Raw genomic sequence first — 49,824 nt, 5'->3', positions numbered from 1 at the left:
CTTGCGCACGGCCTGGGGTCGGCCACCGGTGAAACTCAGGTACAGCGGGATGATGCCGGGCGGGTCCATGATCACGAAGAGGGTGACGAAGGCCCCGCCGAGGCCACGGCCCTCGGCGGGGTGTTCGCGTGTCGGGCCGGCTCCCGGCTGTGGTGGCCCTGACCGACACCGGCCGGCGTCGCCACGAGGAACGCAAGGCGTTCCTGCTGGACGCCCTGCACACGAGCCTCGGCCACCTGGACACCGACGCCGTCGACACGGCCTCGGAGGTGCCGGGTCGACTCGTGGACATCTACGACCGGCTGTGAGCCCGCCCCGGACGCCCGTCCGGCACGCGGCCCAAACCGCCGAGCATGGTCAGGCCCGCGTACGCCGATTCGTCCCGTACCGGCGTGTCCGGGCGCCAGTGCGGCAGGAAGACCACGCCCGGCTCGACCGGTTCGGTGCCCTCGAAGAAGCTCTCGATCGTCTCCCGGCTGCGGAACCGCCCGCTGCCCAGGGTGGACAGGAACAGCCGCTCCAACTCCCGCCCCTCGGGCGTGGCATCACTGAAGTGCGTGATGAACACGAAGCTTCCCGGGGCCAACGCCTCGCGGTAGGCCCGGACCAGTCCGGCCGGGTCGTCCTCGTCCGCGAGATGGTGCAGCACCGCCAGCAGGAGCAGCCCCACCGGCCGCTCCAGGTCCAGGAGTTCGGCGACCTCCGGTCGGGAGAGCACGTCCCGGGCATCGCGCACGTCGGCGGTCACCACCCGGGTACGGTCGTTCTCGGCCAACAGTGCGCGCCCGTGCGCGAGTACGATCGGGTCGTTGTCGACGTAGACGACGCGCGCCTCGGGGTTGTGCTCCCGGGCCACCTCGTGGGTGTTGCGCACGGTGGGCAACCCCGAGCCCAGGTCCAGGAATTGGTCGATGCCGCACTCGGCCATGTACCGCACACCGCGTTCGAGGACCGCCCGGTTCAGCCTGGCGCCGACCCGGGCATTGGGCATCGCGGCCATCGCCTTGTCGGCGATCACCCGATCCACGGCGAAGTGGTCCTTACCGCCCAATATCGCGTCGTAGACCCGTGCGACGCTGGGCACACCCACATCGATACCGGTAGGCGCCCACGCCTCCGGTTCCTCCGGCCGGTCGTCGACCCCACCACTCGACGGCACTCGCCACTCATCCGACACGTTTCCCCCCGATCGGATCCGACGCACGCGGGACGACCCGCGCACAGCAGCGTATCCACCCCGCCCGCCCCGACCCCGCGCCCCCCTACTCCGTACCCCGACTGTTACACCCGCCCCCCACATCCCCACCTCCCGTGCCACACAACGGAGTTCCCGCCGGCGGCCCTACCGCGGGAACGGCCGGCGGCGGGCCCGCCGGTGGATGCCGGTGCCTCGTGTGCCGGCGATCAGCGGCCGAATCTGCGGGTGCGGGCGCTGTAGGCGCGCAGTGCGCGGAGGAAGTCGATCTTGCGGAAGGCGGGCCAGTTCAGGTCGCAGAAGTAGAGCTCCGAGTAGGCGGCCTGCCAGAGGAGGAAGCCGGACATGCGCATTTCGCCGCTGGTGCGGATCACCAGGTCCGGGTCGGGCCGGCCGCCCGTGTACAGGTGGGCGGCGATGTCGTCGGCGGTGAACCGGCTCGCGACGTCGTCCAGGGTCGCACCCGCGCGTGCCTCGTGGTCCAGCAACGAGCGGATCGCGTCGACGATCTCGTCCCGCCCGTCGTACCCGACCGCGACGGTCAACTCGAAGCCGGCCGTGCGGGTGCCGGTGACGTCCGCCGCGAGCTTGAGCGCGTCCCGGGTCGAGTCCGGCAGCGCGTCGAGTCGGCCCGCCGGGTGCAGGCGCCAGACGTTGCCCGGCTCGGTCACCCCGCCGACCACGACCTCCTCGATCACCCGGGCCAGGTAGTCGACCTCGCCTGCCGGACGTTTGCGCAGGTTGTCCGTCGAGGCCAGGAAGACGGTGGCCCGGGTGATGCCCAACTCCTCGCACCAGCCCAGGACCTCGTGTACGTGTTCGGCCCCGCGTCGGTGCCCCACGCTCGGGTTCTCGTAGCCCATCGCCCGGGCCCACCGGCGGTTGCCGTCGATCACCAGGGCGACGTGATTCGGGAGCGTGTCCTTGGCGAGACCGGCGCGCAGGCGACCGGCGTACAGGCGGTAGGCGGCGTTGCGGATGATCCGGATCATGCCGTCAGCAAACCAGCCCACCCCGCCCGACCGAAGCCGCACGGGGGGAGGTTTTGTGAAGATTGCCCCGGCACGAGGCCGGAGTGCTCCCTTCGACGCCCCGTACGGCGACGGTGGCGCGGGTCAGGCGAAGCCTGCGATCGGGCGGGGCGTGTAGGGGCTTTCCAGGCGGCTGGTTTCGGGGTCGGTGAGGGTGATGGAGAGGGCGGCCACCGCGTCCTCGATGTGGCCGGGCTTGGTAGCGCCGATGATCGGGGCGGTCACGCCGGGACGATCGGCGAGCCAGGCCAGGGCGATCCGGGCGCGGGAGACCCCACGCTCCTCGGCGATCTCGGCGACCGCTTCGACGATCGGGCGATCCGCCTCGCCGTACAGGGTCTTCCCGAAGTCGTCGGTCTCGCTGCGCGCGCTGTCCGCGCCCCAGTCGCGGGTGAGTCGGCCCCGGGCCAGCGGGCTCCACGGGATCACGCCCACCCCCTGGTCGGCGCACAGCGGCATCATCTCCCGCTCCTCCTCGCGGTAGAGCAGGTTGAGGTGGTTCTGCATCGAGACGAACCTGGTCCAGCCGTGCCGCTCGGCGGTGTACTGGGCCTTGGCGAACTGCCAGGCGTACATCGAGGAGGCCCCGATGTAACGCGCCTTGCCCGCCTTGACCACGTCGTGCAGCGCTTCGAGCGTCTCCTCGATCGGGGTCGCCGCGTCCCAGCGGTGGATCTGGTAGAGGTCCACGTAGTCCGTGCCCAGCCGGCGCAGGGAGTTGTCGATCTCGGTCAGCACGGCCTTGCGGGACAGCCCGGCCGCGTTGGGTCCGGGCCGCATCCGACCGTTGAGCTTGGTCGCGATCACGATCTCGTCGCGCCGGGCGAAGTCCTTCAGGGCGCGGCCGACGATCTCCTCGCTGGTGCCGTCGGAATAGACGTTGGCCGTGTCGAAGAAGTTGATGCCCGCCTCGACGGCCTGCCGGATCAGCGGTCGGGACGCCTCCTCGGGCAACGTCCACGGGTGTGTACCGCGTTCCGGCACGCCGTAGCTCATGCAGCCGAGGCTGATCCGCGAAACGTCCAACCCCGTGCTGCCGAGCTTCACGTATTGCATCCGGTGCCGTCCCTTTCCTGCTGCCGCATACCTTCGAGTTCCCCCGCGACCCACCGGCCGCGACGTTCACGAAGATATCCCGCGCGGCGACCGCCCCCGTGAGCGGTCGCCGCGCACCCGTGCGACGGATGCGGCCCGGTGGTGGTGGCGTGCGCTCAGTCGGGCAGGCCGTCGCGGCGGTTGCGGGCCAGCACGGACAACAGTTCGTAGCCCACGTGCGCGGCGGCGATGCCGGTCAATTCCGCGTGGTCGTAGGCGGGCGCGACCTCGACGATGTCCGCGCCGACCACGTCCAGGCCGACCAGTCCGCGCAGCGTGTTGAGCAGTTCGCGGCTGGTCAGACCACCCGCCTCCGGCGTTCCGGTACCGGGCGCGTGGGCCGGGTCGAGCACGTCGATGTCCACCGAGACGTAGACCGGACCGGTGCCCAGTCGGCGGCGCATGCGCTCCACCACCGAGGCCACCGTGGCGTCCTGATAGTCGTCGCTGTGCACGACCTGGAAGCCCAGCACGCCGTCCTGACGCAGGTCGTCGGGCCCGTACAGCGGTCCGCGGATGCCCACGTGCAGGCAGCGGGCCGGGTCCAGCAGGCCCTCCTCGGACGCCCGGCGGAACGGCGTGCCGTGCGTGTACGGCTCGCCGAAGTAGGTGTCCCACGTGTCCAGGTGCGCGTCGAAGTGCACCACGGCGACCGGGCCGTGCTCGGCGGCCACCGCGCGCAGCAGCGGCAGCGCGATGGTGTGGTCGCCGCCGATGGTCAGCAACCGGGTGCCGCGGGCGGCGAACTCCCGGGCGGCCTGCTCCAGGTCGGCGATCGCGGCGGCGATGTCGAACGGGTTGACCGCGATGTCGCCCGCGTCGGCGACCTGCTGTTCGGCGAACGGCGAGACGTCCAGGGCCGGGTTGTAGGGCCGCAGCAGCTTGGAGGAGGCCCGCACGTGCGCGGGGCCGAACCGGGCGCCGGGTCGGTAGCTGACGCCGCTGTCGAAGGGGACCCCGACCACCGCGACGTCCACGTGCTCGACCTCGTCGGCACGCGGCAGCCGCGCGAAGGTGGTGGGTCCCGCGAAACGCGGTACGCGGGTGGCGTCGATGGGGCCCTGCGGAGCGCCGGTCATCGCTCGGTCCTTTCGGTGGTGGTGCGGTCGTTCGAGGCAAGGGTCGGGTCGGCTGCGCGCTCCCCCGCGTCGGCGGCCCGCGCGTGCGACGCGGCGGCCGGGTCGGCCGGCGGCGTCAGGATCGGCCCGTACAGCTCGGGCCTGCGGTCGGCGAACACGTCGTTGTGTGCGCCGATCCGCTTGTCCCGCGCGTCGGCGAGTCGGCAGCGGGCGAGCAGCAGGTGTTCGGCGTCCTCGGCGGGTGGCCCGGCGAGCGGGAAGCCGTCCGGGTCGACGATGATCGAGCCGCCGACCCACGAGGTGCCGCGTTCGGGTCCGGCGCGATCGCACGCGGCGATGAACACCCGGTTCACCGCGGCGTTCGCCTGCACCCGGATGTCCTCCGCGGGCCGCTCGTCGGCGGGCCTGGGCGCGAACGGCCAGTTCACCGGCGCGCACAGCAGATCCGCGTGGCGCAGTGTCGCGGTGCGCACCCACTCGGGGAACTCCACGTCGTAACAGACCAACACCGCGATCCGCCCCGCCGCGGTGTCCACCACGGGTGGCAACTCGTGTCCGGGGACGAACAGTTCCGCCTCCCGGCCCCACAGATGTGCCTTGCGGTAGCAAGCCCGCACGCCGCTCGGGTCGACCAGCACCGCCGAGTTGCGGATCGCCCCGTCGGCGTCCCGCTCGGCGAAGCCGCCGACCACGATCAGGTCGTGCCGCCGGGCCGCCTCGACCCAACCGGTCACGGTCGGCCCGTCGACCGGCTCGGCGAGCGCCGCCGCCTCGGCCGCGTCGCGCATCACGTAGCCGCTGTTGACCAGTTCGGGCAGGACCAGCACGTCGGCTCCGGCCGCCGCGGCGCGTTCGATCGCGGCCAGCGCGGCCCGGCGATTGCCCGCCACGTCGCCCACGGACAGCGCGAGTTGCGCGCAGGCGACCACCGTCTCGGTCATCTCACACCCCCGACGGCGCGTCCGCGCCTTCCAGTTCGGCCTCGCTCGCGCGTTCGGCGGCGCGTTCGGCGGTCAGGTCCAGGTCACGGCACAGCCACGCGTACAGCGCGCCGCCGACCAGCAGCCCGACCACGAAGGACAGGTCCGCGCCGTCGAGTGCGTCGGCCACCGGGCCGGTGAAGAAGCTGGTCTTGAAGAACGGGATCATCGCGGCGAAGCCGACCGTGTAGGCGGTCAGTCCGCGCCAGGACCAGCGGCCGTAGATGCCGCGCGGGTCGAAGATCGCGGTCACCGCGTAGTGCCCGCGACGCACCAGGTAGAAGTCGACCAGATTCACCGCGGTCCACGGGATCAGGAAGTAGAGCATCATGAGCACGAAGTCGTTGAAGCTGCCCAGGTAGTCGTCCGGGAGCACGATCGCGACCACGAAGACGATCGCCTCGATCGCCACGATCCCGGCCACCCGGACGCGCACCGTCGGCCGAACCGGCCGGAAGGCGTCGATGGCGCTGGTGGTGGTGAGCATCGCGCCGTACGCGTTCACCGCCATGATGCTGATCAGCGCGAGCGAGGAGACCAGCACGGCGAAGGTGCCGAAGCCGGGCATGATGTCGTTGCCCACCTTGCGGACCGCGTCGATCGCGTTCGGGTCCGGCAGCGCGGACGCGAGCAGTGCGCCCAGCGACATGAGCCAGGCGGCCGAGCCGGCGGCGCCCGCGTACGTCCACCAGATCACCTTGCGGGCGGGCACGTCGGCGGGCAGGTAGCGGGAGTAGTCCGAGACGTAGACGGCGTAGCTGATCTGGTAGCCGGCCGCGCCGGAGAAGACCACCAGGAAGGCCGTCCAGGACATGCCGCCACCGGTGGCGGGCGTGGCCACGTCGAGGTTGACCATCGCACCGATGCTGAGCACGCCGAAGACGGCGATCAGCGCGTACGTCAGCCAGCGCTGGACCAGGTGCAGCAGGTCGTGGCCGACCACGGCGAGCACGATCGCGATCGAGATCAGCACCGCGTACCACAACGTCGAGCCGCCGGGCAGCACGGTCTGCAGGCCCTCGGTGGCCAGCACCACGTTGAACACGTTGAAGCCGACGTAGACGAAGACGACCGCGACGAAGGGCACGATCGCGCCGCGGATGCCGAACTGGGCGCGCGACTGGATCATCTGCGGCAGGCCCATCCGCGGGCCCTGGTTGGCGTGGAAGGCCATGAAGAAGGTGCCGAAGCAGGCGCCCAGCACCACGGCCAACACCGACCAGCCCAGCCCCAGACCCAGGGCGGGTCCGATGAACCCGGTGACCATCGTGGTGAGCACGAAGTTGCCGGTGAACCAGAACGGACCCTGGTGCCACACCTTGCCGTGCCGCTCCCGGGCCGGGACGTAGTCGATCGAGCGGGTCTCGATGGCCACGCCGCCGGGGCGCCCGCCGGCGTCGGATCGCACAGCGGTGTCGGCTCCGCGGCCGGCGGCGGGACCGGGCGCCGCGGGGACGGCGGCGCGGGCGGCGGAGCTGCCGGTGGCGGGGGCCGCGCGCGGTGGCCTGGTGGCGTCCATGGGCTCTCCTGCGGTCCTGCGTCCTGTGCGGTCGACGCGTCGGGGACGACGGCCGGTGAGGCGACGCGTGGTTCGGTGGGATGACGCTTGAAGGTACGCCCGGTTAACAACCGTAAACGATCGATATCATGTCGAATCTGATCCTGATGGGTGGACACTATGTCCATGTCCCCGTCGACGACTCCACCCGCCGCGCCGTCCGGCCGATCCGCGATGCCCGATTTCTCCGGCGTGTTGCGGATCGCCGACCTGGTCGCCCTGCCCGACCTGCACCTGGCGGTCGCCGCCGGGGCCGAACACCTGGATCGGCGGGTCGAGGCCGCGCACGTGTCCGAGCTGCTCACCCCGGGCCACTGGCTCCAGGGCGGCGAGCTGCTGATGACGATCGGCCTGCTGCTGCCGATGACCGACGCGGACTGCACCGCTTATGTACGTGACGTCGCGGACGCGGGTGCGTGCGCCCTGGTGCTGGGCCTGGGCCGGGAGCTGCCGCACCAGCGGGCCCCGGAGCCGCTGATCCGGGCGGCGCGGGCGGCCGGCCTGCCGTTGTTGACCGTGCCGGACGAGGTGCCGTTCATCGCGGTCACCAAGGCGGTGTTCGAGGCCCGGGCCGCCCGACAGCGGTTGGCCCTGGAGCACGCGTTCGAGGCGCAGCGCCGGCTGACCATCGCGGCGGCCTCCGGCAACGGCGTGCTGGCCACGCTGCGCGCCTGGCGGGCGGCGACGGGGGTGGACGCGATCGTCGCCGACCCGGTGGGCCGCCTGGTCGCGGACAGTCTGGCCGGGCCGCCGGAGGCACCGGGGGCCGACGGGTCGGCGGACGCGGTGGCGCTGCTGGCGGCGAGTGGCGACCTGCTCCGCCGGGTGGCCGCGCGGGGCCTGCACGGCAGCGGCAGCAGCAGCGACGCGCGGGGGCTGCGGTTGGAGGTGCAGCCGTTGGGCGCCCGGCGGCTGCGCGGGCTGTTGGTCCTGGCCGGTCCGGTCGAGTCGGCGGCCCGGCTGCTGGTGTCCGGCCTGGTGTCGCTGCTGTCGCTGGAGTTGGAGCGCCGGCATCTGGCCGACGAGCCGGTGCGCCGGCGGCGGGCCGCGCTGCTGGGCCGGCTGCTCGCCCCGGGGACCACCGCCGAGCAGGCGCGTGACGTGCTGGCCGCCGCGGGGCTGGCGGCGGACGAGGTGCGGGGGGTGGTGGTGGGGCCGGCCGCCGACCCGGCGCGGGTGGACCCGGCGGGCGCGGACGGCGCGCAGGCCGACGCCGCCGAACTCGCCGCCGACCTGGCGTTGGCTGTGCCCGGCGGTCTGGTCCGGGTGGCCGGCGGCGCGGTGGAGGCGGTGTTGGGTGCGGAACTGGACGTACGGGCGGTGCTGGGCCGGTTCGCGCCCGGCCGGCCGGCGGGCATCGGGCCGGCCGGCGCGGCGGAGGCGGCCGGGGCCTCGATCCGCCAGGCACGCAGCCTGCTCGCGGTGAGCCGGGCCGCCGGGCAGCCGGTGGAGGCCCGGCACGGCACCGCGAGCAGACTGCTGCTCGGCCTGGCCGACGCCCGCACGTTGGCCGGCTACGCGGACGCGGTGCTGGGGCCGATCGACGCGGCCGATCCGAGCGGCGAATTGGCGGCGACGCTGGCCACCTGGCTGGAGACCGGCGGGTCCTGGGACGAGACGAGTCGCCGGCTGGACGTGCATCGGCACACCGTGCGCAATCGGGTGGACAAGGCGATGCGGCTGACCGGTCGGCGCCCGGAGGACGGCGACGATCGCTTCGATCTGTGGCTGGCGGCCCGCATCCGCCGCGACAGTCCGAGCTGATCGCCCGCCGTCCCCGGGCGCCGACCCATGGTCAGCCGACGACCCTGCGCACCCTGGGCCGCGTGGCCGGCGCGGACTCGGCGGGCGCGGTCGAGGCGTCGGCGCCGCCACGCGCCAGCAGCCGCTCCAGGGCGAAGCTGCCCGACCCGAACACCACGATCAGCAACATCGACCAGCAGAACATCGCGGAGGCCTCACCACCGTTCTGGATCGGCCACAGGTCCAGCTTCTGGTGCTCGGTGAAGTAGGCGTAGGCCATCGACCCGGACGAGACGAACGCGGCCGCCCGCGTGCCCAGGCCGAGCAACACCAGGCCACCACCCACGAGTTGAATGACGGCCGCATACCAACCCGGCCATTCGCCGGCGGATATGGTGCCCCGCCCGCTGTCCGGGAAGCCGAACAGCGAGGCGGTGCCGTGGCACAGGAAGAGCAGTCCGACGACGATCCGGAACAGGCCCAGAACGTGGGGTTTGACGGATTCGATGGCGGCGTGCGGGACGGGAACTGGTGACATCGGACGGCTCCTGGGGGGACGGAGTGCGGGAGATTGGTCCAGACCAGTGTTGATGGGCGGTCCCGACGCCGACAATGCCGTCCTCCGCAACCGGCACAAAATGGCAACAGGCTCCCGGTGGACACCGCGCCGCGGATGGTGACCCTCACCCGCGCCCGACCGCCCCCGGGCACCCTCCCCCGCGCCGACCGCGGCCGCACACCGCTCCCCGGTCGGGCGGAGCCGTCCCCGGGAGCGGTGTGCGGCGATGGCCCCTACTGGGCGCCGGTCGCAGCCCCCATGTGTTGTAGGTATCGGTCACAAGATCGGCCGCCGCTCGGGGGCCGGCGGCCGAATTCGATCTTTGCTTCGTTCCTTGTCCCGATCGACTCGTCGACTCGTCGGGATTTTCCGCGAAGTCCCGCACGGAGAAGGCCGAGCACCGATCCGGGAGGGATGGGCGGGGCCGATCGACCATCCCGGTACCGGAGTTGCCGAGCCGGCCGGTCGAGATTGGCGCGAACTCGCCGCTGCCGTCCCGGCGTTGTGGCACACCTGGGGCGTCCGATATCGGCCTGTTGGACCTGCTCTCGGGCACCCATATCGGTGCGTCGGGCCGGCTCTCGCGCGCCCGATCGGCAGGTGGCGGGCCCGGCCCGCGCACCCGATCGCCCTCGGCCGGGCCGCGTCGATGTGCCTCCGGCGCCGAACCACCGCGGGAGCAAGGGGAGTCGGTCTTGATCACGCCGGTGACAACAGAGGCGCGATATCACCCAAGTTTCGTTTGACGTCGGGTGGATTCGCAGGGACAGTGTGTGTGCGCACCGATGCGAACAGTTGCCCTACCCGCGATCGGGCGTTTCCTGGTCGACCCCGCACCCCCTTGCGAGGAGTGATCCGTTCATGGGCGTTTTTGCGTCGAAGGCTCGCGGCCGAACGATCCCACGGCGGTCGGTGCGCTGTCCGAGGACGCCGAGTCGGGACGCGAACACCACTTTCGCACCCGGGAGTTCACCTCGGATGAGCCGGCTCCCGCACGCGACCTAGCCGATGCGCGCCGCTCCCGATCGTGCATGACGCGGGCACGGACGGCCGCCGGTCGAGCACCCGGACCGGGCCGCCGCCGGCACAGGGCGCGCGGACCGTTTCCGAACCGGAAGCGGAAGTGCCGCTACCGGCCGTTTTGCTCGCCTTGGTGGTATTCGAGCCGGCCGCCCCGGGCGCTGCCGGCGCCGGATGCCGCCGGCCCGGAAGGCCGAGGCCCACGCACCCGGCTCGCGCCCACGCCGTGCCCGTCGACCGTGTGCGTCGCCGGTGGACCGCCCCTCGGGTCCGCCTCCGGCGCATCCCCCCTCCCACCGACCATCGTTCAGGGATTCCAGCCCGTGTTGCGATTACTCCGCACTCCCCCGCACGTCGCCGACGCGAACCGCTCCGGTGGCCACGACCGGCACCCTTGTGCACCCGCCGCTCGGCCTGCGAGTACCGCTCCACGCACGCGCCCGCAACCCCGGGCGGGAGCACGCCCGTTCGGGTGCGCCCGGCCCCGCCGGCCCGGTCCCGGGAGCGAACGCGGATGAAGATACGTCCCTCCCGCTCGCAGCACACCGGCCCCATCGACGCCGGCCCGACCACCGGCCCCACGGGCGCGCCCCCCGCCCCGCGCCGCCCGTTGCGGACCCGGCTCGCCGCCCGGGTCCGTCCGCGCGTCCGCGGCCTGATCACCTTGATGGTCGTGGTGCCCTCCGCGGGCATGGTCTTCTTCGCCGGATCCGCGATCCTGGTGCTGGTCGAACAGGCCCAGGCCGCCGACCACGCACACGATCTGGTCGGCGTCTCGGCCGACGCCGGCGAGGTGGGTCGCCGACTTCAGGCGGAGAGCGCCGCCGCGGTGACCCTGCTCTCGCGCGGCGCCGGTCCGATCACCAGCGCCGACTACCGCACCGCGATCGACGCGAGCGAGGCCGCCGTACGCCGCTACCAGGATCGCCGACGCGGCCTGGAGCCCGACTCCACCGGCGAACGCGACGCCCTGGCCGCCGTGGACACCGCGCTGCGCGGCCTGCCCGGCCTGCGCACCCAGGTCGACCAGCGGGGCGTGGCCACCTCCGCGGCGGCCGTGCGCTACTGGGCCTGGATCGGCACCACCGTGGACCTGCGCGCCCGGGTCGCGCTCGATCCGGGCGTGTCCACCGGCACCGCCGGGCGGCTGCGCGCGATCACCGCGCTGGCCCAGGCCCGGGCCGCGCTGGGTCAGCAACAGGTCACCGTGTTGCGCTCGTTGGGTGCCGGTCCGCTGGGCGGCCCGGTGCTCAAGGCGGCCTCCACCGCCCGCGCCGCACACGATCAGGCCCTGGAGTCCTTCGCGGTGACCGCGCCCGGCGCCTGGCGCGACCGGCTCGCCCGGGCACTGGCCGGACCCGAGATGATCCGGGTCGCGCAGACCGAGGACGCGCTCGGCCGCGACACCCCGGAGGCCGACGTCTGGCGTGCGGCGCTGGCCGAACGCGCCGACCGGCTGTGGTCGGTGGAGCAACGGGCCGACGCCGACGTCGCCCACGAGGTGGCCGAGCTGACCGACGACCGGTGGTGGCTGGCCGGTGTCCAGGGCGCGGTGCTGATCGGCGCGGTGCTCGCCGCCGCCGCGGCCGCCGCCTGGCTCGGCCGACTGCTGCACCGCCGACTGCAGACCCTGGCCGAGCGGGTCACCGTGATGACCCAGGAGACGCTGCCCGCCGTCGAGGCCGACCTGCGCCGCCGCGACGCGCTGGCCCCGCACGAGAGCGGTCGGGCGTACGCGCTCAAGATGCTCGGCCCGCAGCCGGACCGCGAGCGTGGCGCCGACGAGATCGCCGATCTGGCCCGCGCGCTGACCCAACTCGCCTACAGCACCGTGGAACACAGCGCGTCGCTGGTGCTGGCCCAGCGCGAGTACAACGACGCCCTCGGCGACGTCGCCCGGCGGATCCGGGTGCAGACCAGCCGGGTCAGCAGCGCCCTGGACCGGCTCCAGGCCTCCAACCTGACGGTGGATCAGCTCGGTACCGTGTTCGAGGTGGACCACGGCAACGAGGGCACCAAGCGGCTCGCCGACTCGATCGCGGTGCTCAGCGGCCAGCCGCCGAACCGGTTGTGGCCGGACACCCCGCTCTACGAGGTGATTCGCGCCGGCGCCCAGCGGGTGACCAACTACGAGCGACTGCCCGACATCGCCTTCAAGGGCATCCCCACGTCGGTCACGCTCGCCGGCGACACGGTCGGCGCGGTGACCCAGATCCTCGGCGAGATCGTCGACAACGCGGCCCGCTTCTCCGGCCGGCACGAGGTGCAGATCACCGCCGAACGCACCGAGGCGGGCGTGTTGGTGCGGGTGCAGGACCGAGGCGTGGGCCATCGCGACCCGGAGTTGCTCAATCGCCGGTTGCGCGCCGACGTGGACGCGTTGCCCTCGCTGCGCCAGACCGGCCTGACCGTGGTCGCGCTCCAGGCCCGCCCGCTGGAGATCCAGGTCGAGCTACAGGCGGGCGAGGAAGGCGGAACGGTGGTCGAGATCGTGCTCCCGCACACGATCATCGCCTCGGTGGGCCGGCACCGCCGCCGGGTGGAGCAGGTCTCCCGGCCGCTCGCCGCACCGGCCGGCCTGGCCCGGCCGATCGCCCTCGGGTCCGGCCTGAACGGCGTCGGCGCGAACGGCGTGGCCAGGAACGGCAGTGGCCCGATCGGCGCCGGCACCGACGGCCCGGCCGCCAACGGCAACGATGCGTACCCCGACGGCGCGGATCCCGGCGCCACCGGCACGATCACCGGCGGCCCGCTGCCCGCCGACTACGCGCCCGAGTTGACCGCGCAGGGCCTCCCCCGCCGCGAGCGCCGGACGGCACAAGCGGCCCAGTTCCGTCGTACCGCCCCACCCACCCGTGACATCGCGCAGGCCAGCGCCGCCGCCGCCTCGTTCGGGCGCGGCGCCCGCGATCTGCCCTTCACCCGGACCCCCAAGGAATCCCCATGACCGAGCCCGCCGTCGACCAGAGCGTGCTCGACGACTTCATGCGCCAGTTCGTGCACGACCACGCCCCCGACGTCCTGCACGCGGTGGCCGCCAGCGGTGACTCGCTGCTGGTCGCCCAGGCCGCGCTGCCCGGTCGCATCCGCGCCGACGAGGCATCGCAGACGGCGTGGATCGCGAACGCGGAGAAGATCGCGTCGAGTGCGCCCGGTGCCCTGCTGATGCAGGACTACAGCGCCGACCTGATGGGCCTGGGGCCGGTCAGTGTGCTGATGTCGCAGGCCGAGCACGGTCTGTTGCTCACGATGGGCAACACCAGCCCGGGCCCGGACGGACAGGTGCACCCCTCGGCGCTGATCGTGGCGACCACCTGGAACGCCGACGTCGGCAACCTGATCCGGGCCATGCACGCGCTGATGGAGCGCGTCGGCCCGTCCTTGACGCCGCTCGCACGCGGTCGCGGTCTGCAGCCGCAACCCGCCCGCATGCCGGCCCCCAGCCGGGTCTTCTGATCCCATACCCGGCTGTCCCGTCCCGGACGACCCGGCCATCCGCCCCGGTCGTCCGGAGTATTCGCGCGCCCGGCCCACCGGCCGCCCCGGCGCATCCGCCCCGGCTCCCGCGCGCCCCGAGACACGTTCCGCGTCGTCGCGCGACCGAGCCGGCAGTCCCCATCCGGAGTTCGTACCCCGTATCGCCGAACCTGCCGAGAGAGAGACGGACATGCGCAGCAGCACCCGTAGACGGATCCGAAGCACCCGCACCCCCCTGGCCATCGCCACCGGTCTACTCCTGGTGGTGTCGGCGTGCTCGGGCAGTGCGGCCGGCGACGACAAGGGCAAGGGATCCGACGCCGTCGCCAAGATCGGCCTGCTCACCCCCGCGAGCGGCCCGTACGCCGCGGTGGGCGAGGACACCCGCGCGGGCCTGGAGCTGTACCGCGACACGCACGGCGGCAAGCTGGGCGGCCTCAAGGCGGACATCGTGGTGCGCGACGAGGGCGCCGGTCCGCCGACCGCCGTCCCCGCCGCGACCGAACTGGTCAAGCAGCAGAACGTGTTGGCCATCACCGGCATCGTCAGCGGTGGCAGCGTGGCCGGCGTGTTGCCGATCGCCGCCGCCAACAACACGGCGCTGATGGGTGTCGCCGGCCGGCCCGAGTTCCCGGATCCCAAACTCACCGCGCACGTCTGGTCGTTCAACACCCAGTCCTACGAGGCCGGCGCCGCCGCCGGGCCCTGGGTCAAGGAACACGTCAACGGCCCGGTCTACGCGATCGGCCCGGACTACCAGGGCGGTTGGGACCAACTCAAGGGCTTCACCGAGTCGTTCACCAAGGCCGGCGGCACCCTGGCCAACCCGGAGGGGAAGACCACCTTCACCCCGTTCCCCGCCACCCAGAACTTCCTGCCCTACCTGAACAAGATCGCGCAGAGCGGCGCCAAGGCCGTCTACGCGTTCTACGCGGGTACCGCGGCGGTCGACTTCGTCAAGCAGTACAAGACCTCCGAAGCCGCCAAGCTCCCGCTGTACGGCAGCGGGCCGTTGACCGAGGGCCGCCAACTCGACGCCCAGGCCGACGCCGCGGCGGGCATCACCACGTTCGCCACCTACGGCGCGGACCTGGACAACCCGGCGAACCGGGCCTTCGTGGCCGCCTGGCAGCAGCGTCACCCGGAGCGGAGCCCGACCATCTACGCGGTCGCCGCATGGGACATCGCCCGCTCGCTGGACACCGCGATCGCCGCGGTCCGCGCCGACAAGAAGAAGCTCACCCCCGAGGCGGTGAACGCCGCGCTGGGCAACGTCGGACAGATCGACAGTCCACGCGGGGTGATGCAGCTCAACCCGGCCACCCACTCGCCGGTCCAGCAGTGGTACCGGTTCGAGGTGCGCAACGACGGGCCCAAGCGGGCCAACGTGGCGGTCGAGCAACTCGCCGTCCTCGGCGGTTGATCCGGCCGCGCCGTTCGACATCGTCCATCCCAGCGAGGAGTCGCTCTTGTACGCGTTCGCCGAAGCCGACGACATCACCTTCCAACTGGAAACCCTCCAGGACCTGCTCGATCCCAGCACCCGCATGGTGCTGGACTCGCTCGACGACCCGACCGGCCAGGAGTGGCTGGAGATCGGGCACGGCCTGGGCAGCATCGCCCGCGAGTTGTCCCGCCGGATCGGCCCGACCGGCGTCGTGCACGCCACCGACCTCGACGCGCGGGCGGTCGCCGCGCCCGCCGACGGCGCACCGATCCGCACCTTCCCGCTGGACCTGCGCACCGACGAGCTGCCGCGCCGGCCCTACCGGGGCATCCACGGGCGGCTGGTGCTGCTGCACATACCCGAGCGCCGGGCGATCCTGCCGCGCCTGGTCGACGTGCTGGAGCCCGGCGGCGTCCTGGTGATCGAGGACTGGTACTGCCCCGAGCCGCCGCGCGTGCTGGCCTGCGCCGACCCCACCGACGAGAAGGTGTTCACCGAGGTCGTCGCGGGCATCCTGGCCGTCCTGCGCGGCCGGGGCGCCGACCTGGAGTGGGCGGCGGCGACCAAGGACGCGTTCGTCGAGGCGGGCCTGGTCGACGTACGGGTGACCCGCACCGACGCGGACTGCGCCGGGCCCGGCCTCGCCCACCGCCTGTACGCGTGCAACGCCCGCCAGCTCCGGGCGCAGCTCGTCGAGCTGGGCATCGACGAGGACCTGCTGGACCGCTTCCAGGAGGTTGCCGCCCACCCGGATCTGGTCACCACCGGCTGGCGGCTGATCTCCACGATCGGCACCCGACCCGACGCCCGCTGACCCACCCGCGGTCCTCGGTCGCCTCGTGGTCGGGGCGACCGAGGACCGGGTCGACCGACGCCGCACGCGGCCCGTCGGGCCGCTCGTACGCGCACGTGTCCCCGTCGAGGTGGTTCCGGCCCCCGCCCGGATACCGCTCGCCGAGCGCGGGCGCGCGGGACCGGCGCAGCCCTCGGGTACGGCCCCGCCGCCTACAGCTCGCGCACCGGATCGCCCGCCAGGAACGCGGTGACGTCCTCGACCGCGTCGGTGTAGGCGAGGGTGTAGTTGCCCTGGGTGGTGTAGCCGATGTGTGGCGTGAGGACGGTATTGGGGGCGGCCAGGATCGGGTCGTCGGCGGGGATCGGCTCCACCGGGTAGACGTCCAGGGCGGCACCGGCGATCCGGCCCTCGTGCAACGCGGCGAGCAGGGCGGGGCCGTCCACGATCGGCGCCCGCGAGGTGTTGACCAGGTAGGCGGTGGGGCGCATCAGGGCCAGCTCGGGCGCGCCCACCAGCGAGGTGGTGCGCTCGCTGTGCCGCACGTGGATCGAGACGAAGTCGGCCTCGCGGAACAACACTTCCTTGTCGACCGCGGTGACGCCGACCGCCGCGGCCTGCTCGGCGGTGAGGTTTTGGCTCCAGGCCAGCACCCGCATCCCGAACGCCGCACCGATCGTGGCCACCCGGGTGCCCAGCCTGCCGAGACCGATCAGGCCCAGGGTGGATCCGGCGAGGTCCAGACCGACGCCGTGTTGCCAGCCGCCGGCGCGCAGGTTGGCGTCCTCCGCGCCGGTACGCCGGGCCAGTTCGAGGATCAGCGCCCAGGTCAGCTCGGCGGCCGGATGCGACTGCATGCGGGTGCCGCACACCGTGACGCCGCACGCCCGGGCCGCCGCGATGTCGATCGCGGCGTTGTTCATACCCGTGGTGATCAGCAGCCGGAGCGCGGGCAGTCGGGCGAGCAGGTCGGCCGGGAACGGGGTGCGTTCGCGCATCGCGATCACCGCGTCGAACGGCGCCAGTCGCTCGACAAGTGCCTCGATGTCGCGCACGTGGTCGGGAAAGAACGCGACCTCGGTGTCCGCCGGCAACTTCCGCCAGCAGTCGAGTGCGGCGCCCGGCCCCTGATAGTCGTCGATGACCGCGATCCGAAACACGTGTGAGCCCCCGAATCCGGCGATCGCCGGAGTGCGGATCACCCGGTCGGACCGTGGGTCGACCCTACCGGGCGATCGGGCCGGCGCGGCCGACTCGGCGTTGATCCGCGCCGCGTCGACCCGGCGCGGATCAACCCAGCGCGGCCAGGCCCTTTTGCAGGTCGTCGAGGTTCATCACCGGCTTGAAGGTGACCTTGGCGCCGAGTTCGAAGAACGGCTCGGCGATGCTCGGCAGTTGCGACGAGTCCTGCATGTCGAACACGAGCACGCAGGTCCGGTCGCCCTCGAAGGCGGTGAAGTAGGCGGCCTCGGGATGGACATGCTCGACGACGCCCTTGATGATCGTCGGCAACGACCCGTCCTTGATCGCCTTGTTGCCGGCCTCGGTATCCATACGTGCCTGGAGGAGCATGCGCATCGATCTCACCTGATCCCGGTACGGACCGCGCTCGGCGCTCGCCTGGGGCACTCGTGGGGACCCGGTCGCGTACCCTTCCAGCGTCCTCCCGGGCACCGACCCGTGCAAACGCCGCGAAACAGGGTCCGGGCACCGCTCCCCGACCCGGGTATACGGGGGATAGTCGGGTATGCGAAGGATATGAGTGCCCGACATCGCGCTCCGGCCAGGCGCCCGCCCGGCAGCGAGGCGGCCCATCCGCGCAGCGACCTCGCCGCGCGCCGAGTGATGTCCACCATCGCGCTGCCGTTCTTCGTGATCGGCTGTGCACTGTGCGCGTTGGCGGCCACCGCGGATGTCACGCACGGCGTACGCACGCTGTGGATCGTGGCCGCGATCGTGTGCGCGGCGACCGCCGTGATCGCCTGGATCGATCTCCGGGTCATCGCCCGCCGGATGCGCGCCGAGCGCACCGGATCCTCGCGCGCCCGCTGAGCCGCGGGTTGTGGTCGGCGGGCGCGTGGCGGGTCAGCGGGCGAGCGACACCGGTTGCGCGGATTCGGCGGCGGTCGGTTCGCGGTGTGCGGTCTCCTCGGTATGGCCGACCCGCCAGTAGCCCATGAAGGCGATCGAGCGGTGGTCCATGCCGCGCTCGTCCTTGAGATGCCGGCGCAGCGCCCGTACCCGACTCGCCTCACCGGCCAGCCAGGCATAGCCGCGCTCGACCGGCACGTGGGCGTCCCGGATCGCGTCCAGCAGCCGGTTCTCCGCGAACGGCGCGTCGCCGCGATGCACCCAGTCGACCCGCACCCCGGGCGGCGCCGCCAGGTGTTGGCGGTCCGCGGCCGAGCCCACCTCGACGAAGACGTGCCCGCGGGCGTCGGCGGGCAGCGACTCGACGATGGACCCGATCGCGGGCAGCGCCGCATGGTCGCCGGCCAACAACAGTCGGCGGCCCGCAGGCGGCTCGAAGCTGTAGCCGCCGTTGCGCTCGGCGGTCGGCCCGAGCAGTTCGATGGCATCGCCGGTACGCGCCGCGCGGGCCCAGCGGCAGGCGGGGCCGCCGGGCGTGTGCAGCGCGAAGTCGATGTCGATCTCGACCGGGTCGGACCGGTGTGCGCGCACGGTGTAGGTGCGCTGGTAGGGCCGATCCGCCTCGGGGATCGAGGTCCAGGCTTCGCGCCAGCTCAGGTCGGTCCGGGTGATCCGGGACGCCGGCCGACCCTCGCGCGGGACGAAGAGCTTGACCCGTTGATCGGGGCCGCCCGGGACGAAGTCCGCCAGCCTCGGGCCGGTGAGGGTGATCCGGGTGGCATTGCGGGTGATCGGCGTGTTCCGGACCACGGTGAGTCGGAAGGGCCGGTAGAGCTGCGCGCGGCGTTCACGTTCGGTGGAGATTGGAGCTCGCCCTCTCGGACACGGTCGACCTCGGCCGACCCGAGACGATGTCGAAGTTAGGTTAACCTAACCCAACGCTCGCCGTGCGCACCGTCGACGCGCCGGTAGCGACCCGAACAGCCCTGGGGTGGACCGGATTTGGCCGGTAAGTATGCCTACCCTAAGTTGTCTCGGGTCCGGGCCGAGAATCCGGATCGACGCTCCGGGTCGATGGTCCGGTTCGCCGTGCCCGGGTCGACGTGTCCGAGAGGGACCGATCACGCATGCGGCTGTACCTGCTCGCGCTCAATCCCACCGATTCGGTGACCGAGGGATTCCTCCCCGCCGCCGGCCGCCTCGGGCTCGACGTCACCCTGCTCGCCGACCCCGCCCACGCGGGAGCCCACCGCGAACTGTGCGCCGCGCTCCCCCGGGTCGAGGTGCTGGACTGTGACGTACGCGACTTCCGCGCGGTGATCGATCGCGTCGGCGCCGCGGATCGGCCGGACGCGGTGTTCACCAACAGCGACCACCTCCAGGTGCAAGCGGCCCTCGCGGCGCATTGGTTCGGCCTGCCCGGCAAGGACTGGACGGCCGCGCTGCGGGCCAAGAACAAGGCACAGACCCGCCGCCGGCTCGCCGATACCGGCGCGGACACCGTGTGGGCCGCCGAACTGGCGCCCGAGCAGCGGGCGACGGACCTGCTCGCCCTCGCACCGCCGTATCCGTGCGTGCTCAAACCGCGCGAGGGGGTCGCGGGCGAGGACGTGGTGCTGGTCGCCGACGACACCGAACTCCTGGCACGTTGCGCCGAGATCCGGTCCCGCCGACCGGCGGCCGCGCTGCTCGTCGAGGAATACCTGCCGGGCGAGTTGTACACCCTGGAGACCCTCGGCGACCGGCACGGCGTGCGGGTGGTGGGCGGCTTCCACACCCGGATCTCGCCGCCGCCGTACTTCATCGAGACGCGCCTGGACCTGGTGCCCGACCCGCCGCCCGCGATCACCGCTGCGGTGCTCGCCCAACTCGACGCGCTCGGCGTGGGATTCGGGGCCTGTCACACGGAATTCGTGGTCCAGGACGGGCGGCCGCGACTCATCGAGGTCAACTACCGTGCGATCGGCGACCGGTGCGACCTGCTGCTCGCGGACGTGCTCGGCATCCCGCTGTTCGAGCAGATCCTGGGCGTGCATCTCGGGGTCGACCTGCCCGCCGACCCGGGCGCCCGGTCGGGGCGGCATGCCCGGCTCGACTACCCGTGCGCCGACCGGGCCGGGGTGCTCACCGGTGCCCCCGGGCACGAGGACGCGGTCCTGGACGGCGGCGTCCGGATCGACTACCACCCGTTGCGCACGATCGGCGAACGGCACGAACTGCACCATTCCAACCGGGACTATCTCGGGGTGCTGCGTACCGTCGGAGCCGATCGGGCCGCCGTGCACCGCGCGGCCGAGGCGTTCCTGACCGGCCGGCAGTGGAGCATCACGCCGTGACCCGGCACGCCGACGACCCGCCCATATCCCGGGTCCACCGCACCCCCTCACCCCCGCCGGCCACCCGGTTCGAGGACGAACTGCTGTGTCGGGTGCTGGACACCGTGCTGCGCGAGGACGTACTGGGCCTGCGGAGCACGGCGGTACCGCTGTCCCGACCGGACGGCACCTGGTTGCGGTTGACCGTGCCGGGCGGCACGCACGCGTGGTTGTTGCCGGTCCGGGTCGACGGGTTCCAATGCGAGTACGCGGCCCGGACGCCGCTCCTGGTGGGCGAACACGACGGCACCCGGGTGACCGACACCGACCACCTGCTCGCGGTATTGCGCGAGGCCGCCGATCCGCAGGACCGGTCCGGCTTCGCCGACTTCGCCGAGGAGTGCCGGCAGGCGGCCCGCGCGGGCGGGTTGCTCGCGCGCACCGGTTCCGCCGTGCGGGCCGGGCTTGCCGATCGGCACGGCCCCGACCCGAGCACGTGGACCGGCCTGGGCGCGGGTCCGGCGCTGGACACGCTGGCGGCGCACGTGGACCATCCGCTCTACCCGACCGCACGGGCCCGTTCCGGGTTGCCCGCCGCGGCGCTGCGTCGATACGCGCCCGAGCACCATCCGAGCCTGCGGCTGCGCTGGGCGCTGCTGCCGCACGAGGCGACCACCCGCACCGGGACGCTGCCGGACTGGTGGCCGACCGCCGCGGAACTCGGCCGACCCGACCTGATGGGCGATCATCTCGCGCTGCCCGTGCACCCGTTGACGTTCGACCGACTCCCGGCGCCGGCCGTGCGGACCGACCGGGAGCACCTGGACGTGCGGCCGACCCTGTCGATGCGTACCGTCGCGGTGCGGCACGACCCCGCCGTGCATCTCAAGCTCCCGCTGCCGATCGCCACCCTCGGGCTGCGCAATCGGCGCACTATCAAGCCCGGCACGCTGGTCGACGGCGCCGCCGGGCAGCGCCTCCTGGGCGAGGTACTGAACCAGGAACCGCGGTTCCGGGAACGGGTGTTGCTCGCCGACGAGCAGACCCACCTGCACGCCGGGCACGAGCTGCTGGCCGCTTTGGTGCGCCGCCATCCGCCCGGCCTGGAGGACGCCCTCGTCCTGCCGCTCGCCGCGCTGCTCGCGAGGGGGCCGGACGGTGTACGGGTGCTGGACCGGGTCGCGGACCGCTTCCATGGCGGTGACCGGTTCGCGCTGCTCGACGCCTACCTCACGCTGCTCCTGGACTGGCAGACCACCCTGTACCGGTACGGGATCGCGCTCGAATCACATCCGCAGAACGTCTCCCTGGTGTTCGCCCGGGACCGTCCGGTCCGCCTGCTGTTCAAGGACAACGACGGCCCCAGGGTGTATCCGGCCCGCTGTCCGCTGCCGCACGACGGGTTCGACGACCCGCGCACCTACAGCACGGACGAGGGCGCGCTCGCCGACGTGTTCGTCACGATCACCGTGCATCTGTGCGCCGGCGCCATCGCCTTCGCCCTGCCGGCGCCGGAACGCGACCGGCTGCTGCACCTGGTGCACGACCGGCTGGACGAGTTCGCGGAACCGGAATTGCGCCGACGGGTGCTGCTCGGGGACCGACTGCCGGTCAAGGCGATGATCACCGCCGGCACCCTGCTCAGCAAGCAGCGCTCGGGCGCGGCGGACATCAACAAGCACTACACGACCGGCCCGAACTACCTGCACCGGCACGCGAGACGCGGCTAGCACGCCGACACGCCCGCCGCCGACCCCTGGCCTGCACCCCCGCACGCCCCGCCGCCCCTCGAACCGCTGGAGTCGCCCATGCCGCTCTCGTCGGCCGCATCCCGAACCGTCTCCGCCGTCCCACCCGCACCACCCTCGGCCGACGACGTCGTCGCGCACACCCTGCTCAACTGTCTGCACCGGGAGGTATGCGGCCCGGCGGGACACAGCTTCGTGGAGCCCGGCGACGCCGGCCATCTCCGGCTGCACCTGGTTCGTTCGGGTACCTGGCTGCGCGTGCGGTTGCGGCGCACCTCGCTGCTGGGCGACCACCGGTTCATCGGCCCGGTGGCCGAACTGCGCGGCTCCGCCTGGCGGGTGCTGACCTGGTCCGAGCTGGCCCGGCGCATCCACACCGAACTGGGTCGACAAACCGGCGTGGACAACGACGAGTTCCTCGGCCAGGTGGCGTCCAGCCGAGCCGGCGTGGCCGCAGGGCTGGCCCGACCCGTCGTCCGGCCCGCCTCGCGCTACCTGGAGTCGGAACAGGCCCTGCTGTTCGGGCACCGCTTCCATCCCACGCCCAAGGCACGCGGGGCCGACCGGGCGACGTGGCCGGCCTACGCGCCCGAGGCCCGGGCCACGTTCCGCCTGCGGCACCTGGCGGTGCGCAGCGAACTGATCGCCCAGGAGCGGCTCGCCGCCGCCGACACCGCGGTCCTGGATCGACTCGGCCCGGTCCCGGCCGGATACACCCTGCTGCCCGCACACCCGTGGCAGTTCGACCTGCTCGCCGAACACCCCCGTCTGCGCGCCGCATTGGCCGCGGGCGACATACTCGACCTGGGCCCGGGCGGCGCCCCGTTCGCCGCCACCGCGTCGGTGCGCACCCTCGCCGGCGCGGGCATGTTCCTCAAGTTCGGTCTGAATGTGCGGATCACCAACTGCGTGCGCCGCAACGCGGCCTACGAGTTGTCCGGGGCGGTCGCACTGACCCGTGCGCTGGCCCCGATCCTGGCTCGATCGGCGGCACGCCACCCGGACTTCGCGATGCTCGGCGAGCCCGCATATCGCAGTGTGTCGGCGGCAGTGGCGCCCGACCTGCTCGAAGGGTTCGGGGTGATCGTCCGGGACGGCCTGGACACGCGGCTGCGGCCGGGCCACACGGCGCTGTTGGCCGCCGCGGTGGCCGCCGAATACGCCACCGGGTCCGCCCACGTGTCCCGGCTGCCGCCCGGCACCGGACCGGACGCGGCGCTGCGCTGGTGGGACGACTACCTGCGGTTGTTGGTCCCGCCGGTGCTGGCCGCCTACTTCGCGCACGGCGTGGTGTTGGAGCCGCACCTGCAGAACGTGCTGCTCGCGGTCGACGCCGCGGGCCGGCCCCGCCAGGTGCTGATCCGGGACATGGAGGGCACCAAGCTGCTGCCCGGACCGCACGCCGCCACCCTGGCCGCGCTGCCGCCCTCGGTCGCCGAACCCATGACCTACACCGCCCGGCGCGGCTGGGACCGGGTGGCCTACTGCCTGCTGGTCAACAACGTCGCCGAGATGCTCGCCGCGCTGACCGACCTGCATCCGCGGTTGGAGGCCCGGCTGTGGGCGCGGGTACGCGCGGTGCTGGCGCGTTGTTCGGCCGAGCACGGCGAACCACCGCCGCTGCGGGCGCTGCTGGCCGGCGCCCCGCTGCCCGCCAAGGGCAACCTGCTGGCCCGCTGGGAACGGCGGGCCGACCGCGAGGCGCGGTACCTGCGGATCCCCTCACCACTGGCCGCGTCGATCCCCGACGGGGTCCGCCGCACACCCGCCCGGAGCACGCGATGATCACCCCCGCCGTACGGACCCGGGTGACGCACCTGGCCACCGCCGAACTCCCCGCCTACATCCACGACCTCGGCGCGCTGCGGGCGCACGTGGCGGCCGTGCGCGCCGCGCTGCCCGCCCGGGTCGAGTTGTACTACGCGGTCAAGGCCAATCCCGCACCGGAGATCCTGGCCGCGCTCGCCGCCGAGGTGAGCGGCTACGAGGTCTCCTCGGGCGGCGAACTCGCGCATGTGCTCGCCCGGCAGCCCGCCGTGCCGGTGGCCTTCGGCGGCCCCGGCAAGACGGTGGACGAGCTGATCGCCGCGCTGCGCGCGGGAGTCGGGCGCTTCCATGTGGAGAGCCGCCACGAGCTGCACCAACTCGTCGCACTGGCCGCCCGGTTCCGGCCCGAGCGCGACGTCGACGTGCTGCTGCGGGTCAACCTGCCGCTCGGGCCGGACCTGCTCCGGGGCGCGGCCCTGACCATGGGCGGCGGCTCCGGCCCGTTCGGCATGGATCCGGCCGAGGTCGAGGACTGTCTGCGGCTGCTCGCCGGGCCGGACGCGGGTCGGGCGCGCCTTCGCGGCATCCACACGCATCCGGCCAGCGGCCTGGACGCGGACACCGCGCTCACCGTCGCCGAACGCGTCCTGACCTGGACGCGGGACGTCGCGGCACGCCACCGGATCGCGCTGTCCGAGGTGAACATCGGCGGCGGAATGGCGGTCGACTACGCGGATCCGGCCGCCCGCTTCGACTGGACCCGCTTCGGCGCCGGCCTGGCGCGCCTGGTCGCCGACCACCCCGACCTCACCGTGCGGATCGAGCCGGGTCGGGCGCTGACCGCGTACTGCGGTTGGTACGCCACCGAGGTGCTGGACCTCAAGCACAGTCACGGCCGCACGTTCGCCGTCCTGCGCGGCGGGACCCACCACCTGCGCACCCCCGCGGCCAAGGGCCACGACCAACCGTGCACGATCGTGCCGAGCACGATCCCCTGGCCCTATCCGTGGCCGCGCCCGGAGGTGCACGACACCGAACTCACCCTGACCGGCCAACTCTGCACCCCCAAGGACGTGTTCGCCCGCCACCGCCCGGTCGCCCGGCTTCGCGTCGGCGACCGCGTGGTCTTCGCCCTGACCGGCGCCTACGCCTGGAACATCTCCCACCACGATTTCCTGATGCACCCGCACCCGACCTTCCACTACCTGTGATCGCCGCCGGAAGCGGCGGCGAACTCGTAGGCTCGATACATGCTTTTATGGATCAACGGCCCCTTCGGCGTCGGCAAATCCCAGACCGCACACGAGTTGTCCCGGCGGTTGCCCGGCAGTGTGATCTGCGATCCGGAGGAGGTCGGCTACGGCCTGCACCGGATGTTGCCGCCGGCGCTGCGCGGCGACTTCAAGGATCTGGTCGCCTGGCGACAGGGCGTGTTCGAGGTACTGGATCTGGTGCTGACCGGACGAGGGCGATCCGGCCCGGTGATCGCGCCGATGACGATGATCGAGCCGGACCACTTCCGCGAGACGATCGAACGTCTGCGGGAACGCGGGCACGACGTACGGCACTTCACGCTGTTCGCCGAGCGGGAGACGATCCTGCGGCGGCTGAACGAACGCGGCCTCGGGCAGGCGATCCGGATGGTACTCGGCAAGGAAGCGCCGCCGCGTCGGGAGAGCTTCGCGGTCTCCCGACTCGATGTGTGCCTGGAGAAACTGGCGGCCCCGGAGTTCGCCGAGCACATCGACACCGAGCGCATCGACGTCGCCGGGGCGGCCGAGCGGATCGCCGCCTCGGTCGGGCTGACCCTGGCCCCGAACACCGACGGCCCGCTGCGCGGCCGGCTGCGCCGGGCCGGGGTCGGCATCCGACAGATCCGGATCTTCTGACCCGGGTCGGAAGGCGGTAAAGGCCCGCCGGGCGCCGGTCAGTCCGGCGCCGGCAGCAGGGCGGCGAGTGGGAAGGTTGTGGTGTCCTGGGGTGGGCGGGACAGGTGCAGGGCGGTGTGGAAGTAGCCGGCGCTCTCCTTGCCGCGGGGATCCTCGGCCTCGGCGAGCACCGCCTCGACGGCGTAGCGCTGTTCCTGCTCGCCGGTGAAGCGGCGCTGCGGGAAGGTGTGCGGGCCGACCTTCTCGGTGACCAGGCCGAGCGCGCTCAGGCCGTCGGCGATGGCCTGGTAGGACCCCGTGCGCAGGACGAACGCGGCCACCCACACGGGTTCCGCGGCGTCGGTCAGGAACGGTCGGAAGGACCGCGGGGACAGGAAGCTGGCGCCGCCGGTGACGGTGATCAGCCGGGTCGATCGGGTGGCGGCGAGCAGGGCCGACGAGGGCGGTGCCACCTCCAGGTTCTCGGCGAACCCCGCGTCGAGGAGGCCGACCGCCCGGGCGTAGGACACCGCGTTCGCGGCCACGTCGAGACCGACCACGCGCACCGCGTCCGCCCGGCGCCGGGCCGCGTACCAGGCCCGGTCGGCCTCGATCAGCTCGGCGGTGTCCAGCGCGGCGATGGAGGCGGACCCGTACCGGTCGTAGAGGTCGGCCAGCGTCACGTCGTGATTGAGCAGCGCCGCGTTGATCCCGTACGAACAGCAGATGTCGAGCACGGTGCCCGGCCCCGGGCTGCCGTTGCCGTTGCCGGTCCAGGTCGTGAGCATGTGGCGGAAGATCCGCTGGGCGTGATGCGGCGTCTGGTACTCGAACGATCCGAGCGCCCGGAAGAAGGCCCGTGGGTCCGGCCGGTCGTAGATGTCGTCGAACCGGGTCATCGCCCGGCCGTCGACCTGCGCCGACTCGCCTTCGCGTTCCGTATCCTCGGTCCCGGACACCGCGGCCTCCTCTTCCTTCTCCTGCCGACACGCTGCCCGGCGGCCACCGGCGGCAACCCCTCGACCGAGCGGCCCCGGCCGGCCGAGGCCCGAGCGCACGGGTGCCCCGTGGTTGGTGCCGGCCGCCGCCTGCCCGTTCGGCGCGCCGCCCGGATGGCACTCGGGCGCGACCGCCGCACCGAGTGAACACGACGTCCTCCTACACCACCGGCCCGCGCAGCGTCGGCGGGGCGGTGATCCGTCCGGTGGCCGCGGCCCGGGCGGAGCCGCGGCCCGGATGCACGCCGTGCAGGCGGAGTTGGAACATCGCGTCGAAGCGGGCGTCCCCGTCGGCGAGGTCGATCGCGCCCACCTCGGACAACCGGCGCAGTCGATAACGGAACGTGTTCGGGTGCACGTGCACGGCCGCCGCCGCCGCGGTGACGTCGCCGAAGGTGTCCAGCCACGCGGCGAGGGTCTCGGTGAGGTGCGTGTCGTGTTCGGCGTCGTAGGCGCGCAGCCGGGTGACCGGTCCGGCCGGCGCGTCGTCGGTGGCGGCGACCCGGTCGGCGACGTCGACCAGCAGCGAGGACACGTACACGTCGCACAACCGGGCCACCCGCAACGACGAGCGGCCCGAACGCAGCACCCGCAGCGCGCGGTCCGCGTCGGCGCGGGAGGAGGGCAGGTCCACCTCGCGGGCGGCCACCCGGCCGATGCCCACGACCGCGTCGATCCGGCCGCCGATCCGGGCCAGGAACTCCTCGGCGAGCCGGACCGCCCGAGCGTCCGACTCGGTGGGCAGGATCGCGTAGGTGAAGCCGCCCAGTCGGGCGGTGGCGGTACGCGGATGGACCGCCGCCAGGTGCAGGGCCAGCGCGTCGACGATTCGGTGTTCCTCGGCGCTGCGCTCCGCCGGTGCCGAGTCGCCGACCACGGCGAGGGCGAGGACACACGCGGGCTGATGGGCCAGGCCCAGTCGGCCGGCCGCGTCCACCGCCGCCGGGCCGCCTTCGAGCACGGTGGCGAGCAGATCGGTACGCAGTCGGCGTTCCACGTCCGCGCCGGCCCGGCGCCGCAGCAGGTGCAGCGCGACCACCTTGGCCGCCTCGGTCAGCGAGCGGGCCAACTCCTCGGACAGCGGCTCGTGCACCACGACCCAGATCGAGCCCAGGATCTCGTCCCCGGCCCGGACCGCGATGGCCACCCTGGGCAGGTCGGAGACGCCGGCCAGATAGAGCGGTCCCTCGCTGCGGTACAGCGCGTGGAAGGCGCCGCGCTCCTCCAGGATGCGCAACATCTCCGCGGGCACCTGGCGGTCCAGGATGGTGGCGATCCGGGGTTCGTCCGCCTCGTCCTGGCGGCTGGAGAAGGCCAGCACCCGGCCGCTGCGGTCCTCCACGGTGACCGGTCCGTCCAGCAGCGCGGCGATCGCGTTGACCAGCGCGAACAGGTCGCCGGCCGGTGCGCCGTCGAGGGTTTCGCCACTTTGCGCGGTGCCCACCTCGTCCACCGCGAGCAGGGCCCGCAGCATGGTGGTGACCTGCGACCAGGACGCACCGGGGGTGAGCGCCAGGATCACCATGCCGGTGCTCGCGACGGCCGCCTCGATCTCGGCGTCCACCACGATCGGGCCGCGCACCACGATGGCCGGTGCACCCAGCCCGGCGGCGCGGTGCACCAGGGCGGCGATCGCGGCGGATCCGTAGACGGCGACGCCCAGGACCACCGCACCCGGCAGGTGCGCGGGTTCGTCGTGCGGATCGTGGATGAGCACGCCGGTGACCTCGCGGTCGGGATCCGGCGTGCCGGCCGCCACCGCGAACAGGGTCGAGCCGAGGTCGTCGATGATGCGCCCGAGGACCGCGCGCGGACTCGTGGTCATCGGCTGACCACCGGGGTGTGCGTGGGAATGCTGCCCCCTGGGTGTATTCGCCGGCTGCTCGGCACGTTCATGACACGGGGTTCCAATCCGTCGACACAGGTCCCCCGTCGAGCCTGTCCGGCCCAGGGGCCGCCCATGTCCTCGATGGCCGGCCCGTGGGCGGAGTCTAAACGATCTTGAGTCGGATATGCGGGGGTGAAACCGTCTCACTCCGCACGATGTCGACTCTTACGGTCGATACCCGTCCGGTCCGCGATCGAGCACGTACCGCCCGTCCCGGCCGAAGCCGCGCACCTGCCGACCCTGGCTCATCAGCTCACCCAGCACCTCGCGCACCGCCAGCCGCCACCCCCGCGCCGCCGACGGGTGGGCCCGCCGCAGCGCCTCGATGTCCCGAGGTACCGCGACCAGCACCACGTCCCCGTCGGTGCGGCCCCGGATCGGCCGCCCGTCGGGGCCCGCGTCCAGGCCGATGACCACCTCTCCGGCCAGGTCCTCGGTGTCGACCGGTTGCGCCACCCCGGCACAGGCCAGCGCGACCCGGTCGGCGGTCAGGTCCCAGCGGGCCAACAGCCGGTCGGAGAAGTCGTCCCCGTTGATGGCGTCGGACATCGGCCCGTAGAAGTCGGCCAGGTACTCGGCCGGGAGGGCGCCGAGCTTGGCCAGGTTGAAGTAGGCGTTGCGGCCGACCAGGGGGTCGAAGGTCCAGGTGACCCGGGTGATGGCGCGCTCCAGGCACCAGGCGCGCTGGTAGACCTTGAGCGCGTAGCCCACGTCGCGTCCGCGCGAGCGTTCGTCGACGCCGGCGATGTGCGAGTGCAAGCCCTCGGTGGAGAGCAGGCCCACACACGCGCCGATCAGCCGGTCGCCCTCGTAGGTGCCCACCACGTAGCCGCCCGAGTGGGCGACCACGGTCATCAGTTCGGGGCTGATCATCGGGTTGGTCGGCTCGGGCTGCCAGACGTGTTGGAACAACTCGCACGCGTCGGCCATCTCGCCCAGGGTGTGCAGCTCACGGATCTCGATCCGGGCCAGGCGAGCCGCGCGGTCGGCCGCCTCGACCGCGCGCTCGCGAAGTGCACCGGAATCGGGCTCGGGTTCGCGGTCGGCGCGGTGCAGGTCGCCGCCGGTACGCGCTCCCGCCGGTGTCGGCGTCATCGGGCCGTTGCCTCCGTCTCCGCTTCGGTCGCGGGCTCGACCGCCGCCCGCTCGGGCAGCGGCTCGCCGATCGTGGGTACACCGGACAACAGGGCCCGGGTGTAGTCGTGTTCCGGGTTCTCCAACACCTGTGCGGCCGGGCCGCACTCGACCAGGACGCCCCGGTCCATCACCGCGATCCGGTCCGCCAGATAGCGCACCACGGCCAGGTTGTGCGAGATGAACAACATCGCGAAGCCGAGCTCGCGTTGCAGGTCGCGGATCAGGTTGAGCACCGCGCCCTGTACCGAGACGTCCAGTGCGGAGGTGACCTCGTCGGCGACCAGCACGGCGGGCCGGGCGGCCAGCGCGCGGGCCAGCGCGACCCGTTGGCGCTGGCCGCCGGAGAGCGCGTGCGGCAGGCGGGTGCTGACACCCGGGTCGATGCCGACCAGGTCGAGGTAGCGGGCCACCTCGGTCGCCCGGGTCGCCCGGTCGGCGCGCGGCAGCGCCTCGGCGACCGAACCGCCGATGGTCAGCCGCGGGTTCAGCGACGCGAACGGGTCCTGGAAGACCAGTTGGATCGGCCGACGCCCGGGCTTGCGGCCCTGGTCGACGCCGTCCACCAGGACCTGTCCCGAGTCGATCGAGACCAGCCCGACCGCGGCCCGGCCCAGCGTGGACTTGCCCGATCCGGAACCGCCGACCAGGCCGACCACGCTGCCCGCGGGCACGTCCAGGGAGACGTCGTCCACGGCGGTCGAGGCGTTGCGACCCCGTCCGTAGCGCACGGTGATGTTGCGCAGTTCGAGCGAGCCGGACGTGGTGCTTCCGGCGGGGCCCGAGGCGGCTTCGGCGGCGGAGGGATCCGCCGTGCTCACGGCTTTCATCGTGCCTCCTCCAGTTCGTGTGTGGCGGTGGTGATCGGGTCCCAGCACGCGACGCGTCGGCCCGGGCGGATCTGCTCCAGCACCGGCTCCTCGGTGCGGCAACGGTCGGTGGCGCGGGCGCAGCGGGGCGCGAACGGGCAGCCGACGCTCTGCTCGCCGGGCTCGGGCGGGCGGCCGGGGATGGTCGCCAGCGGGGTGTCCCGGTCGGTGGTCATGCTGGGCACCGCGCCGATCAGCGCGGCCGAGTACGGGTGGGCGACGCCGTCGGCGAGGTCTCCGACCGGGAGTTCCTCCACGATCCGGCCCGCGTACATGACCACGACGCGGTCGCACACCTGGGAGACGACGGCGATGTCGTGCGAGATGAGCAGCAGCGCGGCACCGGATTCGGTGCGCACGTCCCGGAGCAGGGCCAACACCTGGGCCTGGACGGTCACGTCCAGGGCGGTGGTGGGCTCGTCGGCGATGATCAGGCGGGGTTCGCCCATCAGGCCCATGGCGATCATCACGCGCTGGCGCATGCCGCCGGAGAACTCGTGCGGGCGCTTGCGGACCCGCAGTTCGGGGTTGATAATGCCGACCGCGCCCAGCCGGGAGACGGCGCGGGAGACGGCCGCCGCGCGTCCGGCGTTGTGGTGCACCTCGGCCACTTCGGCGAGTTGCCGGCCGACGGTGAGTGCGGGGTTGAGCGAGGCCATCGGGTCCTGGAAGACCATGGCCATCGAAGTGCCCTTGGGCGCCTGCTTGTTCAGGTCCCGGTCGCCGAAGCGCATGGTCCGGGAGCTGACCCGGCCGGGGTGCGGGACGAGTCCGGCCGCGGCGAGCGCGGTCAGGCTCTTGCCCGAGCCGGATTCGCCGACGATGCCCACCGCTTCGCCCTCGTCGACGGTCAGGCACACGTCGTGCACCGCGGTGTGGCCGGGGAAGCGGACCTGGAGGTGGTCGATGTGCAGCAGGCCGGACGCGCTCTCCTCGGCGGGCGTCATGGCGCTCGTTTCGGCCGTCGCGATCTCGGGCTGCGGCGCGGTGCGACCGGCGTTCGCCTTGGCGACGACCTCGCCGATCAGGCCGAAGGTGATACCGGTGAGCACGATCGCGGCGCCGGGGCCGACCGCCGACATCGGGTCGACCATGACCCGGTCGAGTTGTTCGTTGAGCAGGCGCCCCCAGTCGTAGTCGGGCGGTTGCACGCCCAGCCCGAGGAAGGACAGGCCGGAGAAGGCGACCAGGATGCCGGCGGCGGTGGTGGAGACGAACAGCGCGACGGGTTCGGCGATGTTGGGCAGGATGTGCCGCACGATGATCCGGAAGCGGTTGACGCCCAGGATCCGGGCCGCGGCCACGTAGTCGGTGCCGGCGATGGAGGCGGTCAGGTTCTGCACGAGTCGGGCGGTGCTGGGTGCCGCGCCCAGGCCGATGGCGAAGGCGGCGGAGAAGGTGCCGACGCCGAAGATGACGGCGAGGAAGAGCACGAACAGCAGGCCGGGGAAGGCGACGAGCAGGTTGACCGTCGCGGTGATCAGGCGACCGGCGCGGCGGCCGAGGACCGCCGGCAGCACGCCCAGGACCAGGCCGCCGACGACCGCGATGAGCGTGGCGAACAGGGTGAGTTCCAGCGTGAGCCGGGTCGCCACCACCACCCGGGCGGCGATGTCGCGACCGAGCGCGTCGGTACCGAACAGGTGCTCGGTGCCGCTGTGTCGGCCGATCGCGTCGGTGTCGATGCGGTCGGCCGTGTCGCCGAGCAACATCGGTCCGAAGATCGCGGTCAGGACGATGATCGTGCTCGCGGCGGCCGCGGCGATCCCCAGGGGGGTGCGCAGGGCGAGGCGGAGTCTTGGGGTCTGGGACATCGTCAGCTCCCGCGAATCGTGGACTGGGGATCGGCGGCGGCGACGGCGAGGTCGACCATGAAGTTGATCGTGAGGGCGGTGGCTCCGTAGACCAGGACGATGCCCTGGACGAGCGGATAGTCCTTCTGCAGGATCGCCTGGACGATGGTCATGCCCAGGCCGGGCCAGGCGAAGACGTTCTCGATCAGCACGGTGCCCGCCAGCAGGCCGCTGAGCAGCAGGCCGCCGAGGGTGAGCGAGGAGGTCAGCAGGTTGGGCAACGCGTGCCGCAGGTAGACCAGTCGGCCCGGCAGGCGCTTGGCCCGGGCGGTGCGCATGTAGTCGGTCTCGAACACGCGCAGCGCCTCGACCCGAACGATTCGCGACAGTGCGGCGATCGGGGTGACGGCGAGGGCGAGCACGGGCAGTACGTAGGAGTCGGGGCCTTCGCGCAGCGCCACCGGGAACCAGCCGAGGGAGACGCCGAACACCGAGGCGAGGCCGACGGCGAGGAGGAATTCCGGGATGGCCACGATCGCCCCGGTCGAGGAGGCGAAGGCCAGTTCGCCGCGCCGGCGCCGACCGTTGCGGGTCCACACGGCCATCGCCATGCCCAGCGGGACGGCCACCAGCATCACCAGGACGAACGCGTAGATCGCGATCTCCATGGTGGCCGGCAGTCGGTCGCCGATCATCTGGGACACCGGGACCCGGGCGGTGATCGATTCGCCCAGATCGCCGTGGAAGAGCCCACTCAGGAAGTGCCGGTACTGGGAGATCAGCGATTCGTCCAGGCCCAGTTGTTCCTTGCGGGCGGCGACCGCCTCGGGCGTGGCGTTGAGCCCCAGGGCACCGCGGACCGGGTCGCCGGGGACGAAGTGGATCATCGCGAAGGCTGCGGTGATCAGAGCGGCGAGCGAGACCAACAGGCGCCCGGTGCGGCGCACCAGGAAGGAGGCCCAGGGGCCGAGCCGGAAGTCGATCACCCGGCCGCCGATAGCTGCGGTGCTCATCGGCCACCGACCTTGTGCAAAGTGGTGGGAATCGGGCCACTACCGTCGACTTGGAAGGTAAAGCCCCGGGTAAAGAACAGGGTCATCGAGTCCATAAAGGTCACCACATCGACACGTTTGATCAACTCGGACTCCGCTGCCGTCCATTCTGGGCAGCCGGAGGTGTCGGGCTTGGCCATCGCAAGGGCCATGAGCCGCTTGTACTCGGGGTTGTCGAGCGAACCGAAGTTCAGGCCCTCGGGCGGCGGAGGACCGCCCAGGAACGGCACGGCCTGGTCGGGCGTGGTCACCGAGAACGGCGCCCACGCGACCTCCCACGCGCCGCTGAACAGGACGGTGGCGTTGGTCGAGGGGGTGGTCGGTCGAAGGCTGACCTTGACCCCGAAGTCGGTCCACTGTTGGGCCATCAACTCGACCGCGGCGACGATCTGGGTTCCGTAGGTGTTGCCGGGATTGACCAGCGAGACCGACAGTTGCCTGCCGTCCTTGCTCCACTGGCCGCCGACCTTCTTCCAGCCGGCCGCGCGCAACGTCTCGGCGGCCCTGGCCCGGTCGTACGGGGGAATGTTGCCGGTGATCGCGTCCTCCGTACACGGCGGGCCCATCGTGACGCCCAGCCGCAGCGGCGCCACACCCTTGCCGCCGGTGGCCACCGCGCCGATCTGCTTGAGGTTCAGCGCCGAGATCAGCGCCAGCCGCACCTGCGGATCGGCGGTGACTCGACCGGCGGCCTCGTTGAAGGTCAACATCCCGAGCGGGTCCCGCGTTTCCTGATACTTCACCCCGGCCGCGAGCAGGCGGGAACGGTCGCTGCCCGAGACGGGCGTGATGTCGAGTTGGCCGCCGAGCAGGAGATTGGCCCTGGTGGACTCGTTGCCGATGACCTTGAAGACCACCCGCTCCGGCGTGTGATCGTTGCCGATGCCGTCCGGCCCCCAGGCGTAGCCGGGCCGTTTGGTGAAGGTGAAGTGATCGCCCGCGGCCACCTCGGTCAGTCGATACGGGCCGGTGCCGTCGGAGGCGTGGTCGAGCCCCTGCGACGCACGCAGCCCGGTGGGGCACACCAGGGGCAACATCGCCGAGCCGCGGACCAGGAAGGGGCTGGGGTTCGTGGCCTTCAGGGTCAGGGTGTTGGTCGCGTCGTCGGCGGTGGCGACCACGCCGGGGGGCACCATCAGGCCGTTCAGGGGGGACTTGTTCGCCGGGTCGACGATGTACGCGTACTGGGCCGCGATGTCGGACGCGGTCAGTGCGACACCGTTGTCGCACTTCACGTCACGCCTGATCGTGAAGGTCGCCGAGGACGCGTCGGTGGTCCACTTCTCCGCGACGCTGGGGACGATCCGCCCGTCCACCGGGTCGACCTTGATCAACGAGTCGTAGGTGAAGCGGTTCATCGTCACCGCGGACGAGGTCAGCGTGGTCAGCGGGTTCATGTTGCCGGGGTCGCCCGGGATCGCGATGGTGACCGTGTCGGCACCGCCGGCACCGCTGTCGGTGGCGGCCCCTCCGCAGCCGGCGACGAGCAGACCCAGTGCGAACACGGTGGCGGCGGCGCGCGGGGGGCATCTCATCGCTCGCCTCCGGGGGGACACTCGGCGACCTGCGGCCCGTTGCCGGTGCCCGATTCGCCGGCCGTGACCCGAGGGAGCGCGCGGGTCATGTGCAGGAAGTCGGCGCGGTCGCCGTCGCCGAGGAAGGCGTACTGGGTGTGTCGCCCGCCCTGCGGCTCGACCTCGATCAGGGTGCGGGCGTCGCGAACCGCGAGCCTGCCGGTCTTGGCGTGGTCGCCGCCGGCCATCTCGGCGGCGACACCGATCGCCCGCATGGTGACCTCGAGTCCCTCCTCGGACTCGACCACGTCGTAGACCATCGCCTGCGAGGCGTAGCGGCCGACGAAGAAGCGCGAGTCCACCACCGGCGGGTCGACCGGCGGCGCGACGGGTTCCGGGACCACCACGTCGGCACTGGCCGCGAACACGTCGCGGACCAGGTCGTACATCACCCCCAGGTCACCGCCGTTGGTCAGGATCGCGATCGAGACGCCGCTCTCGGGGGCCACCCGCAGGATCGCACTCTGCCCGATGGCACCGCCGTCGTGGCCGATCACCGGGCCGCCGACCCAGTCGAAGAGGTTCCAGCCCAGCCCCCACACGGTGCCCACCGCGCCGATGTCGGGCGCGTGCACCTGCGGCTCGCGCATCGCCAGCGCGGACGCCTCGGACAACAGGCGCGTGCCGTCCGGCAACAGTCCCCGGGCGACGTGCGCGGCGGCGAAGGCGACCAGGTCGGTCGCGGTGGTGGTCAGCGTCGAGCCGGCCGGCGCGTTGGACCGCGGCCCCTCCCAGGCCGGCACCTTGACCGGGACCCCGTCCGGCCCCGCACCGTGCCCGATCGCCACCCGGTGCAGGAGCGCCTCGTTGGCGTTGGTGGCCACCCGGGTCAGCCCCAGCGGGATCGCGATCCGCTCACGCAGGGTGGCCTCCCAGGTCTGCCCGGTGAGTACCTCGACGATCCGGCCGAGCACGACGAAGCCGCTGTTGCAGTAGGAGAACATCTCGCCGGGCGGAAAGAGTTGGCCCGCGTCGTCGGCCAGTCCCGCGACCATTTTGGCCACCGCGTCGTCGCCGGGGCCGTGGTCGTCGAACAGGTCGCCCTCGAAACCGGCGGTGTGGCACAGGAGCTGACGGGGCGTCACCACCTGGGCGGCGGCCTCGTCGACGAGCCGGAACTCGGGCAGGTAGGTCCGCACGGGGGCGTCCAGGTCGAGCACGCCCTCGTCGACGAGCTGCATGATCAGCGTCGCCGTCCAGACCTTGGTGATCGATCCGATCTGGAAGATCGAGTCGGGGGTCGCGGGGTAGCCGATCTCCACGTCGAGCACACCCGTGGCGGCGGTCACCGTCTCGTCGCCCATCCGTACCGCGACGCTGGCGCCGGGGATGTTGCCACGCTCGGCCAGCTCACCGATTCGGGTCGCTAGATACTCCGGCGTCGGCAGCGTCCGGGCGACCGGCCCGGACACCTCGGATCGTCCCATCGTGGGATACCTCCTCGGAAAGCGGCGGCGAGTGCCGCAGAGGACGATCACGGTAGGCAGCGCCCGAATGGCGTGAATCGTCGTCCGGGACGAAGAACCGCCCCCGAACCTGTCCGAATCACCGACGCCGAGCGGTACCGCTTCCCGGAATCCTCGGCAGAGGCCGCCGACGGTCCGCGCACCGCCCGCACCGGTTTCCCGCAGGACGCGCGCGAACCGGACCGGCACGGGCAACGCGACGAAGCGGGAGTGACCGATGGACGTGTACATCTCGATCGACATGGAAGGTGTGGCGGGCATCGCCACGCTGGACCAGATCTGGCGCGGCGGCAGCGGCTACCCGCGGGCCCAGCACCTGATGACCGGCGAGGCGAACGCCGCGATCGAGGGCGCCTTCGCGGCGGGCGCGGACCGCGTACTGATCAACGACAGCCACGGCACGATGGACAACCTGATCGCCGAGGACCTCGACCCCCGGGCCCGGATGATCCTCGGCTCCCCCAAGGCCCAGTGCATGGCCCAGGGGCTGGGCCCGCAACACGCGGTGGCGCTGTTCGTCGGCTACCACGCGGCGGCCGGCGAGCCGGGCGTGCTCGCGCACACCTTCTCCGGCAACTTCACCACGGTCAAACTCGGCGGTCGCCAGGTCACCGAGGCCGAGGTGATCGCGCTGCTCGCGGCCCAGCACGGGGTGCCGATCGGGTTGGTCACCGGCGACAACCACGTGTGTTCGGTGGCCGCGGAGGCGTTCCCCGGCGTGGTCACCGCGCAGGTCAAGTCGGCCGAGGGCTGGGCTGCGGCGGACACCATGCACCCCTCCCTGGCCCGGGACCTGATCCGCGAGCAGGCCGCGCTGGCGGTCAAGAACGCCTCCTCGCTGCGCGCGCTGCCGGTGCCCGAGGAACTGGTCCTGGAGGTGGGTTTCCAACTCCCCCTGGCCGCCGAGTTCGCCGCGTTGGTGCCCGGCGCCGAGCGGCTGGACCTGTTGACGGTGCGGTGCGCGGCGCCCGACCCGAACGCCCTGATGGACCTGGTCAACATCTGGTACGCGGTGGCCGCGCACACCTCGGCCACCCACCTGCCCAACACGTCCGCGAAGCGCTGAGCCACCACCACCGGCCCCCCCGGGGTCGGCCGACGATTCACGGAGCGCACATGAGCAGCGAGCAAGCGCCGGCCGAGCCGGCGAAGAGCATCCGGGCCGTCTTCGACGCCGCCGACGTGGACGGCTATCTGCACGTACGCGAACTGGACGGGGACGGCGAGGTCGAGTACCAAGGCGACGCGCCGGTCGTGCTGGCCTCGGTCTTCAAGATCCCGATCGCCCTGGAGTACGCCCGCCAGGCCGCCGACGGCCGCCTCGATCGGGCCGGCCGCCACCTGGTCACCGACGCCGACCGCGAGGGCGACGGCATCGGCACCGACGGTTGCCGGCACGACGTGGAGATGAGCGCGCGCGACCTCACCCACATGATGATGACGATGAGCGACAACGCGGCCACCGACGTGATGTTGCGGCTGGTCGGCCGGGAGAACGTGCGCGCCACCCTGGACGAGCTGGGCTGCCGGGACACCTCGGTCACCGGGTGCAAGGAACTCTTCGCCTCCGTGATGCTCGATCTGGGCATCGACCCGACGGCCGCGGACGCCCAGGAGAAGATGGCCGCGCTCACCCCCGACCAGTGCCGCGGGCTGCGCGTGCGCGACCCCGAGCGCACCGCCTCGACCACCCCGCGCGAGATCACCAAACTGCTCGCCGCGATCTGGCGGGACGAGGCCGGTCCGGTCGAGGCGTGCGCCGAGGTGCGCGAGATCATGGGCCGACAGATCTGGCCGCACCGGCTCTCCTCCGCGTTCGGGGACGAGATCCGGGTGTCCGGCAAGACCGGCACCCTGTGGGGCGTGCGCAACGAGGCCGGTGTCGTGGAATACCCGGACGGCAAGCGCTACGCCGTCGGCGTGTTCCTGCGCTCGGAGTCGATGGGCTTCCGGCTCCCGCGTGCCGACGCGGCGATCGGCCTGGCCGCGCGCACCGCGATCGACCACCTGCGCGGCTGACCCGATGCCGTATCCGGCGACCCGTGCCCTGTCGCCGGGTACGGCATCCGCGCGTGTTCCGGAGGGGGCTCGGGAACACGCCCGGGACCCCCGCGTCCCGGCCCGGCTCGCCGTCCCGCCGGGTCAGGACGCGGGGTCTCCCGCCTTTCGCGCCACATAGACGGTGTTGGTCGACGTACCGCCCTGGAGCGGATTGTCGAAGTCGACCACGTGCGCGACCGGGTCCGTGAACACCTGGCCGAGCACCTCGCCGAACTCCGCGTCCGGCGGGTCGTTCGACCACAACGCGAAGATCCCGTCCGGATGCAGCCGATCGGCCAGTGCGCGCAGTCCGGCGGGCCGGTACAGGGCGGCGTGGCTGGGGTGCAGCACGTGCCGCGGCGAGTGGTCGACATCCAGCAGGATCGCGTGGAAGCGGCGACCCGGCTCCTGCGGATCGAACCCCCGGGGATCGCCCGCCAGTGCGAAGAAGTCGCCCTGGCTCAACCGGCACCGGGGATCGTCCGCCAGTGCGAGGCCCAACGGCACCAGGCCGCGCCGATGCCAGTCGATCACCTCGCCGAGCGCGTCGACCACGATCAGGCTGCGCAGGCGCGGGTCGTCCAGTGCCGCCTTGGCGGTGTAACCGAGCCCGAGCCCGCCCACCACGACGTCGAGTTCGCCCTCGGGCAGTGCGGCCAGGCCGAGTCGGGTCAGCGCGATCTCGCCCGCGGTGAACAGGCTGGACATCAGGAACTCGTCGCCGAGCTTGACCTCGTACACGTCCTCGCCGGTGGCCGGATCCCGCCTGCGGCGCAGGCTGATCTCGCCCATCGGCGTCGGCCGCCAGTCGAGTTCCTCGAAACGCGCGCTCATCCGTGCACCCTCAACCGTGTCGGTGCCGCTCTCCGGCGCCAGTGGGTGGTCAGCCTATAGAGCGCGGACCGCACGGCGCCGGAACACGGGACGCCGGACGCGGGACGCGAGGCACGTCGGCGCCCGCCACGCACCGTGTGGCCGGCTTGGCGGGGGCCACGGAGTCGGGGCCGATCTTTCGTCGGCGGCGACGGTGCGACCCGTCGCGGCGGCGGCGCACAGTGACGTCATGCGAATGCCGGCGGAACCGACCCCTGGAGCCCGACCATGACCGCACTCGCGATCGATCGCCCGGGGCCGCGGCCGCGGATCCGCGACTACGGCCACGCACCGGGTGGACTGCGCCCCGGGACGTGGAACGCGATCACCGACGTGGCGGGCGTTCGGGTGGGCCACACCACGCTGCGCGACGCCGCGGCGGGGCTGTACTCGGGGGTGACCGCGATCGTGCCCGACGCGCTGTACACCCACGGCCCGTTGCGCGCGGGGCTGTTCGTCGGCAACGGCCACGCGGGGTTGGTCGGAGCCGGCCCACTGGTCGAACTCGGCCGACTGGGCACGCCGTTGTTGTTGACCTCCACGCAGTCCACCTGCCGGGCCGCGGACGCCCTGCTGACCTGGCGGCCGGCCCGGGCCGACCCGCCGCCGGCCTCGGTCGACCCGGTGGTCGGCGAGATCGACGACACCTGGTTGTCCCGGGCGCGACCACGGGCGCTGACCGCCACGCACGTGCACGCCGCGCTGGACACCGCCTCGACCGGGGCGGTGCCGCAGGGCAACGTGGGTGGTGGCACCGGCGCGTGCGCGCTGGGCTACAAGGGCGGCATCGGCACCGCGTCGCGCCGGGTGCCGACGGACACCGGCGAGGCGACCGTCGGCGTCCTGGTCCAGGCCAACATGTCCGGCGAACTGCGCCTGGGCGGCCAGTCGGTGCGGCCCGTCTCGCTGGGCCTGCCGACCGCCGGGCCGGTGCGCGGGCGGGGTTCGTGCGTGATCGTGGTGGCCACCGATCTGCCCTGTTCCACCCGCGAGTCGACCCGGATCGCCGGCCGCGGCGTGTTCGCCCTGGCCCGGGTCGGCGCGGCGTTCGCGCACGGCAGCGGCGACTGCGCGGTGGCCTTCTCCACCGCGCCGCCGCGCGCGATGGAGCCGCTGCCCTCGGCGCTGCTCGACACGGTGTTCGCGGCGACCATGGACGCCGTCGAAGAGGCGGTCCTGGACGCCCTGTTGGCCGCCGAGACGGTGCACGCCCCGGCCGGGCAGCGGGCGTACGCGCTGCCGCACGCGGCCGTCCGCCGAGCCCTCGGCTGAGCCGGCGGCGCGCCGGCTCGGGCCCGGCCGGGTGAGTCGCCGTCCACCCGGCCGGACGTGCCGCACCGCTCAGGGCCAGACCGCCCGCTCGACCTCGCGCGGGGCGAGCACCGTGCTCGATTCGGGCGCGTCGAACACCCGGACCGGGCGCCGGACGTCCCACGGTTCCCAGCCCGGGTCGCCGGTCTTGGCGAACCGCACCCACGCCGCGTGCATCTCGTCGGCCAACCGCTGCGGCGGCGCGTCTCCGGTAAGCGCCCGCCAGTCGGGCAGGTCGAGGCCGTCGAACACGAACGGGAGTTCCATCGCGTGTGCGGCGCCGAGGTCGCGGGCCGGACTGCGCCAGCCGAACTCGTAGACATGGGTGGGTGCCTCGCGCGCCAGCCGGGCATCCGCGAGCCGGTTGATCGGCAGCCGGAGCAGCAGGTCGCCGGCCAGCGTGCCCAGCAGTTCGCCGCGCGAGGCGCCCGGCCGCTCGGCCCGATACACGGCCAGGATCCGGCGCCCGATCCGGAACTTCAGCCGGGCGCCCGCGAACAACAGTGGCCCGACCCGGTGCAACAGGCCCGTGGGCACGAACCACAACCGGTATTCCTCGGCGTTCGAGCCGATCAACAGCCCGATCCCGGAACCGGCGCCGGCCAGTAGCGCGGCGAACGGCTCGACCGGCACCGGGTCCTCGCCGACGGCCAAGGCAAAGCCCGGGCCGCCGGTCATCGGGTTGCCGCCGGCGGTGACCGCCTGCTCGGCGGCGACCAGTTCGGCCGCGGGCACGTCCGCGAACGCCTCCCGGGTGGCCGCCCGGCCCAGCCGCTTGGCCACCAGGCGGGTGATCCGCCCGGCCCGCGCGGGCGGGACGGCGCCGGGCATGCCGCTCTGCAGAATGGCCCGGGTGCACAACGACTCGGCCTCGGGATGCGCGATCAGCGCACCGAGCAGGATCGATCCGGCGGACTCGCCGAACACGGTGACCCGTTCCGGATCCCCGCCGAAGGCCGCGATCTCGGCCCGCACCCAGCGCAGCGCGGCGAGCACGTCGGCCAGTCCGAGATTGCGCGGCGCACCCGCCAGCAGCGAGAAACCCTCGGACGCCAGACGGTAGTTCGGCGCCACGAACACCACGCCGTCGCGGGCGAAGGTGCTGCCGTCGTATCCGGGCAGCGCGTTCGCGCCGTGTGCGAGCGAACCGCCGTGCACCCACACCATGACCGGCAGACCGGTCGCGTCGGCGGGCGCCCAGATGTTCAGGTTGAGCACCTCGTCGCCCTCGACCGTCACCGTCGGCAGCAGCGATTCCAGGCCGCCCCGATACGGCGCCTGCGGCGCGGTCGGCCCCATCGAATCGGCGTCCCGCACACCGGACCAACCCGGGTGCGGCACCGGCCGGTCGAACCGTCTCGGCCCCACCGGCGCGGCGGCGTACGGGATGCCGAGGAAGCGGTGGATGCCGTCCGAGGCGGTGCCGCGCACCCGTCCGGCGGAGATCGACACGGTCGACCGCTTTGTCTCGACTTCCGGGGGAACGCTCATCTTGGCCATCCGATCCGCGGGCCGCCCCGCTCGTCGATTCCGACAGGTCGGCCGAGGGTAGCGAAAGGGGCCGGCGCACCGGAACGGCTGTTTCCCACTTCGGATTTTCCTCCCATACTCCCATCGCGGAGCACCATGAAATGACAGTGTGTCCTGAAGTCGGCACGCACTGCGATCATGGTGTGTCGTCGACGTCGTGCGCTCGATCCGACGAAGTGGGAAAGGACCGACGTGAGTTCTCAGGAACCGCAACCGACCACCCTCTATCCGGAACTGGACGAGGCGGCCTTGGCGCGAATCGCCGAGGCCCTGGAGACCGGGGACACCAGTCATCTCGCGCCCGCGCGGGCGGCCGAGATCGAGCAGCTTCGGTCCCGGGTCGACTTCCGCCGGGTCACCGTTCCCCGTCCGCCGGAGGGCGGGAGCACGAAGGTGTCGCTGGACGGCGCGCTCTGGGCGCACCGCGACGGCGAGGCCCGGCCGGTGGTGGTGATGCCCTCGCCGTGGACGGACGCGGGCTGGCTCGTCTACGTGGCACAGGCGATCCGGTTCGCCCTCAAGGGATACGACGTCCTGGCCTACACCGCCCGCGGCTTCGCCGGATCCGGTGGCCACGTCGAGGTGGCCGGCACCCCGGACATCGAGGACGGCATCGCGGCGCTGGACTTCGCGATCGAGCAGATCGGCACCGAGCCGACCTCGGTCGGCTTCCTCGGCGACTCCTACGGCTCCGGGATCAGCCAGTTGGTCGCCGCCCACGAACCCAGGGTGAAGGCGGTCGCCGCGCTCAGCACGTGGGGCGACCTGGGCAAGGCGTTCTACGAGAACGACACCCGCCATGTCGCCTCGGTCGCCGCGTTGTTGAAGGCCGCGGCCAAGGCCAGGCTCAGCGAGAAGACCCAGCAGGTATTCGCCGACGTGTTGAACAACGAGAACGTGCCGGACACGTTGGCCTGGGCCGTCCCGCGCTCACCGATCACCTACATCGAGCAGATCAACGACAACGACGTGGCGGTGCTGTTCGCGAACGCGTGGCACGAGACGCTGTTCCCGAGCAATCAGATGTTGGAGACGTTCAACCGACTGACCGGTCCCAAGCGGCTGTTGATGTCCATCGGCGATCACTCGGGCCCCGAGGCGACCGGCATCGTCGGGTTGCCGAACCGGATCTGGGAGGACGCCCATCGGTGGTTCGACCACCATCTCAAGGGGGTCGACAACGACATCGACACCGAGGGCGAGGTCGTCTCCGAGATCATGTGGCACGGCCCCATCGAGGAACGGTCCACCTGGGGCGCGGTCACCGGACGCACCGAACGCCTCTACCTGTCCGCGCCGCAGAACGGCGGCGACGGCACGCTCACCGACAAGCCGAGCGGCGACGGTGACGTCACCTTCCGGGCCGGCACCGACACCCGGGCCACCGTCGCGGACGCGATCATCTTCTCCGGATTCGCCGAACTGGCCGGTCTGCCCAGGGTCTACCGCACCGGCAAGATCGACCGGGCGAACGCGGGCGTGTGGGTCACCGCGCCGCTGCCCGTCGTCACACCGCTGCGCGGCATCCCCCGGCTGCACCTGACCTACACCGTCGACGCGCCGGAATCGACGTTGGTGGCCTACCTGTTCGCGGTCGGTCCGCGCGGCCTGGGCCACATCATCACGCACGCGCCGTTCACCCGGCTCCTCGGTGAGGCCGGCGAATCGGTCACGGTGGACATCGAACTCCAGGCCACCGGTTACAACGTGCCGGCCGGCCACCGGGTGATGTTGGTGGTCGACACCATCGACCCGTTCTACGGTGCCGCCACCGTCGAGGGCAGCACCATCACCATCGCCCCCACCGAATCGGACCCGCATCATCTGGATCTCCCGTTGGGCTGATCCGGGCCGATCGCACCGACCGCCCGATGCCCGACGTGCCTCTCCGAAGGCGCGCCGGGCGCCGGGCGGCCCCGTCGACCGACTCCCGGCCGTCATTCTCCGTCCTGGGCAACTCTGGTGCGGAAGAAGGCATTTGACAGATTTTGCCGACCGCTCGACGGCGCATTGAACGGGGCCGTCCCACCGTGTGAGCGTTTGCCGATCGGGCACGAACCCGGCGGCCATACTCGGCGGCGGTTCGCTCTCCTTGCGGACACGCACGGCGAAGGCCGGATTCGTGGTCGAGGTCTACCTTCCACTCAAGGAGCCTCGATGAATCGAAAAACGGTGACGGCCGGGACTGTTCTGGCCGTACTCGCCGGGCTGACGGTCGCCTCGACCGCTCAGTCGGCCTCCGCCGACCCGCCTCCCCCCGGCTCGCAGTCCCTGGCGGTCTCCGCCGCCGACCGGGCCGCGGCCAGTGGTCTGGACTCTCTCGCCAAGGGTCCCGACGAGCAGTATCAGCGCCAAGCGGTGACCCCCTGGGTCAACGGCCTCTACTCGGTCGCCTACGAGCGCACCTACCGGGGCATCCCGGTGGTCGGCGGCGACGCCGTGGTGCTCGCCGACGGCCAGGGCCGCGTCCGCGCGACCCAATCCGCCACCGGCACCCGGATCGCGGCGAACACCACCGCGCGAATCGACGCGGCGGCGGCGGAAGCCACCTCCAGGACCAGGCTCGCCTCGGTCGACAAGGTCGAGTCGCACCGCCTGGTCGTCCGGGTCAAGGACGGGCAGAGCAACCTGGCCTGGGAAACCGTCCTGGCCGGTCGTACCGCGACCGCGCCCAGCAGGCTGCACGTCTTCGTCGATGCGAGCACGGGCACGGTGCTCGACACCGTCGACGACGTCAAGGCCGGCAGCGCGAACAGCCAGTGGAACGGGCCCGGTCCGCTGACCATCGACACGACCAACAACAACGGCACGTACTCCCTGCGCGACCCGAACCGTCCCGGCCTGACCTGCGCCGACTACGCCAACGGCACGGTCTTCTCCAAGTCGAGCGACTCGTGGGGCAACGGCCAGGCGTCCAGCAAGGAGACCGGCTGCGCCGACGTCATGTGGGCGGCGCAGAAGGAATGGAACATGCTCCGCGACTGGTTGGGTCGCAACGGGCACAACGGTACCGGCGGGAGCTGGCCGGTCAAGGTCGGCCTCAACGACGTCAACGCCTACTGGGACGGCTCGTCCGTTTCCATCGGGCACAACCAGGCGAACCAGTGGATCGGTTCGATGGACGTCGTGGGCCACGAATTCGGGCACGGCATCGACCAGTTCACCCCCGGCGGCGCGGGCACCGAGCCGGGTCTGGGCGAGTCCACCGGCGACATCATGGGTGCGCTGACCGAGGCTTACACGAACGAGCCCTCGCCGTACGACGTCCCCGACTACACCGTCGGCGAAGCCGTCAACCTGGTCGGCCAAGGCCCGATCCGCTACATGTACAAGCCCTCCACCAACGGCGACCCCGACTGCTACAGCTCCTCCATCCCGAACACGGAGGAGCACGCTGCGGCCGGCCCGCTGAACCACTGGTTCTACCTGCTCGCCGAGGGCACCAGCCCGGGCGGCGGCAAGCCCACCAGCCCGACCTGCAACAACACCACCCTCACCGGGGTCGGCATCCAGCAGGCCGGCAAGGTCTTCTACGGCGGCATGCTGCTCAAGACCAGCGGCATGACCTACAAGAAGTACCGCACCGCCACGCTGAACTCGGCCAAGACCCTCGACGCGACCTGCGCGCTGTTCAACAAGACCAAGGCCGCCTGGGACGCGATCAGCGTGCCCGCGCAGCCCAATGACCCGACGTGCACCGGTGGCCCCGGGCAGAACGACTTCTCGATGGCCGTCACCCCGAACTCGGGTTCCGTGCTCGCCGGCAACTCGGTCTCGGCCACGGTCGGTACCACCATCACCTCGGGCGTGGCACAGACCGTCGCGCTGACCGCCACCGGTCAGCCCGCCGACGTCTCGGTGAGCGTGGTCCCGAACTCCGTCCAGTCCGGCGCCTCCGCCACCCTGACCGCGACGGCCGCCGCGAACGCGGCGAACGGTACGTACGTGATCACCGTGACCGGTACCGGTCCCTCCGCCACGCACACCGCGCAGTACACGCTGACCGTCGGCAACGCGCCGCCGGGCAACTCGATCCGCAACGGCGACTTCGAACAGGGCACCGCGAACTGGACGCAAAGCGCCAACGACATCACCAACAGCAACCCGGGCTCCGCGCACGGCGGCTCCTGGTACGCGTGGATGATGGGCTACGGGTCCACCGCGACCGAGACCGTGAGCCAGTCCAACATCACGATCCCGGCCGGTTCGCCGAGCCTGAAGGTGTGGATCAAGACCACCACCAAGGAGACCGGCAGCACGGTCTACGACACTCTGAAGATCAAGATCGGCTCCACCACCCTGGCCACCTATTCCAACGTCGGCGCCACCGGTGCCTACGTGCAACGCACGGTGAACCTGAGCGCCTATGCGGGCCAGACGGTCACCCTCACCTTCGCGGGTGCCGAGGACTCCTCGCTGACCACCACGTTCCTCGTGGACGACGTGAGCATCTCCTGATCACGCGCGACCGATGACGGCCTCGCTTCCGGCGCCCCACGCCGGGAGCGAGGCTTTTCGCCGTTCCGGCGGCGCAGCGCTCCCGGGCCCGATACGGGCGTTCGCCCGTCCCGCGCAGCCGGGGTTTGGTCCGACCCGGACCGGGCGACCATCTCGCCCACGGCGGCCCGCCCGTCGCCGTGCCTGCGCGCGGGTGGCCGGTCCGCCCTCGGCCCCTCTGGAGAGTGATGGCCTCGAACCAGTCCACCCCCTGGGTCGGCGCGTCTCGGGTGCTGCGCAATCCGCGGATCTGGGTGATGCCCTCGGTCATCGTCGGGGTACTGGCCTTCCTGTTGTCCATGCTCTACATGGGCGGCATCCTCAACCCGCGCACGGATCTGCATCGCCTGCCGATCGGCCTGGTCGACGCCGACCAGGGCGCGCCGGCCGGGACGGAGAACCTCGGCGCCCGGATCACCAAAGGCATCGCCGCCGCGCCCGACCCGGATCACGCGGTCTCCTGGCGGATCATGGACGAGGACTCGGCCCGACAACAAATGGGCTCGGGCAAGCTGTACGGCGCGATCGTGGTGCCGGCGGGCTTCACCGCGTCGGTGGCCGCGCTGGGAGCGCCCGCGCCGGCCGCGCCGACCCGCCCCACGGTCACCGTGCTGACCAACCCCGGGGCGGGCAGCCTGGCCTCGTCACTGGCCACCGGCATCGCCCAACAGGCCCTGCACGCGGCCTCGTTGCAGTTGGGTGCGGCGCTCACCGCCGTGCCGCCGAGCGGGCCGGGGCAGGCCACCACCGCGTCCCGACTGCTGCTCGCCGACCCGATCGCGGTCGCCGTCGCGGTGGGTCACCCGATCGGCCCACACAGCGGACTGGGCCTGACCGCCTTCTACTACACGCTGCTCCTGGTGCTGGCCGGCTTCCTGGGCGGCAACGTCATCGGCAACGGGGTCGACGTCGCGCTCGGCTATGTGGCGAGCGAGATCGGCCCGTGGCGTACCGAACGGCCGCTGGTGCACATCACCCGCACCCATCAACTCGCGGTCAAGAGCGCGATGTCCGCGGTGTTGTCGATGCTCACCACCACCCTGATCATGATTGCCACGATCGGCATCCTGGACATGGACGCGACCCATCTGCCGCTGCTGTGGGTGTTCTCGGTCTGCGCGACCACCGCGGTCGGGCTGGGCGTGCAGGCGATCAACGCGGCCTTCGGCGGGATCGGCCAGTTGGTCAGCATGTTCGTCTTCATCGTGCTGGCCCTGCCGTCCTCCGGCGCGACCATCCCACTGGAGGCGTTGCCGCACTTCTACCGGGTGTTGGCCGTGTTCGAACCGATGCGCCAACTCAGCGACGGCGTGCGCGCGATCCTGTACTTCGACGCGCGCGCCGACGCCGGGTTGACCCGGGCCTGGCTGGGCATCGCCTTCGGCGCCGCGGCCGGTCTCGCCTTCGGCTTCGCGATGACCACCTACTACGACCGCAGGCAACTGCACCGGATCGCGCCGAAGAGCGAATAGTCGTGCGGGCCGGCGGCGGTCAGGACGGGTGGTGGCGGCTGATGTTGCGCTCCAGCAGCGCCGTCGCGGTCCGGACGCCGACCGCGTCCGGACCGTCGGCCGCGGGCAATCGGCCGTCGGCACGGATCAGTTCGGTCAGCGCGGTGTCGATGGCGGTGTGCGCGGCGAACAGGCAGGGCGTGCTGTAGATCGCCGCGTCCACGCCCAGTTCGGCCAGTTCGGTCAGAGTCAGGCGCGGCGACTTGCCGCCCGCGATCTGATTGAACAGCAGCGGCTTGTCGCCGACCGCCGTCCGGATCCGGCGGATCCACTCGACGCTGCGCACGCCGTCCACCAGGACCAGGTCGGCGTCCGTCTTGGCGAGTGCCTTCGCCCGGCGCAGGATGTCGTCCGGCTCGGTGGCGTCGGTGCGGGCGACCACGACCAGGTCGCCCCGGCTGTCCAGCACCTGCGCCAGCTTGTCCAGGTATTCGCTCAGCGGAAGCACCAGCTTGCCGTCGGCGTGGCCGCAGCGCCGGGGCCGCATCTGGTCCTCCAGGATCACCCCCGACGCCCCGGCCCGGGCCAGCCGTTGCACCACGTGGCAGGCCACCTCCGGGTCGCCGTAGCCGTCGTCGATGTCGACCAGGAGGTGCTGCCGGGGGAAGGCGAGTCGCAGGCGTTCGACGAACGCCACCATGTCCGGCCAGGCGATGAAGCCGATGTCGGGCAGCCCGTAATAGGAGGCGGCGAAGCCGAAACCGGAGACGAAGAAGCCGTCGAAATGTCGCGCCGCGAGCGACGCGGAGTACATGTCGTGAATGCCGACGAGGGGTGTGGTCTCCGCGCGGGCCAGATCGTCCCGCAAGGCGCTTCCGTAGAGCACGAGTTCTCCATGTGTAGTCAATCGACTACAGCCGCAGTATGGAGATCTCGGGTGATTCATGTCAATCTCTGCCAACCGCCCGGGTGACCTCCAGCGTCTCGACCATCCGGCGCAGCCTCGCCTCGACCCGGGCCGCGTCCCGGGCACTCACGGTGACCTCGACGGTGGCCGCACCGAACTCGGTGGAGACGTAGCTGAGTCGGCGCACGCCGTGGTTGTTCAACGTGGAGGCGACCCGGGCGAGCACGCCGCGGCCGTGTCGCATCCGGGCCACCAGGCGCGCGTGGCCGGCGTCCTCGTCGCCGGGCAGGGCGACGGGGCCGGGGTCGCCCGGCGGTGGGGCGACGTCCGCGGACCGGGTGACTTCGAGGACCTGGGTGCCGTCGTCAACCATGGATCGGGCTCCTGTCGAGGTGGGATCGAGGGGATCGAGTGCTCGTGCGGATCGGAAGGAGGTCCGGAAAACAGAAAGACCCCTCGCGAAGCGCGAGAGGTCTGCGTGCGGACGGTGGGCCGCAGGGAAGTGGTCGTCCTGGTCAGCCCGGTGTCGGCACGCTGCCGGTAATAATCATCCGACGTCGCATGGGGTCGAACCTCGCACACCCGCTCCGCGTCGTCCAACGCGTCTCATGATGCGGATGCCTGCGTCCGCTCCGTGGGCCGACGGCGCCCGGTCGATCGGCTGATCGACCGGGC

General features: G+C 72.2%; 39 protein-coding genes and 2 pseudogenes. 18 read left to right on the top strand and 23 right to left on the bottom strand.

The genetic code is table 11. The annotated features are described in order from the left end of the window. Positions 1-69: pseudogene (locus ABZ374_RS39715) on the bottom strand (MarC family protein); the annotation flags it as partial. A gap of 59 nt (positions 70-128) precedes the next feature. Here ABZ374_RS39715 and ABZ374_RS39710 point away from each other — a divergent pair. Continuing rightward, positions 129-308, top strand: a complete 180-nt coding sequence (locus ABZ374_RS39710) for a hypothetical protein (protein ID WP_360321411.1) — start codon at positions 129-131, stop codon at positions 306-308. Here ABZ374_RS39710 and ABZ374_RS39705 read toward each other — a convergent pair. The 6 genes from ABZ374_RS39705 to ABZ374_RS39680 form a co-directional block, all read right to left on the bottom strand. Then, positions 293-1,177 carry an SAM-dependent methyltransferase gene (locus ABZ374_RS39705; protein WP_360321408.1) on the bottom strand — a complete coding sequence of 295 codons (885 nt, stop codon included), beginning with the start codon at positions 1,175-1,177 and terminating at the stop codon, positions 293-295. The genes ABZ374_RS39710 and ABZ374_RS39705 overlap by 16 nt on opposite strands. Before the next feature lie 227 nt (positions 1,178-1,404). Beyond that, positions 1,405-2,187 (bottom strand): polyprenyl diphosphate synthase, encoded by a 783-nt coding sequence (uppS, locus tag ABZ374_RS39700; protein ID WP_360321405.1) that lies wholly within the window; start codon positions 2,185-2,187, stop codon positions 1,405-1,407. A 123-nt stretch (positions 2,188-2,310) separates the two neighbouring features. After that, positions 2,311-3,282, bottom strand: coding sequence for an aldo/keto reductase (locus tag ABZ374_RS39695; RefSeq protein WP_360321402.1), 972 nt, complete (start codon positions 3,280-3,282; stop codon positions 2,311-2,313). Between the two features lie 155 nt (positions 3,283-3,437). Continuing rightward, positions 3,438-4,400, bottom strand: a complete 963-nt coding sequence (gene speB, locus ABZ374_RS39690) for an agmatinase (protein ID WP_360321399.1) — start codon at positions 4,398-4,400, stop codon at positions 3,438-3,440. Next, positions 4,397-5,341, bottom strand: coding sequence for a nitrilase-related carbon-nitrogen hydrolase (locus tag ABZ374_RS39685; protein WP_360321396.1), 945 nt, complete (start codon positions 5,339-5,341; stop codon positions 4,397-4,399). The genes speB and ABZ374_RS39685 overlap by 4 nt, the downstream gene beginning before the upstream one ends. 1 nt (position 5,342) lies before the next feature. Further along, positions 5,343-6,899, bottom strand: coding sequence for a cytosine permease (locus tag ABZ374_RS39680; RefSeq protein WP_360321393.1), 1,557 nt, complete (start codon positions 6,897-6,899; stop codon positions 5,343-5,345). 165 nt (positions 6,900-7,064) lie between these two features. Here ABZ374_RS39680 and ABZ374_RS39675 point away from each other — a divergent pair, with 165 nt between their 5' ends. Then, entirely contained in the window at positions 7,065-8,702 is a 1,638-nt protein-coding gene (locus tag ABZ374_RS39675) for a PucR family transcriptional regulator (protein WP_360321390.1), read from the top strand. Positions 8,703-8,733: 31 nt separating this feature from the next. On the opposite strand, the gene ABZ374_RS39670 is transcribed toward ABZ374_RS39675, so the two are convergent. Then, complete coding sequence (locus tag ABZ374_RS39670; RefSeq protein WP_360321387.1) at positions 8,734-9,219, bottom strand: DoxX family protein; 486 nt, start codon at positions 9,217-9,219, stop codon at positions 8,734-8,736. A 1,555-nt stretch (positions 9,220-10,774) separates the two neighbouring features. On the opposite strand from ABZ374_RS39670, the gene ABZ374_RS39665 reads away from it, so the two are divergent. From ABZ374_RS39665 to ABZ374_RS39650, 4 genes are all read left to right on the top strand, one after another. Further along, positions 10,775-13,207: a nitrate- and nitrite sensing domain-containing protein gene (locus ABZ374_RS39665; protein WP_360321384.1), complete on the top strand. Its 2,433-nt coding sequence runs from the start codon at positions 10,775-10,777 to the stop codon at positions 13,205-13,207. Beyond that, positions 13,204-13,716 (top strand): hypothetical protein, encoded by a 513-nt coding sequence (locus ABZ374_RS39660; protein ID WP_360321381.1) that lies wholly within the window; start codon positions 13,204-13,206, stop codon positions 13,714-13,716. Before ABZ374_RS39665 ends, ABZ374_RS39660 begins: the two co-directional genes overlap by 4 nt. A gap of 211 nt (positions 13,717-13,927) precedes the next feature. Further along, positions 13,928-15,160: an ABC transporter substrate-binding protein gene (locus ABZ374_RS39655; protein WP_360321378.1), complete on the top strand. Its 1,233-nt coding sequence runs from the start codon at positions 13,928-13,930 to the stop codon at positions 15,158-15,160. A 46-nt stretch (positions 15,161-15,206) separates the two neighbouring features. After that, positions 15,207-15,998 carry a methyltransferase domain-containing protein gene (locus ABZ374_RS39650; protein ID WP_360321375.1) on the top strand — a complete coding sequence of 264 codons (792 nt, stop codon included), beginning with the start codon at positions 15,207-15,209 and terminating at the stop codon, positions 15,996-15,998. 191 nt (positions 15,999-16,189) lie between these two features. Here the strand turns inward: ABZ374_RS39650 and ABZ374_RS39645 are convergent, their stop codons facing one another. Both ABZ374_RS39645 and ABZ374_RS39640 read right to left on the bottom strand, forming a co-directional pair. Beyond that, complete coding sequence (locus ABZ374_RS39645) at positions 16,190-17,179, bottom strand: D-2-hydroxyacid dehydrogenase family protein (protein WP_360321372.1); 990 nt, start codon at positions 17,177-17,179, stop codon at positions 16,190-16,192. Positions 17,180-17,267: 88 nt separating this feature from the next. Then, complete coding sequence (locus tag ABZ374_RS39640; protein ID WP_360321369.1) at positions 17,268-17,555, bottom strand: hypothetical protein; 288 nt, start codon at positions 17,553-17,555, stop codon at positions 17,268-17,270. A 180-nt stretch (positions 17,556-17,735) separates the two neighbouring features. On the opposite strand from ABZ374_RS39640, the gene ABZ374_RS39635 reads away from it, so the two are divergent. Then, entirely contained in the window at positions 17,736-18,029 is a 294-nt protein-coding gene (locus ABZ374_RS39635; protein WP_360321366.1) for a hypothetical protein, read from the top strand. A 33-nt stretch (positions 18,030-18,062) separates the two neighbouring features. Here ABZ374_RS39635 and ABZ374_RS39630 read toward each other — a convergent pair whose 3' ends face one another. Next, positions 18,063-18,878 (bottom strand): siderophore-interacting protein, encoded by an 816-nt coding sequence (locus ABZ374_RS39630; protein WP_360321363.1) that lies wholly within the window; start codon positions 18,876-18,878, stop codon positions 18,063-18,065. Between the two features lie 317 nt (positions 18,879-19,195). Between ABZ374_RS39630 and ABZ374_RS39625 the strand changes: the two genes are divergently transcribed. From ABZ374_RS39625 to ABZ374_RS39605, 5 genes are all read left to right on the top strand, one after another. Next, positions 19,196-20,404: an ATP-grasp domain-containing protein gene (locus ABZ374_RS39625; protein WP_360321360.1), complete on the top strand. Its 1,209-nt coding sequence runs from the start codon at positions 19,196-19,198 to the stop codon at positions 20,402-20,404. A 23-nt stretch (positions 20,405-20,427) separates the two neighbouring features. Next, positions 20,428-22,113 carry an IucA/IucC family siderophore biosynthesis protein gene (locus ABZ374_RS39620; RefSeq protein WP_360321414.1) on the top strand — a complete coding sequence of 562 codons (1,686 nt, stop codon included), beginning with the start codon at positions 20,428-20,430 and terminating at the stop codon, positions 22,111-22,113. A 78-nt stretch (positions 22,114-22,191) separates the two neighbouring features. Then, positions 22,192-23,916: an IucA/IucC family protein gene (locus ABZ374_RS39615; RefSeq protein ID WP_360321357.1), complete on the top strand. Its 1,725-nt coding sequence runs from the start codon at positions 22,192-22,194 to the stop codon at positions 23,914-23,916. After that, entirely contained in the window at positions 23,913-25,109 is a 1,197-nt protein-coding gene (locus ABZ374_RS39610) for a type III PLP-dependent enzyme (RefSeq protein WP_360321354.1), read from the top strand. The genes ABZ374_RS39615 and ABZ374_RS39610 overlap by 4 nt, the downstream gene beginning before the upstream one ends. A 39-nt stretch (positions 25,110-25,148) precedes the next feature. Next, on the top strand, positions 25,149-25,787 hold the full coding sequence (locus ABZ374_RS39605) for an AAA family ATPase (protein WP_360321351.1): 639 nt from the start codon (positions 25,149-25,151) through the stop codon (positions 25,785-25,787). Positions 25,788-25,825: 38 nt separating this feature from the next. Here the strand turns inward: ABZ374_RS39605 and ABZ374_RS39600 are convergent, their stop codons facing one another. The 8 genes from ABZ374_RS39600 to ABZ374_RS39565 all read right to left on the bottom strand — a co-directional run bounded on the left by ABZ374_RS39600 (position 25,826) and on the right by ABZ374_RS39565 (position 36,501). Beyond that, positions 25,826-26,725 carry a hypothetical protein gene (locus ABZ374_RS39600; protein WP_360321348.1) on the bottom strand — a complete coding sequence of 300 codons (900 nt, stop codon included), beginning with the start codon at positions 26,723-26,725 and terminating at the stop codon, positions 25,826-25,828. 199 nt (positions 26,726-26,924) lie between these two features. Continuing rightward, positions 26,925-28,589: a helix-turn-helix domain-containing protein gene (locus tag ABZ374_RS39595; RefSeq protein ID WP_360321345.1), complete on the bottom strand. Its 1,665-nt coding sequence runs from the start codon at positions 28,587-28,589 to the stop codon at positions 26,925-26,927. 228 nt (positions 28,590-28,817) lie between these two features. Beyond that, positions 28,818-29,747: a GNAT family N-acetyltransferase gene (locus tag ABZ374_RS39590; RefSeq protein WP_360321342.1), complete on the bottom strand. Its 930-nt coding sequence runs from the start codon at positions 29,745-29,747 to the stop codon at positions 28,818-28,820. Further along, on the bottom strand, positions 29,744-30,616 hold the full coding sequence (locus ABZ374_RS39585) for an ATP-binding cassette domain-containing protein (protein ID WP_360321339.1): 873 nt from the start codon (positions 30,614-30,616) through the stop codon (positions 29,744-29,746). Before ABZ374_RS39585 ends, ABZ374_RS39590 begins: the two co-directional genes overlap by 4 nt. Then, the gene (locus tag ABZ374_RS39580) at positions 30,613-32,469 is read right to left on the bottom strand and encodes a dipeptide/oligopeptide/nickel ABC transporter permease/ATP-binding protein (RefSeq protein ID WP_360321336.1); all 1,857 of its coding nucleotides are present in this window, start codon (positions 32,467-32,469) and stop codon (positions 30,613-30,615) included. The genes ABZ374_RS39585 and ABZ374_RS39580 overlap by 4 nt, the downstream gene beginning before the upstream one ends. A 2-nt stretch (positions 32,470-32,471) precedes the next feature. After that, positions 32,472-33,461, bottom strand: a complete 990-nt coding sequence (locus ABZ374_RS39575; protein ID WP_360321333.1) for an ABC transporter permease — start codon at positions 33,459-33,461, stop codon at positions 32,472-32,474. Continuing rightward, positions 33,458-35,035, bottom strand: coding sequence for an ABC transporter substrate-binding protein (locus ABZ374_RS39570; protein ID WP_360321330.1), 1,578 nt, complete (start codon positions 35,033-35,035; stop codon positions 33,458-33,460). Before ABZ374_RS39570 ends, ABZ374_RS39575 begins: the two co-directional genes overlap by 4 nt. Continuing rightward, a complete protein-coding gene (locus ABZ374_RS39565; RefSeq protein WP_360321327.1) occupies positions 35,032-36,501 on the bottom strand; it encodes a serine hydrolase domain-containing protein in 1,470 nt (489 codons plus the stop codon). The genes ABZ374_RS39570 and ABZ374_RS39565 overlap by 4 nt, the downstream gene beginning before the upstream one ends. A 256-nt stretch (positions 36,502-36,757) precedes the next feature. On the opposite strand from ABZ374_RS39565, the gene ABZ374_RS39560 reads away from it, so the two are divergent. Beyond that, on the top strand, positions 36,758-37,606 hold the full coding sequence (locus ABZ374_RS39560; protein ID WP_360321324.1) for a M55 family metallopeptidase: 849 nt from the start codon (positions 36,758-36,760) through the stop codon (positions 37,604-37,606). 50 nt (positions 37,607-37,656) lie between these two features. Beyond that, complete coding sequence (locus ABZ374_RS39555; protein WP_360321321.1) at positions 37,657-38,559, top strand: serine hydrolase; 903 nt, start codon at positions 37,657-37,659, stop codon at positions 38,557-38,559. Positions 38,560-38,682: 123 nt separating this feature from the next. Here the strand turns inward: ABZ374_RS39555 and ABZ374_RS39550 are convergent, their stop codons facing one another. Further along, positions 38,683-39,414: a spermidine synthase gene (locus ABZ374_RS39550; RefSeq protein ID WP_360321318.1), complete on the bottom strand. Its 732-nt coding sequence runs from the start codon at positions 39,412-39,414 to the stop codon at positions 38,683-38,685. Positions 39,415-39,681: 267 nt separating this feature from the next. Here ABZ374_RS39550 and ABZ374_RS39545 point away from each other — a divergent pair, with 267 nt between their 5' ends. Then, complete coding sequence (locus ABZ374_RS39545; RefSeq protein ID WP_360321315.1) at positions 39,682-40,725, top strand: P1 family peptidase; 1,044 nt, start codon at positions 39,682-39,684, stop codon at positions 40,723-40,725. A gap of 69 nt (positions 40,726-40,794) precedes the next feature. Here the strand turns inward: ABZ374_RS39545 and ABZ374_RS39540 are convergent, their stop codons facing one another. Beyond that, positions 40,795-42,255, bottom strand: a complete 1,461-nt coding sequence (locus ABZ374_RS39540; RefSeq protein ID WP_360321312.1) for a carboxylesterase family protein — start codon at positions 42,253-42,255, stop codon at positions 40,795-40,797. A gap of 231 nt (positions 42,256-42,486) precedes the next feature. Between ABZ374_RS39540 and ABZ374_RS39535 the strand changes: the two genes are divergently transcribed. The 3 genes and pseudogenes from ABZ374_RS39535 to ABZ374_RS39525 all read left to right on the top strand — a co-directional run bounded on the left by ABZ374_RS39535 (position 42,487) and on the right by ABZ374_RS39525 (position 48,263). Then, complete coding sequence (locus ABZ374_RS39535) at positions 42,487-44,139, top strand: CocE/NonD family hydrolase (RefSeq protein ID WP_360321309.1); 1,653 nt, start codon at positions 42,487-42,489, stop codon at positions 44,137-44,139. A gap of 312 nt (positions 44,140-44,451) precedes the next feature. After that, positions 44,452-46,302 (top strand): annotated as a pseudogene (locus ABZ374_RS39530) (M4 family metallopeptidase); the annotation flags it as partial. Positions 46,303-46,979: 677 nt separating this feature from the next. Beyond that, positions 46,980-48,263: a DUF3533 domain-containing protein gene (locus tag ABZ374_RS39525; RefSeq protein ID WP_360321306.1), complete on the top strand. Its 1,284-nt coding sequence runs from the start codon at positions 46,980-46,982 to the stop codon at positions 48,261-48,263. 19 nt (positions 48,264-48,282) lie between these two features. Here the strand turns inward: ABZ374_RS39525 and ABZ374_RS39520 are convergent, their stop codons facing one another. Continuing rightward, entirely contained in the window at positions 48,283-49,128 is an 846-nt protein-coding gene (locus ABZ374_RS39520) for an isocitrate lyase/PEP mutase family protein (protein WP_360321303.1), read from the bottom strand. A gap of 61 nt (positions 49,129-49,189) precedes the next feature. Continuing rightward, complete coding sequence (locus ABZ374_RS39515; RefSeq protein ID WP_360321300.1) at positions 49,190-49,522, bottom strand: hypothetical protein; 333 nt, start codon at positions 49,520-49,522, stop codon at positions 49,190-49,192. Positions 49,523-49,824 lie beyond the last annotated feature (302 nt).

The sequence above is a fragment of the Embleya sp. NPDC005971 genome (assembly GCF_040629175.1).
In the GTDB taxonomy this organism is placed as follows: domain Bacteria; phylum Actinomycetota; class Actinomycetes; order Streptomycetales; family Streptomycetaceae; genus Embleya.
This window is presented reverse-complemented; position numbering and strand designations above follow the sequence as displayed.

Coding starts and splice junctions, on each gene's coding strand:
- uppS (WP_360321405.1), bottom strand. CDS start 2,187: ATGATCCGGATCATCCGCAACGCCGCCTACCGCCTGTACGCCGGTCGC.
- ABZ374_RS39695 (WP_360321402.1), bottom strand. CDS start 3,282: ATGCAATACGTGAAGCTCGGCAGCACGGGGTTGGACGTTTCGCGGATC.
- speB (WP_360321399.1), bottom strand. CDS start 4,400: ATGACCGGCGCTCCGCAGGGCCCCATCGACGCCACCCGCGTACCGCGT.
- ABZ374_RS39685 (WP_360321396.1), bottom strand. CDS start 5,341: ATGACCGAGACGGTGGTCGCCTGCGCGCAACTCGCGCTGTCCGTGGGC.
- ABZ374_RS39680 (WP_360321393.1), bottom strand. CDS start 6,899: ATGGACGCCACCAGGCCACCGCGCGCGGCCCCCGCCACCGGCAGCTCC.
- ABZ374_RS39675 (WP_360321390.1), top strand. CDS start 7,065: ATGTCCCCGTCGACGACTCCACCCGCCGCGCCGTCCGGCCGATCCGCG.
- ABZ374_RS39670 (WP_360321387.1), bottom strand. CDS start 9,219: ATGTCACCAGTTCCCGTCCCGCACGCCGCCATCGAATCCGTCAAACCC.
- ABZ374_RS39665 (WP_360321384.1), top strand. CDS start 10,775: ATGAAGATACGTCCCTCCCGCTCGCAGCACACCGGCCCCATCGACGCC.
- ABZ374_RS39660 (WP_360321381.1), top strand. CDS start 13,204: ATGACCGAGCCCGCCGTCGACCAGAGCGTGCTCGACGACTTCATGCGC.
- ABZ374_RS39655 (WP_360321378.1), top strand. CDS start 13,928: ATGCGCAGCAGCACCCGTAGACGGATCCGAAGCACCCGCACCCCCCTG.
- ABZ374_RS39640 (WP_360321369.1), bottom strand. CDS start 17,555: ATGCGCATGCTCCTCCAGGCACGTATGGATACCGAGGCCGGCAACAAG.
- ABZ374_RS39635 (WP_360321366.1), top strand. CDS start 17,736: ATGAGTGCCCGACATCGCGCTCCGGCCAGGCGCCCGCCCGGCAGCGAG.
- ABZ374_RS39625 (WP_360321360.1), top strand. CDS start 19,196: ATGCGGCTGTACCTGCTCGCGCTCAATCCCACCGATTCGGTGACCGAG.
- ABZ374_RS39615 (WP_360321357.1), top strand. CDS start 22,192: ATGCCGCTCTCGTCGGCCGCATCCCGAACCGTCTCCGCCGTCCCACCC.
- ABZ374_RS39610 (WP_360321354.1), top strand. CDS start 23,913: ATGATCACCCCCGCCGTACGGACCCGGGTGACGCACCTGGCCACCGCC.
- ABZ374_RS39605 (WP_360321351.1), top strand. CDS start 25,149: ATGCTTTTATGGATCAACGGCCCCTTCGGCGTCGGCAAATCCCAGACC.
- ABZ374_RS39595 (WP_360321345.1), bottom strand. CDS start 28,589: ATGACCACGAGTCCGCGCGCGGTCCTCGGGCGCATCATCGACGACCTC.
- ABZ374_RS39590 (WP_360321342.1), bottom strand. CDS start 29,747: ATGACGCCGACACCGGCGGGAGCGCGTACCGGCGGCGACCTGCACCGC.
- ABZ374_RS39585 (WP_360321339.1), bottom strand. CDS start 30,616: ATGAAAGCCGTGAGCACGGCGGATCCCTCCGCCGCCGAAGCCGCCTCG.
- ABZ374_RS39580 (WP_360321336.1), bottom strand. CDS start 32,469: ATGTCCCAGACCCCAAGACTCCGCCTCGCCCTGCGCACCCCCCTGGGG.
- ABZ374_RS39575 (WP_360321333.1), bottom strand. CDS start 33,461: ATGAGCACCGCAGCTATCGGCGGCCGGGTGATCGACTTCCGGCTCGGC.
- ABZ374_RS39570 (WP_360321330.1), bottom strand. CDS start 35,035: ATGAGATGCCCCCCGCGCGCCGCCGCCACCGTGTTCGCACTGGGTCTG.
- ABZ374_RS39565 (WP_360321327.1), bottom strand. CDS start 36,501: ATGGGACGATCCGAGGTGTCCGGGCCGGTCGCCCGGACGCTGCCGACG.
- ABZ374_RS39560 (WP_360321324.1), top strand. CDS start 36,758: ATGGACGTGTACATCTCGATCGACATGGAAGGTGTGGCGGGCATCGCC.
- ABZ374_RS39555 (WP_360321321.1), top strand. CDS start 37,657: ATGAGCAGCGAGCAAGCGCCGGCCGAGCCGGCGAAGAGCATCCGGGCC.
- ABZ374_RS39550 (WP_360321318.1), bottom strand. CDS start 39,414: ATGAGCGCGCGTTTCGAGGAACTCGACTGGCGGCCGACGCCGATGGGC.
- ABZ374_RS39545 (WP_360321315.1), top strand. CDS start 39,682: ATGACCGCACTCGCGATCGATCGCCCGGGGCCGCGGCCGCGGATCCGC.
- ABZ374_RS39540 (WP_360321312.1), bottom strand. CDS start 42,255: ATGAGCGTTCCCCCGGAAGTCGAGACAAAGCGGTCGACCGTGTCGATC.
- ABZ374_RS39525 (WP_360321306.1), top strand. CDS start 46,980: ATGGCCTCGAACCAGTCCACCCCCTGGGTCGGCGCGTCTCGGGTGCTG.
- ABZ374_RS39515 (WP_360321300.1), bottom strand. CDS start 49,522: ATGGTTGACGACGGCACCCAGGTCCTCGAAGTCACCCGGTCCGCGGAC.